Raw genomic sequence first — 57,671 nt, 5'->3', positions numbered from 1 at the left:
GTGTCGGATCCGGTGGTGCATGCCGACGGCTCCGAGACCGTCTCGGTTCATACCGGCGGACTCACCTTCAACCTCACCTTCGATGCCGCCGCTGCTGCCGCGCCTGAAAGCTTCCGCGCCGGCGTCGAGCAGGCTGCGGCGATTCTGTCCTCGGCGATCACCGATCAGGCCACCGTCAACCTCGCGATCGATTTCGCCGGCACCGGCGGCGGCGCCGGCGCCAATGTCTCCAATGGCGTCCTCGCCAACTACGCGCAGCTCCGAACCGATCTGCAGGACCACGCGGCGGCTGGCGACACGGTGTTCGACAACCTGCCGACGGGGCGGGCAGTGCAGGGCCATTCCCAGGTGTTCGTCGCCAACGCCCAGGCCAAGGTGCTCGGGCTCATCGATCCAAACAGCACGACGACGGAGGACGGCTTCGCCGTCTTCAACACCGACATCCCGACGCAGTCGCTGGTCGGCGTCGCACTGCACGAGCTGTCGCATGCGCTGGGACGCGTGCCGTCGCCGGGCAATCTCGACATCTTCGACCTGTTCGACTTCACCAAGCCGGGACAGCATCTGATCAACAACAGCATCAGCTCGGCGCCGCCGGCCTATTTCTCGCTCGACGGCGGGCTCACCAAGATCGCCGATTACGGCCAGATGTCGGACCCGGCCGACTTCCTCAACACCGGCATCCAGGGCGCCCGCGATCCCTTGAACGAGTTCTACAATCCCACCACGTCGCAGACGCTGTCGCCGATCGATCTCGTGGTGCTGGAGACGCTCGGCTACAATATCTCGACCCCAGACACGCAGGCGCTGCTCGCCCAGATCCCGCACGCCGCCGGGGTCGCCGCACCGGTGCAGACGCCGCAGCAGGCCGTCGCGATCGCCTCCGCCGTGGCCGCCGAGACGGCCGCCAGCCTCACCAAGCTGGGTGATGCCGCCGGCGCCGCGCAGGTGCTGGCGAATGCCCAGGCCGACGCTGCTGCGCTGAATGGCACCGATGCCGGCGCGAACCATGACCACGCAACGGCCTATGCGTCCTATTCAGCCGAGCCGCACCACGATCCGATGATGCTCGCGATGCATCTGCACGCGATCAGTGCGAACTGAGGCGGTCGCTACCAGCAGAGGATTGATTGGGCGCGAGACGGTCATCGCGTAGTCGATCTAAGTCATACCCGCCATTTCATCGTCGTCATGGCCGGGCTTGCCCCGGCCATCTCCGTCGCACTCGCCTGAACTGAAAGGCGTGATGTAGCCAAGCGATCGGGCGGATCGGAGGTGCGGTCCGCTCACGATCAATCGCCATGTGTCCGACGCGACAGGTCAGGATCGCTCGCGGTCGCGTTGTCGGTTGAGTTGACGCAAATAGCTCAAACCGCAGACGGTCAGCCGGCCGGGATCATGCACGCCCTGATCGGCCATCCCGCGCATGTGCCGCGCCAGCGCGCGCCGCGTCCCCTGGTCCAGATCGTGTCTGGCCACGCGACGATAGATCTGCATCGCTCGAACGAGCGGCTTTGCGAGTTCGATCTCAGGCATGCGGGCCAACGGGCGGCGACGGCGATCGTTCCGATCAGGGCGCAGACGCCGGCTTGGCCGGGCGCAGCGTGACAACGACGGGAATGGCGATCGCGTAGATGGCGACGACCGACAGCCAGATCGCCCCGGGCCATTCGTCCCTGACGGCGAAGTACAGGCTCGAGAAGCCGAGCGGCGCAACGATCGAGGCGAGGCTGACCGTGGCGGCGAGCACGCCCTGGAACTGACCCTGCAAATGTGCGTCCACCTGCCGGGTGGCGATCGACTGCAGGGCCGGCATGCCCATGCCGCCGAGCGCGAACAGCGGCATGGCGCCAAACACCATCCAGCTCTGGTTGGCGAACGCCATGGCGGTGAGGGCCATGCAGACACAGGTCACTCCGGTCAGGATGGCGCCGCGCTCGGTCAGCAATCTCACGGCCGGACCGGGAAGGAATATTTGGGCCAGCATCTGGCACACACCGAAGGTGCCGAGCGACAGGCCGATCCAAAGACCGCTCCAGTGGAAGGTGTCGCCGCCCCACAGCGCCCAGCAGACGCCATAGGCCTCGCCGGTCGCGCTGAACAGGAAGAAGAGGAGCACGACCGGCAGCAGGCTCTTGACGGCGAACACCCAGCGCAGTGGCCGCAGCGGGTTCAGAACTGCGATCTCGATCTTGCCAGGGTCCGGTGGTCGCGATTCCGGCAGCATCAGCAACGCCAGCAGGACGTTGCATCCGTTCAAGGCCGCCGCCACGACGAACGGCAGCCGCAGCCAATGGTCGCCGAGCGCGCCGCCGAGCACGGGCCCGATGATGAATCCCATGCCGAACATCGCATTGAGGAGCCCGAAGCGGCGGGCCCGCTCGTCCTCGCGCGAGATGTCGGTGATGTAGGCCGTGGCCACCGAGACGTTGGCGCTGGTGACGCCGGCGATGGCGCGGCCGAGCAGGAGCATCCAGAGATCGGGCGCAGCCGCCAGGAACAGGTAGTTGACGATGGCGCCGGCCAGCGAGACCAGCAGCAGCGGGCGCCGGCCGAGCCGATCGCTCAGCGAGCCCAGCACCGGGGCGCAGATGAACTGCATCGCGGCGTAGAGCGCCGTCATGACGCCGAGAAGGAACGCCACGTCGCCGGCGTGGGTCACGTCGTGCAGCAGCGACGGCAGGATCGGAAAGATCAGCCCGATGCCGACGGCATCGAGCACGATGGTGAGATAGATGACGGCAACAGCCCTGGTCATGGCGCGCTCCGGTCCACGCGAACCGATGGCGCAAACAAGCGCGACCGCTCGCTGGAGCCTGACGATCTGTCAGGCGATCGATGTGTGGGAGACGCTGGGCCGGTCCATGCCAAAAGGCAGATGGACGGCTTGTACTCGGCCGCAGGCAACGACCGCTTTTCGCGACAGGCGCCGTCTACACGCCGAGATCGGGCGGCGCAAGCCGCTTTTTCCGAACGACGATCGGTGCATTCAATGCATATTCATCGATACATCGCCGGAGCTCTGGCTCAATCTGCAGACCGACTACGACGCCAGATCGCGAGGCGCGATCTCGGCAAGATTCTCGATCGCATCGAGACGGTGAACAAGCCACGGGCGGTTTGAGCGGACAGGTCGGGCGATGGCAGGCGGACGTGGATGGGCTGCGCGGGACGTCTCGTGATTCGCCCAGCAATGCGCCGTATCTTCACTGCACTCCTGGCCGGTCATCGAGAGTCCCCGTCCTGCCACCATGCGGCTGCGTGTCGTCACGCGTCGTCGGCGGCTGGACGTCGCGTTGGATCAACGGGGTGAGCAGGTGCTCGGCGAGGTAGAGGGACGCAAGCGGTCGCAGGTGCGCATTATCGAAGCTCACGAGACCCTCGCGCCGGTTGCGATCGAGATAGATGAGGCAGCCTTCTCGATTGCAGAAGAAATCATAAAGGCTTTGGTACTCGAACGGTTCGTTGGCCTGGAGCTCGTTTCGAAACGCCTTGTCGATGCCAAGCGCATGCTGGTCGAGGTGCGTCGAGATTCGTGCCGGTGTGAACTGCCAATAGTGCTGCATGACCACCTTGAAGAGGAGCGGCTCCCAATGAGGCGCCAGTCCGAGCACGATCACCCGTTTCACGCCGATCCGTTTGATGTCCCGAGATACCTCGCGCAGGTACTCCGTATCGAAGGAGTTGTTGAATGAGATGACCACGACATCAGGAGCGACCTTTTTGATTGTCGACAGCGCAAAGGAGTTGGACATCTCGCAGTAGTCGGTCGTCAGTCGGGTCAGATCGATTGGGTGTGGACGGCACCCCGACGCATAAACGAGCAGCAGGGACGTATCGGACGGAAGCGTCTTCCGTAAGCCGTGGAAGAGATGCGCCGAATGAGAGTCGCCCCAGAGCAGCACCGTTCTGCGAGAGTGGCTGGTGTAGCAGTCCGGGCTGATGCTGTCCCGAGGGACGCGCGTGGGAAGCGCACTCTCGAAGTTGTAGAAGTTGCATTGGTTCTGGTTGATCTCCACCAGCTCTTCCCGAGCCGGCGACACGCCCGTGCGGAATGAGTCGAAATAGGCTGCGTAGCTGTTCAGATCGCCCGGCTTGAAGGTCCAGCCGTAGGTCATGGTCAGGGAGCCGATTCCTGCGAGCGTCGCCGAGGCACCGCAGAGCAGTGGGACCGACCGCAAGGGCGATTGCCCAAACCGGATCGGACGTTCCAGAAATCGATAGGTGACCCAGGCCAAACCGGCGCTTAGCGCGATGACGCCGGATCGAAGCGGTGCGGAGCCTGCCTCGCCCATCCAGGCGCGAGTAAGGACGAGCAGAGGCCAATGCCAGAGATAAAGCGGGTAGCTGATCAGCCCGATTCCGACCAGGAAAGGATGCGAAAGAACGTGTCGGGCGACCCAGCTATACGGTCCGGCGCCGACGAGCATGCAGGTCGCTGCGACAGGCAGCAGGGCTGCCCACCCGGGAAATGGAGTACTTCTCGAAATCAGGATCAGGCTCGCCGCCAACAGGACTATTCCCGACGCCGCGAGCCGATCGGAAATGGGTGATCGATGCCCCGTGTCAGGGACAGCGCCGAAGAGCGGCCGGGTGTATGGGGACGACGCTATCGCCAGCAGGCCGCCTGCAAACAGCTCCCATGCGCGCGTAAGCGGGGAGTAGAAGGCCTCGGTCGGGCTGGTGCTCATGGCTTTGATGTTCAGCAGAAATGACCCGATGAGCAGCAGCCCCACGAGGTACGGCAAGGTGCGCTTCCTCGTCCGCCAGCACAGCCACAGCAGCACCGGCCAGAGGATGTAATATTGCTCTTCGATGCCCAGCGACCATAGGTGAAGCAGCGGCTTCGTTTCCGCGGCCAGGTCGAAATAGTTGGCCTCCTTCCAGAACAGCAGGTTCGCGGCAAATCCGGCGCTCGCCGCAACTTGCTTGCCCAGCTCCTTGTATTCGTCGGTGTACAGAACAATGCATCCGAGCAGGAGGGCGGCGAGAAGAACCACGATGAGCGCAGGGAAGATGCGCTTGACGCGACGAGCGTAGAAGGTCCGAAGACGAAATGATCCCTTCGCCAGATCCGCAACGATGATCGTGGTGATCAAGAACCCGGATATGACGAAGAAGATGTCGACTCCGATGAATCCGCCGCGAAGCACATGCGGAAAGGCGTGGAACATGACGACAGAGATGACAGCGACAGCTCTAAGTCCGTCGATATCCGGCCTGTAGGCCGTGCCGACCACGGGAACCGGTTTCGAGCCGGCCACTGGCGCGTGCATGTGCGCTCTCTCCCCAAAAGAACGTTCGGCTTCCAATCGTCTTGGCTGCAATCAAACTCGCGAAATGTCTCTTGCACAATAATGGCGGACAGTGCGGGGCAAACGCAATCATGAATGAGCGTCGTGAGGAGGTGGTCGCCATCGGTGGCGAACGTCGGCACGTCCGTGCTCATCAGTTCTCTGTCGGCCCGACGGGCAATTCCCGCATCCCCGTCATGCGCAGATTGCCCGTCGAGCCAGTTTGTCGCACGTCGTTCGGCTTGCATCGTCGGGCAAATCGCGACGATCCTCTCGGCCATCCCGCTCGCGATGAAGAGGGGCGTTTCGGCCGATCGTCACGGAGCGTAGCAGCGGGGAGCGTTGGACGTGTCGGGTTCGGGGCTCTGCGCAAGCGGGCCGACGAATGAACCCGGTGCGTACGGTCAAGTCGCGTGGTCCTGGCCTCCCGATGCTGAGGTCAAGCCGGTTGATGATGCGGAGACGCGTCTCGCCGGTGATGGGGGCAAGACAGCCCGGTCCCCAGGGAGATCGCGAAGCAGCCGTTAAAGCCAGCGCGCGGGGAAGGCCGGGTCGTCCGGCTGAACCGTGGTACCTGCCGCCTGCATTTTTTTCCGCAGGCGGGCCACGGACCTCAGTCGAGGTCCGGTCTTCCCCGCGCCCTCTCGTTTCTCGAGGGCGATGTCGGCAGCATGACCTGGGCGCGATCTGCGCCGCGGGGCTGCGGCGTGCTGTTTGGAAAAATCGTGTAGTGGATGTGGTGCGTGGGCGTGGATACGTCGCGCTCGCGATGCTCATCACGCCTGTGAGGTGGAACGGCCATGCGACACACTCAGTGTCGTCCCGGCCTTGAGCCGGGACCCATCACCACCGGCGGATGTGTGAGGCACGCTGGCGGCTCAGGATGTGCCCAACACGTCTCCCTGTGGTTATGGATCCCGGATCTTCGCGCGCGATGCGCGCTCGTCCGGGACGACGGGGGAGTGTGGGGCGCGGGCTTGCCCTTGACGCCGAGATCGGAGGTCGTCCAGCGCGGACTACTTCCTGATCCGCACACCCTTCGTCGTGAAACGCTGCGGTCGCTGCTCCGGGCGCACCGGCCGCCGTGTCGTTGCGGCCTTGCCGGTGCCCGGCGGCTGATGCGCCGGCACCAATTGCTCGGGACGCGAGCCGATCAGATCGGCACGGCCCATCGCCCTGAGCGCATCGCGCAGCACCGGCCAATTGTCCGGATCGTGATAGCGCAGGAATGCCTTGTGCAGCCTTCGCTGCCGCAGGCCCTTGATGGCTTCGACCTTGTCGCTGCCACCATGGCGGACGCCGCGCAGCGGGTTGACGCCGGTGTGGTACATCGCCGTTGCGGTCGCCATCGGCGATGGCAGGAAGGTCTGGACCTGATCGGCGCGGTAGCGGTTGCGCTTGAGCCACAGCGCGAGGTTCATCATGTCCTCGTCGCTGGTGCCGGGATGGGCGGCGATGAAATACGGGATCAGGTAGTACTTCTTGCCGGCCTCCTTGGCGGCGGCGTCGAACATCTGCTTGAAGCGGTCATAGCTGCCGATGCCCGGCTTCATCATCTTGTCGAGCGGGCCGCGCTCGGTATGCTCCGGCGCGATCTTGAGATAGCCGCCGACGTGATGCGTGACCAGCTCCTTGATGTAGGCCGGGCTCTCGACCGCGAGGTCGTAGCGCACGCCGGAGGCGACCATCACGCGCTTCACGCCCTTGACCTCGCGCACCTTGCGATAGAGCCGGATGAGGTCGTCATGCGAGGTGTTGAGGTTCGGGCAGATCTCGGGGAACACGCAGGACGGCCGGCGGCAGGCGGCTTCGACCTTGGGGTCCTTGCAGGCCATCCGGTACATGTTGGCGGTCGGGCCGCCGATGTCGGAGATCACGCCGGTGAAGCCCGGCGTCTTGTCCCTGATGCGCTCGATTTCCTGCAGGATCGAGCCTTCCGAACGGCTCTGGATGATGCGGCCCTCATGCTCGGTGATCGAGCAGAAGGTGCAGCCGCCGAAGCAGCCGCGCATGATCGTCACCGAGAACTTGATCATGTCCCAGGCCGGGATCTTGGCGTCGCCATAGGACGGATGCGGCGCGCGGGCATAGGGCAGATCGTAGACGCTATCCATCTCCGCCATGGTCAGCGGGATCGGCGGCGGGTTGAGCCAGAGGTCGCGGTCGCCATGACGCTGCACCAGGGGACGCGCATTGCCCGGATTGCTCTCTCGGTGCAGCACGCGCGAGGCGCGGGCATAGGCTTCCTTGTCGGCCTCGACCTGCTCGCAGGACGGCAGCCGGACCACGACGTCGCCCTTCTCGCGCGCAGCGCCTTCGTCGGCGGAGTCGAGATCGTCGGCATGCAGCTCGACAAAGCCCTCGGGCACTTTCCGGAACAGCGCGGTGCCGCGCACCGACTGGATGTCCTTCGGCGCTTCGCCGCCGGCGATCCGGTGCGCGACCTCGATCACGGCGCGTTCGGCATTGCCGTAGATCAGGATGTCGGCCTTTGCGTCGGCCAGCACCGAACGGCGAACCTTGTCGGACCAGTAGTCGTAATGCGCGATGCGGCGCAGCGACGCCTCGATGCCGCCGAGCACGACCGGCACGTCCTTGAACGCCTCGCGGCAGCGTTGCGCATAGACCAGCGTGCAGCGGTCCGGCCGCCTGCCGCCTTCGCCATTGGGCGTATAGGCGTCGTCGCTGCGGATGCGGCGGTCGGCGGTGTAGCGGTTGACCATGGAGTCCATGTTGCCGCCGGTGACGCCGAAGAACACGCGCGGCCTACCGAGCGCCTTGAACGGCTCGGCGGAGTGCCAGTCGGGCTGCGAGATGATGCCGACGCGAAAGCCCTGGGCCTCGAGCAGCCGGCCGATGATCGCCATGCCGAAGGAAGGATGGTCGACATAGGCGTCGCCGGTCACCAGCACGATGTCGCAGGCATCCCAGCCGAGCGCGTCCATCTCCTTGCGGCTCATCGGCAGGAACGGCGCAGGCTTCAGGTCCGCGCGATGGCGCGGCCAGGAACTCAGCGGTGGAGCGGTGAGGGCGATGTTCATCGCCCACGCATAGAGCCGCGGCGCTGCGAGTTCAACCGAAGCCCCGGTCGCAGACGAGGGCAGGTGGTCAATTTGTCCGGAATGGTTCCCGCGGCGTTGCGCGGGCGATCTGACGTCGCAGTTCCTGCCGTCTCAGTTGAGGTGATGCGACGCGCCGTTGCGGCGCTTGAGCCAGCCGTGCCCGAAATAGGCCAGCAGCGCGGCTGCCGCGAGCATGATCCAGATCGAGGGCATCTTCGAGCGCGGGCTGCCGCCGGCCTCGCCGACCGTGACGGGCTCGGTCATCGACACCAGCCGCAGGCCGGCGGCGTCGGTCGCGCGGCGCATGTCGGCGATGGCGGAGTGGGGCAGCGGGTCGGCGGCGAACAGCCGACCTGTCGCCGGCGCGTCGGACGCGGCGGGGTCGCTCGGCGGCGGCTCCATCGAAGACTGCGCGGCCTGGCTGCCGGAGGGCAGCTGGGCGAAGGAGTTCAGGTTGGCCGGCCGATGCGGCTTCGGTCCGTGCTGCGCCATCCGGTCCGGCTTCTCGGCCTTGTCCATTTTCTTGGGCGTCATGCTCTGCGGCACCGCGACCCGCACCTGAGGCCGCGAATAGGACGCCGGCTGGGTGACGGCCAGCATGCGGTTGGACCAGGCCATATAGGCCTTGCAGAGATCGTTGCAGTACTGGCCGTTGACCATGTCGCCGTTGGCGGATCCGGCCTGCGCGGCGCCGGGCGCGGCAATGCAGATGACGGAGACCAGCGCGGCGACCGCTCCGAGCCTCGACGATGTCAAAACAGGCAATGCGCTCAACTGGCCGATCATCGCAATTTCCCCCGTCGCGGTTTCACGCCGTTTGGGGAATAACGACAGGCGGAATGGTCGAGAGTTGGATCAGATCGCGTCAACATCCGGATGAGTTGAGGTCAATTTGCTGATGCGAGGCGTTATCAATAAGGGGCGGGCTTTGCTGTTCGACATCGACGGCACGCTCGCCGACACCGATGCGCTGCATCTGCAAGCCTTCAACGCGGTGTTCGGGCCGTATGGCCACGTGTTCGACCGCGCGCGGGCGGCACGCGAACTGCTCGGCCGCTCCAATCTGTCGATCTCCGCCCAATTTCTGCCGGATGAGGCGCCCGAGCGGCGCGCGGCGGTCATGGCGCAGAAGGAGGAGGTGTTTCGCAGCCTCGCCGCCGGCGCGGTGCAGCCGCTGCCGGGCCTGACGGCGCTGCTCGATCGGGCCGCGGCGGCGGCGATTCCGGCGGTGGCCGTGACCAACGCGCCGCGGGCCAATGCCGAGCTGATCCTGCACGGGCTCGGGCTGATGGACCGGTTTCGCGCCGTGATCATCGGCGACGAGCTGCCGCACGGCAAGCCGCACCCGCTGCCCTATCTGGAAGGCCTGCGTGCGATCGATGCCGTGCCGGAAAGGTCGGTCGCCTTCGAGGATTCCCGCGCCGGCATCGCGGCGGCGACGGCGGCCGGCATCGCCACCGTCGGCATGCGCACCAACCTTGGTCACGACGAGCTGATCGCGGCGGGCGCGGCGCTCACCGCGGCGGCGTTCGACGAGGCCGACGTGCTCGATCTGGTGATGGCGCGGCTGGGAGAGAGAATGTGAGCCATGACCCGCTTCCGGCGACGATACCGCCGGCGGCGGAGCTGACATGTCGCTGACATCGGGCAACAGCTTGCGGTCACCGTCCTTGCGCGATGGTCTCGACGAACGCGGCCGTCGGGTTGGCCGTCACGAGATCAAGGTGAGACGCATGCGCAAGTTGTTGATCGCGGCTGGTCCCTCGGAACTGTCGTTCCGGCCGATGCTGCAGGTCGATGAAGAGGGATCCGCGTCCAGTCAGCGCGGCCGGCGCGGCAGCGGAGCCGGGCGAGCCAAGCGCGCCGAGGGCCGCGCCAAGCGGTCGGCCCGGCGGTTTCGCTGGGCGCGGCCGTTGCGCGCAATGGCCGCCATCCTTCGCGGCTTGCGGGCGACGCTGCTGGCTCTCTCTCCCGTGGAGATCCCGAGCGATGGGAGCGTACGGCAGGAGAGCTTGCGGGACATGTCGCCGGTTGTGCCGCGGCTTCGCGTCGTCGGCGGCTGCGGAGGAGCGCGCGAGGCCGCCGCCGTACCGGCCGCCGCGCCCAATGCGATCTTCTGCGCTGCGGCCACGCCTCGCCATCACGTCCGGTCGATGGACACGCCACGCGCCCAGCGCCGGCGGCTGCGCGCGCGCTGATCGCGTCACCGCATGCGTGCCCTGCATGCTCTGTCCGTCGCACCTTGCTTGTCCGCAGCCCGATGCCGTGATTGAAACGGACGGTGCGCGCCAGGCTCGCTGTGCTCGCCTCGCAGGAGGACGGATCGATCATGTTCGTGGCGCGTGCACTGCTGATGGCGGTCGCCTTTCTCTGCGCGACCGCCGCCCTCGCCGCCGACACGCCCGGCGAGACCAGGGGCACGGTGCTGGAGCCGTCGTCGGCGAATCTCGCGCTGACCTGGAGCCTGGCCCATGTGGTGTTGCCGGCGGCGCTCGTCGGCGGACGGCGCTGGGAGGGGCATGCGGAGGACGCGCCCGACGTGATCGGGATCGCGCCGCTCGTGATCGTGATGCACGGGTCGAGCGGCGTCGCGCCGGCGGTGAAGGAGTTCCAGGCCTGGCTCGCCGATGAGCTCGGCGTGGCGTCGGTGGCGCCCGACAGCCTCGCGATTCCCGATCGGCTGACCTACGCCTCGCCGGTCGACGTCGCGATCTATGAGCGCGTCCACGCGTTGCGGCTGGCCGAACTGGAGAACGCGCTGAAGGCGTCGCGCGATTGGAGCTGGGTGGACCGGCTGCGGATTGTGCTGGCAGGCACCAGCGAGGGCGCGGTGGCGGTCGGCCGCTACGCCGGCAAGGATGTGGCGGCGCGGCTGATCTATTCGTGGTCGTGCGAGGACAACTACTTCGTCACCGCGCCCAGGCTCGGCATCGGCCCAAAGGAGCCGGTGCTGAACGCGATTTCGGCGCGCGATCCGTATTTCTCGGCTGCCAATCCCTGGAACAAGGACCGCGCCGTCACCGGCTCCTGCGCCGCCGCGCTCAAAGACGATGCGAAGGCGGAGGTGATGGTGATCGATGCCGACGTGCACACGATCCTGAACCGGCCGGAGGTGCGCGAGCGGAGCGCTCGATTCCTGCGCGGCGTGCTGGAGCCCTGATCGGGCGGGCGGAGGATTGACGAGTGCTGAGACTGCTCGTGCTCGAAGGCAACTCGCTGGACGGCCGGCGCCGCTGGGCCGAGGTCGCCGGCGCCACGCCGTCGGAGAGCTACGCGGCCGTGCTGCGCGCGCTGGCGCCGGACGCGGCGATTGACATCGCCACGCCCGCCGATGCCGATGCGCGCCTGCCGCAGCCGATCGAGGCCTATCAGGGCATCGTCATCACGGGATCGGCGCTCAATATCTATCAGCGCGAGCCGGAAGCGCTGCGCCAGATCGAGCTGGTGCGGACGATCTTCGCGCGGGGCGTGCCGATGTTCGGCTCATGCTGGGGACTCCAGCTCGCAACCGTGGCGGCCGGCGGCGAGGTGTCGCTCAATCCGGCCGGCCGCGAGGTCGGCTTTGCGCGCAAGATCACGCTGACGGAGGCGGGCCGCGATCACCCGATGCATGCGGCGCGGGGCGCCGTGTTCGATGCACCGGCGATTCACAGCGACATCGTCACCCGGCTGCCGTCGGATGCGACGGTCACCGCGCACAATGCCATGAGCGAGGTGCAGGCCGCGGAGATCCGCAGCGGCCACGGCCGGTTCTGGGGCGTCCAATATCATCCGGAATTCAGCCTGCAGGACGTTGCCTGGGTGATTCGCCGCATCGGCCAGCCGCTGGTCGAGGAGGGCTTCTTCGTCGATCCGGCGGAGCTCGAGCGCTACGCAGCCGATCTCGCCGCCCTGCATCATGACCGCGCCCGGCGCGACATTCTGTGGCGGCTCGGGCTCGACCAGGACGTCGCGAATGACGGGGTCCGGCAGGCCGAGATCAGCAACTGGATCGCCTCGCTCGCGTGACGCTCAGAACGCTACCGCATGAACTGAATGATGAGCGGCGCCAGCGCCACGTTCATCAGCCCGACCAGCACCATCACGAGGCCGGCGATCGCGCCTTCCTCGCGCCCGATCTGGTGGGCGCGCGCGGTGCCCGCACCATGCGCGCCGACGCCGAACAGCGCGCCTCTGGCGAGCGTCGAGCGCAGTGGCAGCCGCGCCAGCACGACGTCGCCGACGGCGGCGCCGATGATGCCGGTGAGCACGACGAACACGGCCGTGAGATCGGGGATGCCGCCGATCTCGCCTGAGACTTCCATCGCGAACGGCGTGCTCATCGAGCGTGGCAACAGGCTCAGACGCAGCTCGCCATCGATGCCGAGGACATAGGCCAGTGCCCAACTGGTCGCCACCGCGGTGAGGCTGCCCGCGACCATGCCGGCCAACAGCAGCGGCCAGCGGCGGCGGATCAGCGCGCGTTGCTCATAGATCGGCACGGCGAAGGCGACGGTGGCCGGGCCGAGCAGCGCCACCAGCCAATGCGTGCCGCGGATGTAGTCGCGATAGGAGACGTTGAGCGCGAGCGCCGCGATCATCAGCAGCGCGGGCGCCACCGCCAGCGGCATCAGCCACCAGCGCGGCCAGCGCCGGTGCACGCGCTTCGCCAGCAGATAGAGCAGGATCGTCGCGAGCGACCAGACCGCCGCCTGGATCAGCGGCTCACGCCACAGCGCGGCGAGGGTCATGACGCTCGGTCCAACGGTAGCAGAGGTCGACGGTGAGCGCGGTCACGCACATCACGGCGGTGGTGCTGACGACGATCAAGGCGAAGATCTTCAGGCCGAGCAGGCCGAACAGTTCGCGATGGTCGAGCAGCGCCAGCACCGCCGGCACGAAGAACAGCAGCATCTCGGCCAGCATCCAATTTGCGCCGCGCTTGATGCTGGCGACCTTCAATCCGCCTGCCAGGACCAGAGTGAGCGCCAGCGCCATTCCGATGATGCCGCCTGGCAGCGGCAGGCCGGTCGCCCGGGCCAGCGCCTCGCCGGCAGCCCAGAACAGGCCGAGCAGACCGATCTGCACCAGCCGGTTGCGGCGGAGCAGGCGATGAACCCCAATGGAAATGCTGCGATGCATCATGTGGCGGCGTCCGAAAGTGATTGCGCGATCAAGGTATGCCGCATCGCAACATGTAGAAAGCGAATTGAATGAATGATATCAAGTCAAAAATCGAATACTGAGCCTGATTATGGAACTTCGAACCCTCAGGACCTTCGTCGAGGTCGTCCGCCAAGGCGGCTTCTCGCAGGCTGCCAAGGTGGTGTTTGCGACCCAGTCGACCGTCAGCAAGGCCGTCAAGCAGCTCGAGGACGAGCTCGGCCTACCCCTTCTGGACCGGCTCGGCCACAAGAGCCGCATGACCGCGGCCGGCGAGATCGTCTATCGCCGCGCGATCCGGCTGCTGGCGGAGCGCGACGACCTGCAGGCAGAGCTTGCCGAACTGCGCGGCCTGAAGCGCGGCGTGCTGCGCCTCGGCCTGCCGCCGATCGGGTCGAGCACGCTTTTCGCGCCGTTGTTCGCGCTCTACCGCCAGCTCTATCCCGAGATCGAGATCCGCCTGGTGGAGCACGGCAGCGACCGGCTCAGCGAATTGCTGGCTGCAGGCGACATCGATTTTGCCGGCCTGCTGCCGCCCATCGCCGATGAGTTTGCCGCGCAGATCGTGCGCCGCGAGCCGCTGATGGCGCTCGTCTCTGTCAATCATTCGCTGGCCCGCCGCAAAACGATCACGCTCGCCGAGCTCCGCGACACGCCGTTCGTGCTGTTCGAAGCCGGCTTCGCGCTCAACCGTATCCTCCGCGAGGCCTGCCGCCGCAATGGCTTCGAGCCGGTGGTTGCTGCACGCAGCACGCAGATCGATTTCATTGCCGAGCTCGCCGGTGCCGGTCTCGGGGTCGCCTTCCTGCCGCGCATGATCGCGACCCAGCGCACGCAGGTGCCGATCAGTCTCGTCCTGCTCGACGAGCCCGGCACCGAATGGACGTTGGCGATGGCCTGGCGTCGTGGCGCCTATCTGTCGCCGGCCGCGGCGGCGTGGCTCCGGTTGGTGCGCGAGCGCGGCGAGGCGTGAGCATGAGTGCGGCGATGTCGCTTCATCTGCGAGGAACGTGCGGCGAGACGGTCGGTGTCGCCATGACGGTGTCGCCATGACGATTGGCGAGGACCTGAGCTCTACGCACAACTCGCAATGATCGAGCACCTGTCGCAACGACGCGAAAGCGGAGCCCGGAGAGGCGATCTCGGACGTGCGGACGGGAACGGCAAGAGCTGACGAAGGTTGCCTTCGCGCGCTGACTCGTTGATCTGCGCGAGAGGACAATCGATGAGTGAGGAAGATCACGAGCACCCAGATCGCAAATCGCGAGATCGCAGGGAGCTGCGCGACGCGGATGCTCCGGCGGCGAAGCGGCCAGGCCCGGAAAGCATGCCTTCGGCTGGCCCACATGCGCGGCCCGACCTGACCGACAAGGACAAGACTCCCGGCACTGGCATGTTGCCGGAGCCGGGCGACGCCAATCCCAGTCCCACAGGCTGACGTCCCGTGCGTGACTGAGTGCGCGGGAACCAGGGGTGCTTTGACGCGTTTCCGCCTGCTCCGAAAGAACGTGACACGCGCAGGCGTGCCGCGCGCTCATTGATTGAACCGGAGGGCAAGGATGTGCCGCTGGATCGCGTACCGCGGTGAGACGACCGCCTTCGAGCACTATGTGACCGAGCCGGAACACTCGCTGGTGACGCAGAGCATCCGCGCGCTGGAATCCACCGCAGGCACAAATGGCGATGGTTTCGGTCTCGGTTGGTACGGCGATCATCCCGAGCCCGGCCTGTATCGCGAGACACGTCCGGCGTGGTCCGATGAGAATCTCCGCTATCTGTGCCGGCACCTGCATTCACATCTGTTCTTCGCGCATGTGCGCGCCGCGACCGGCACGGCCGTGACCCGTCAGAACTGCCATCCGTTTGCCTGCGGCCGCTGGCTGTTCATGCACAACGGCTTCGTCGGGTGCTGGAACAGGCTGCGCCGCAAGATCGAGGCTATGATTCCGGACGCGCTGTATCCTTCGCGGCTCGGCACCACCGATTCCGAAGCCGTGTTCCTCGCCATCGTCGGCGCCGGCATCGATCAGGACCCGATCGGTGCGACATCGAACGTGCTACGCGCGCTCCGCCAGCTGGTCAACGAGGACGGCCTGCGTGAGCATCTGCGCTTCACGTCCGCCCTGTCGAACGGCCACGATCTCTACGCGTTTCGCTTCGCTGAGAATGATCGCGCCAACTCGCTCTACTACCGGGAAGATGGCGATCAAGTGATCGCCGTCTCCGAGCCTTTTGACAAGGAGCCGGACTGGATCGAGGTTCCGCCCGATCACGTGCTGGTCGCGCGCGCGTCCAGACCCGCCGAAATCGTTCCGCTATTTGCCTCGGACTCTGCCGGTTTCGTCGCGGAACGCAAACGATCACAGAGGGTTGTCGGCGGCACATAACACAACAGAAACTGGATGATCCGCGATGTGCGGCATTTGTGGTGAAGTCAGGACTTCCGGACAGCCCGCGCTCGCGGCGCTCGGCCGAGTCAACGATGCGATGCAGGCGCGCGGTCCCGACGCCGCCGGCCTCTACGTGCAGGGCGGAATCGCGCTCGGCCACCGTCGTCTCAGCATTCTCGATCTATCAGCCGCCGCGCAGCAGCCGATGATCGATGCCGCGCTCGGCCTCGGCATCGTGTTCAATGGGTGCATCTATAATTTCCGCGAGCTGCGCGCCGAGCTGCAGGCGAAGGGCTATCGCTTCTTCTCCGACGGCGATACCGAGGTGATCCTCAAGGCCTATCATGCCTGGGGCAAGACCTGTGTTCAGCGCTTCAAGGGCATGTTCGCCTTCGCGCTGTGGGAGCGCGACAGCGGGCGCGTCGTGATCGCGCGCGACCGTCTCGGCATCAAGCCGCTGTACTACACCGAGGGGCCGGGCTTCCTCCGCTTTGCCTCGTCCCTGCCGGCGCTGCTCGCCGGTGGTGATGTCGACACCTCGATCGACCGAACGGCGCTGCATCATTTCTTCAGCTTTCACGCCGCCGTTCCGGCGCCGCGTACGATCCTCAATGGCGTGAAGAAGCTCGAGCCGGCGACGTTGCTGACGATCGAGCCCGATGGAGCGCAGCGCCGCGAACGCTACTGGCAGTTCAGCGTCGGCGCGCCGCGTCCATCCGATCGCGCCATGAGTCAGGAAGAATGGTCGGATGCATTGCTGGACGCGATGACATCGGCGGTGGACCGTCGCCGTGTCGCTGACGTGCCCGTCGGTGTGCTGTTGTCGGGCGGGCTGGATTCGTCGCTGCTGGTCGCGCTGCTGTCCAAGCTGGGACACGAGGACATCCGCACCTTCTCGATCGGCTTCGACGCGGTGGGCAAGCACACCGGCGATGAATTCCGCTACTCCGACATCATTGCACGGACGTTCGGCACCAACCACGAGCAGATCAGGATCGGCGGCAACCGCGCGCTCGACGCCTTGCCCCATGCCATCGCCGCCATGTCTGAGCCGATGGTCAGCCACGACGCGGTCGCGTTCCATCTCTTGTCGTCGGAGGTCGCCAAGCGCGTCAAGGTGGTGCAGAGCGGGCAGGGCGCCGACGAGGTGTTCGGTGGCTACAGCTGGTATCCAGGCTTCCTCTCGGCCAACGATCCCGTTCAGCAATATCAGAATGCCTATTTCGACTGGACGCATTCGGATCTGCAGCGGCTGCTGGCGCCGGAGTTGCTCGGCGACGACGTGAGCCTGGCATTCGTGGAGCGCTTCTTCGGAGATCATGCCGGCGCCTCGGCGGCGGACAAGGTGCTGCAGATCGACACCGAGATCATGCTGGTCGACGACCCCGTGAAGCGGGTCGACAACATGACGATGGCGTTCGGGCTGGAGGCCCGCGTGCCGTTCCTCGATCACGACGTGGTGGAGCTCGCCGCGCGCATGCCCGCCGAGCTGAAGGTGAAGAACGGCGGCAAGCACATTCTCAAGGAGGCGGCACGCCGCTGCGTGCCGGCGGAGGTGATCGACCGCCCCAAGGGATACTTTCCGGTGCCGTCGCTGCGCTATCTGCGCGGCCCGTTCCTCGACTATGTCCGCGACGTTCTCAACGACGAGAAGGCGCGCGCACGCGGCCTCTACCAGCGCGACTTTATCGACCACATGTTGCAAAACCCCGAAGCCGAGATGAGCCCCAAGGGACATTCGCGGCTGTGGCAGGCGGCCCTGCTCGAGGCATGGCTGCAGACGCACGGCATTTGACGTCTGACAGGATTGATCACATGGGATTGGATCCACGCATCTTGGAGAAGCTGCGGCTTGGCCTGAGCGATGACGAGCGTCGTCTGGTGATCCGCTCGGCCACCGGCAGCGAGGAAGTCACGGAATATTCGTTCGGCATCGAGGAGGAGTACTTTCTCGTCGATGCGCAGACGCGCGATGTCGCGATCCGCACGCCCGACGATCTGTTCGAGGCCGCCAACTGGTCGACCGGCGGGCAGGCCATGCGCGAGATGCTGCAGGCGCAGCTCGAGGTCGCCACCAACGTCCATGTCGATGTCGGCGACGCGCGCGAGGAGATGAAGTTCCTGCGGCGCGAGGTTGCCAGCGTGGCGAGTCAGTATGGCCTGACGATCCTGGCCTGCTCCACGCATCCGACCGCGAGGTGGCGCAGCTCACAGCCGAGTCCCAAGCCGCGCTACGCGGAGATGATGGAGGACCTTCGGATCGTCGGCCAGCGTAACATGCTGTGCGGCATGCACGTGCACGTCCAATTGCCGGACCCCGAGCGGCGGTTCGCGGTCATGCGGGCGATGATCCCGCATATCCCGGTGTTCGTCGCGCTATCTGCGTCCTCGCCGTTCTGGAATTCGCGCGAGACGGGCCTGAAGGGCTATCGGCTTGCCGCCTATGACGAGCTGCCGCGCAGCGGCCTGCCCGAGCTGTTCACCTCGAAGCAGCAATATGATCGCTATGTCGCGGCGCTGACGAAGTCCGGCGTGATGCCGGACGAGAGTCATGTCTGGTGGGCGATGCGGCCGTCGCTGCGGCATCCGACCTTGGAGTTGCGTGCGCCCGACGTCTGCACGTCGGTGGATGACGCCGTGGCGATTGCCTCGCTCTATCGCGCTTTGGCACGCTACCTCTATCTCAATCCCGATCTTGCGGAGACCGTCGGCAATGTCGAGCGCGCGATCGCGGTCGAGAACAAGTGGCGGGCGCAGCGCTATGGCACCGACTGTCTGTTCGTGACCGAGGACGGTCCCGTGACGGGCCAGGAGATCCTCAACCGCATGATCGCGGATGTCGCACCGCATGCGGAGGCTCTGGGATGTCTCGCCGAGGTCGAGCACTGCCGCATCATCATGCAGTTCGGCAGCTCGGCCGACTATCAGCTGCAGGCCTATCGCGAGTCCGGCGGACAGTTGTCGGCCGTGACGCGCTGGATCGAGGCGGCGACGGTGTCGCGCGCCGAGCCGCCGCGCTCACAGGCACCGGTCGAGCCGGCGCAATGACGCGGGCCTAGGTCGGCTGCCTGATCACATGGCCGTCGCGCGCGATGAGGCGGCCGTCCTTGTAGACTGAGCGGCCCTTTGGCACGGCGACGACAGCCTGCGGAACGTGCTCGGCATCGAGGGTGACAAAGTCGGCCCGCGCACCGACGCGCAGGCCGTAGTCCGCAAGCCTCAAGGCCTTGGCGCCGGCCTCGGTGACGAGGTCAAAGGCCATCCGCAGCTCGTCATCGACATAGAAGCCGGAGCGATAGCCGACCATCATGGCGCGGTTCAACAGATCGCCGTCGCCATAGGGCCACCAGGAGTCGCGGATGTTGTCGTTGCCGCTGAACACGGTGACCCCCGCCGCACGCAACAGCGCCACGGGCGGGAAGGGCCGCGCGCCCGGCGCGTTGGTCATGATGGCGACGCCAGACGCCGCCAGGACGTCGGCAATCTTCTTGAGCGGGTCAGCAGGCAGGTCGCCGAGCGCGTAGGCGTGGCTGACCGCGACGCGGCCTTGCATGCCGAGGGCGCGCGTGCGCGCGGCGATCTGCTCCAGCTCGAACAGGCCGAGCATGCCCGGATCGTGCAGATGGATATCGACGTCGACGCCGTGCTTGTGGGCTGTGCCGAACACGACGTCGAGATGCTTTTCGACGTCGCGGTCGAAGCTCGCGGGATCGAGCCCGCCGACGAGGTTGGCGCCGAGCCTGATGGCCTCGTCGAGCAGTTCGGGTGTGCCCGGGCTCTTGAGGATGCCGCTCTGGGGAAAAGCCACGAGCTGGATCTCGATCAGATCGCGATACTCGTCGCGGACGCGCAGGATCGTCTCCAGCGATTTGAGGCCGACCGAGCCGTCGACCATCACATGGCTGCGCATCCGCGTGGTGCCGTGGCCGATGCAGAGATCGAGCTGGTTGCGGGCGCGGACGTCCATCGGCGCCGCCGCCGCCATGTTCTGCGCCTGGAACGTGACGCGCTCATGCACGTCGAAGCCGTTGGTGCACGGCTTGTGCGGCTTCCAGGCATCACCATAGAAGCTGGTGTCGAGATGGATGTGGCCCTCGACGAAGCCGGGCACGACCAGCGCGCCGCCGAGATCGATCACCTCGCGCGCCTCGGGGCGCTCGGTCTCAGCGAGAAGCCCGCTGATGCGGCCGCCGTCGACCGTAATCGCATGGCGCGCGCTGCGGTCGAGCCGCGCATTGATGAACAGCTTGTCGACGGCCATGCACAATCCTTCCCATCTATCCGCCAGCATCGGAGCCGCCGGAGGGGCGGCCCGATGCTGGTGCCGATGAGACCACATTCTTGGCCAGGAGCCGCGACAGCCGCAAGCGTCTTCAGGCGGCGATCGCCTGCGGCAGTCCGGCGAGCCAGTCGCGCGCTAGCGTCACATCCGCCTGCGACAACTGGTGCCCCGCCGGAAGCGTCGTGTGGGTCACGTCGGCGCCGGCCTCGGTGAGCTGCGTGCACAGCTTCGCCGAATTGCTGGCGGGCACGATCGGATCAGCGAGCCCGGACAGCATCAGCACCGGCCGGCGCGCGAGCCTGGCGGCCGGAGGATGCGCCAGCGGCACCATGGCGCGGAACAGCACTGCACCGGTCAGCGCTTCCGGCTGCAGTAGCAGCAGCGCGGCGGCGATGTTGGCGCCGTTGGAGTAGCCGACCGCGAGCGGCGCTCCGATCCCGTAGTGCTGCCGCGCCGCGTCGATGAAGGCGCCGAGCTCCAGAGCGCGCCGGCGGACGTCGTCCTCGTCGAACACGCCCTCGGCAAGCCGGCGGAAGAAGCGCGGCATGCCATGCTCGAGCACTTGGCCGCGTGGCGACAGCAGGGCGGCGCCGGGCGACAGCGTAGCGCCGAGCGGCAGCAGATCGTTCTCGTCGCCGCCGGTGCCGTGCAGGAGCAGCAGCGGGGCTGCTCCCAGCGTGTGTCCGGGCTGGAAGCGGTGGGTGAAGGACAATGCCTCGGTCACGATGCGGCCTCCTCGAGATTGGGCAGCACGCCTTCGATCTGCTTGCGGTGCGATTCGAGGAAAGCGGGCAGCTTGAGGTTTCGTCCGAGCTCGGCGACCGGCTCGTCGACCGCGAAGCCCGGGATATCGGTTGCGATCTCGAACAGCACGCCGCCCGGCTCGCGGAAGTAGATCGAGCGGAAGTAGTTGCGGTCCTTCTGCTCGGTCGGATGCAGGCCGTGACGATCGACCAGCCGCTGTGCCATCACGCCCTGTGCGGCGTCATCGGCGGCGCGGAAGGCGATGTGATGCACCGACCCGGCGCCCTGCGCGCCACGCAGAAAGCCCCTGGCCTCGTAGATGTCGACCACGCTGCCCTCGGCGTCGCCGGGCGCCTTGAAGCGGATGACCGAGCCTTCGCGGCCCGTCTCTTCGAAGCCGAACACGTCGGTCAGCACGGCGGCAGTCCTCTCCGCGGAGTCGAGCAGCAGGGTCACGCCGTGGAAGCCGCGGATCGCGTGCTCCGCCGGGATGTCGCCGTTGCTGTAGCCGGGCTCGTTCTCCGCGCCGGGGACGCCGACCAGCGCCAGCGCCATGCCGTCCGGATCGGTGAACGGCAGCACGGATTCACCAAAGCGCTTCTCCAGCGCCTCATAGGCGATGCCCCTCTCGGTGAGGCGCTGCGTCCAGTAGCTAAGGGAGCGCTGCGGCACCCGGAACGCGGTCTGGTGGGTCTCGCCGACGCCGCGGCGGCCCGGCCGCACGCCGGCCCAGGGGAAGAAGGTCAGGATGGTGCCGGGGCGGCCGGTCTCATCGCCGTAGTAGAAATGATAGGTGCCGGGATCGTCGAAATTGACTGTCTTCTTGACGAAGCGCAGGCCGAGGTCGCGGGTGTAGAAGCCGAAATTGCGGATCGGATCGCCGGCAATCGCAGTCACGTGGTGCAGTCCGGGCATATGGGTCTCCTGTCGATGGACCCCCGAAAGGGCCGTTGAATTCCTGGGCGCAATATTGGCTCGCTTTGATTTGGAGACAATCCGTGCTCTTGTGACGTCTCTGTCTACGATTTGGCGACAATGGCGGCCCTATGGACAAGCTGAGCAGCCTGCGGGCCTTCGTGAAGGTGGTCGAGAGCGGCAGCTTCGCCGAGGCCGGCCGGCAGCTGCGGCTGTCGCGCTCGGCGATCTCGAAATATATCGGCGAGCTGGAGGCGAGCCTCGGCGTCCAGTTGATCGTCCGCACCACGCGCCATGCCAGCCCGACCGAGACCGGCCAGCTCTATTTCGAGCGCGCGGTCTCGATCCTCGCGGAGCTCGACGCCGCCGATCAGGCCGTCAGTCAGTCGCAGGCCGCGCCGCGCGGGCTCTTGCGCGTCAACGCGCCGATGTCGTTCGGCACCATGCGGCTCGGTCCCGTCGTCGCCGATTTCATGGCCCGCTATCCCGAGCTGCAGTTGCAGATCGTGCTGAGCGACGATCTGCTGGATCCCGTGCAGGACGGCTTCGACGTGACGTTGCGGATCGCCGAGCTGGAATCGTCGAGCCTGGTGGCGCGGCGGATCATGCCGGTGGAGCGCGTGATCTGCGCCGCGCCGGCCTATCTCGCGCGGCACGGCACGCCTGGCAGCCCGGAGGAGCTGCGTCGCCACACCTCTCTCACCTACGGTTTCCTGCTGACCGGCAATCAGTGGAAGCTCACCGGCCGCGACGGCGACCACTGGGTCCAGCCGGCGTGGTCGTTGTGCGTCAACAATGCCGAGGTGCTGCGCGACGTCGCCATCAAGGGACAGGGCATTGCGCTGATCCCGCGCTTCATCGCGGCGGACGCGCTCGAGAGCGGCGCGCTGACCGCGATCCTCGCCGATTACGCCGCGCCGCCGCTCGCGCTCTATGCGATCTATCCGCCGACGCGGCACCTCTCGGTGAAGGTGCGGCTGTTCATCGACTTCCTGGTCGAGCGCTTCGGCAAGGAGCGCGACGTGACCAGACCGTAGGCTGCAACTGAACCGCAAATCGCCTCGAACCTTTAACCGGGCGCTGATAGTGTTCCGAGCCGGCAGCAGAGAGGTAACGATGCATGGGGCGGCTGAGCACGCATATTCTGGATACGGTCAGGGGCAAGCCCGCGGCCGGCGTCGCGATCGATCTCGATGTCCTCGAACCGGACGGCTCTTGGCGCCGCGTCAAGCAGGTCCGGAGCAATGCCGACGGGCGCACCGACCAGCCGATGCTGGCGGACGATGACTTCGCCACCGGCACCTACATGCTGACCTTCCATATGGGCGCCTATTTCAGGACCCACGGCCTCGCCTCGGGCGATCCGCTGTTTCTCGATCTGATCCCGCTCCGCTTTTCCGTCGCCGATGCTGGCGCGCACTACCATGTGCCGCTGCTCGCGACGCCCTGGAGCTACCAGACCTATCGCGGGAGCTGAGCCGGATGAGTGCTGACGTCTATCCCCGCGATATGGTCGGCTACGGCCGCACGCCGCCGCATCCGCGCTGGCCGGGCGATGCCCGCGTCGCCGTGCAGTTCGTGATCAACTACGAGGAGGGCGGCGAGAACAACATCCTCCACGGTGACGCCGCCTCCGAAGCCTTCCTGTCCGAGATCGTCGGCGCCCAGCCCTGGCCGGGCCAGCGCCACATGAATATGGAGTCGATCTACGAGTTCGGCTCGCGCGCCGGCTTCTGGCGGCTGTGGCGGATGTTCACCGCGCGCAAGCTGCCGGTCACGGTATTTGCAATCGCCACCGCGATGGCACGCAATCCGGACGCCGTGGCTGCGATGAAGGAAGCCGGCTGGGAGATCGCCTCCCACGGCCTGAAATGGATCGACTACCGCGATGTCCCCGAGGCCGACGAGCGCGCCGATATCGGGGAAGCGATCCGGCTCCATACCGAGCTGACGGGCGAGCGGCCGCTCGGCTTCTACCAGGGCCGCACGTCGGAGCGCACGCTCGACATCGTGTTGAATGAGCAGGGCTTCGTCTACAGCGCCGATTCCTACGCCGATGAGTTGCCGTACTGGATCGCGGGGCCGCACGGCCCGCAACTGATCGTGCCCTATACGCTCGATGCCAACGACATGCGCTTCGCCACCCCGCAGGGCTTCAATTCCGGCGACCAGTTCTTCGCCTATCTGAAGGACAGTTTCGATACGCTCTACGCAGAGGGTGCGGAGAGCCCGCGCATGATGTCGGTCGGGCTGCATTGCCGCCTGGTCGGCCGTCCCGGGCGCGCGGCCGCGCTGGCGCGCTTCCTCGACTACATCACGGGTCATGACAAGGTCTGGGTCGCGACCCGGCTCGACATCGCCCGGCACTGGATCCGGACGCATCCGCCGGCCGGCGCGTGGCGGCCGTCGCAGATGTCACGCGTGCTGTTCGTCGAGCGCTATGGCGACATCTTCGAGCATTCGCCTGAAATCGCCGACCGCGCCTATCGCGCCGGCCTCACCGCCTTTGACGACGCGGCCGACGCGCTGCATACGACGCTCATGAACGTCGTCCGCACCATGAGCCGCGACGAGAAGCTGAAGCTGATCCGCGCCCATCCGGAGCTCGCCGGCCGCGAGGCGCTGGCGGGTGAGATGACGAACGACTCGATCGGCGAGCAGGGTCGGCTCGGCTTCACCTCGCTGTCGCGCTCCGAGTTCGAGCGCGTCGCCGACATCAACCGCCGCTATCGCGACAAGTTCGGCATGCCGCTGATCGTCGCTCTGGCGCTGCACGCCGACCGCCCCTCGGTCATCGCCGAGATGGAGCGTCGCATCGGCAACGACCCGGACACCGAGATCGCCAACGCCATCGACCAGATCGGTCACATCACCCGGGCCCGGCTGGCGAAGAAGTTCGATCAGGACTGAGCGAGGATCCGCTCTGCGTCGGCAGCGACATCGAGCAGCAGGCGGTCGCGGCCGCGGGCCGCGATGAGTTGCAGACCGAATGGCAGTCCGTGAACGTTGGTGCCGCAGGGGATCGAGATCGCCGGCACGCCGGCGTGATTGGCGTAAGGCGTGAACACCGCATGCGCGCGCGGGCTCACCGGCTTGCCGCCGATCTTGGATGGGCCGAGCTGCGTGAATGGCCAGGCGACGCAGGGCACGGTCGGCGCCAGCAGCACGTCGGCCTGCGTGAAGAAGCTTGCGAAGGCCCGCGCGATCTGCGCGCTTGCCTCGAGCGCACGCGCGACATCGGCGCCGCTCAGGCCGAGCCCGCGCTCGATCTGCTTGGCGATATCTGGATCGAATTGCGCCGGATCATTATGGAAGGCGTCGCCGTAGAGCGCGGCCAGCCCGGCATGCTGGAGCGGCATCACCGCGTCCTCGGCAAGGCCGGCCGGCCAGACGGGATCCTTGTCGACAATCGGCATGCCGCCGGCGCGGAGGCGGTCGACCGCCCGCTGCAGGCCAGCGCTGATGTCGCCATCGACCGCGACGTCCAGCCCGAGCCGCGGCGAGAACGCCACGCGCAGCGGCGTTGCATGATCCGCCGCGGCCACATCGAACGTATCGGGATCGCGCGGGTCGGCGCCGGCCATGATCTCGAACGCAAGCCTGGCATCGCCGACATCGGTCGCGATCGGCGCGATCACCGAAATGCGCCAGAATGGCTCGGGGAATCCCGGCCCGTAGGGAATGGCACCGAACGACGGCTTGAAGCCGACCACGCCGACATGGGCCGGCGGCCGGCGGCTCGAGCCGCCGGCATCGGTGCCGATCGCGAGCGGCACGAGCCCAGCCGCCACCCCAACGGCGGGACCGCCCGACGAGCCGCCGGGCGTGAGCTGCGGGTCCTGCGGATGAACAGTCGGTCCGAACAGCTGCGAGGTCGTCACGCCCTTGCAGGCGAACTCGGAGGTTGCGCCGATGCCAACGATCACGGCGCCAGCGCGGCGCAGCCGCGCGATCGCGATCGCATCCTCGGGCGCGATGAAATCAGCGAACAGCCGCGAGCCCTGCGTGATGCGCCAGTCCTCGACCCAGATGTTGTCCTTGACCACGATCGGCACGCCGGCGAGCGGCATTGCTTCGCCGGCGGCCACGCGCGCATCGACGGCATCGGCCTCGGCGCGCGTTCGCGCCGGATCTGTCGTGACGACGGCGTTGAGGTCACGGGCCGCGGCGATCCGCGCCAGCGCCTGCTCGGCGATCTCTCTGGCCGTGCTCCGCCGCGCCATGACGGCGCCTGCGATGTCACTCGCGCGCATGGGATCGCTCCATCAGCAGTACGGCTGTGCCTGCGGCGGCCGTCAATCCGAGTGCGACGAAGCTGCCGCCGAGGCCGACGCGGGGCGTCAGCAAGGCGACGAGCAGCGGCGCGGCGACGAGGCCGAGAAACGAGGCGGTGAGCACCGCACCTGTCGCCTCGGCGACGCGTCCGGGCTTGGCGAGATTGGCGATCTCGGCGATGAACACGCCGTTCCAGCCGCTCGCCGTCAGCCCGAACACGATCGTGAGCAGGACCAGGATCGACCGGCTCAGCAGCGGCCCCCAGAGACCGAGCAGCAGCGCGCAGACCGCCATGCCGACGCCTGCCATCACCAGCACGGCCCGCGCCGAGCGCAGGCGTGTCGCGACAACGCCCCAGCCCAGCCGTCCCATCAGGCCGGCGCCTTGCGCCGAGGCCAGCACCCAGCCGGCCTCGACATGGCTGAGCGCGAGCTCTGACGTGCCGAAGCTGACGAAGCAGGTGTTGAGGATGACCTGCATGCCACTGAACGGAATCGAGGCGACCGCGAGCGCGGCCATGCGGCGGTCGGCGCTGATCAGTCGCAGCCGATCGGACAGGCCGAGCCGCGGCATGGCCGGCGGCGTGATCGCATAGGCCGGCCGCAGACGCTCGAAGCCGGCGAAGGCGATGGCGGCGCAGACGATCACGGCGGCATAAGCGGAACTCGGTGCCAGCAGCACGGCGATCGGCGGCAGCAGCAGCGAGCCGACGACGGCGCCGATCTGGCTGCCGGTCTGCCGGATCGAAAACACCATCGCGCGCTTCTCGGCCGGCACGAGACGTCCGAGCAGCGCTGAGCTTGCCGGTGTCTCCGGTCCGACCGCGAGCCCCAGCATCAGCCCGGCGCCGAGCAGGGCCCATCCACCCTCGAACAGGGCCAGCGACATGCCGGCGCAGACGGCGACCGCGCACAGCGCTGCGACGCGCAGCGAGCCGACGCGTTGGACCAGCGTGCCGCCCCAGAACGAGGAGACGAGGCTGATGGTGAAGGCTGCGGTGGAGAACAGCGACAGCTGCTCGATGCTCAGTCCAGCGCGCGGCGCGACGACGCCCGGCGCGAATAGCGCCAGCGACACCAGGGCCTGCAGCGCGGTCATCGCAGCGACCGCAGGCCACAGCGGCGCCGCTGGTGCTGACGCTTGCTTCGCGGCTATCATGCCGCGACAACCTGATGGCGGAGCACGAAATGGCCGGTGGAATCTCGGTTCATGCGGTTGACGTGGCGAACGGGCGCCCCGCGCGTGGCCTGCGCGTCGCGATCTGGCGCGTGACGCCGGATCGCACGCTGCTCGCGGAGGGACAGCTCGGCGCCGACGGCACCTTGCAGGCGCCGGTCGTCAAGGGTGACGGCGTCATCGCCGGCGAGTATGAGGTGCTGTTTCATGTCGGCGAGTTCTTCGGGGTTGGCGCTCAGACGAAATTCCTCACCACAGTGCCGTTTCGCTTCGCGATCGACAAGGTCGAGGAGCACTTTCATCTGCCGCTGAAATTCACCCCCTGGGGCTATTCGATCTTCCGCGGCGCTTAGGGAAGCGCGTCTGACGCTATATGGTAAACTCAACGAATAAGTTGCCCCGACGGTCGAGCCCGTCAATCAGTCGCTGGTCATGCCCGGGCTTGTCCCGGCCATCCACGTCCCTCAGCGATCGCCGGCCGACGTGGATGGCCGGGACAAGCCCGGCCATGACGGCTTGGAGTTGGACGGGCACGAACTCCCAATTTCAGGAAGGGGCACTCAGCCTCAGCCCGTCAGCCGCTTCGACAGGCCGGTGGTGCGCTCCATGATCGCCATCAGCGCGATGGTGGCGATGATCAGCACGCTCGACAGTGCGGCGATGGTGACGTCGAGCTTGCCTTCGAGGTCCTGCCACATCCGGATCGGCAGCATGTCGGTGGCGGCATCGCGCAGGAACAGCGACACCGGCACGTTGTCGAACGACGACATGAAGGCGATGAACGCACCGGAGATGATGCCGGGGCGGATCAGCGGCAAGACGATGCGGCGGAACGTGTAGAGCCTGGAGGCACCGAGGATCGCCGAGCTTTCCAGCAAGGTTGGCTCGAGCTGCGCCAGCGCCGCCACGGTGTTGCGGACCACATAGGGCACGCAGACGATGGTATGGCCGATCACCAGCGTGAGCAGCGAGACCGGCAGGCCGATCAGCGAGAAGAACATCAGCGCCGCCAGCCCGAAGGCGAGTGCCGGCAGTACCAGCGGCGACATGAACAACGAGTCCAGGAGCTTCGCCGTGAGCGTCTTCGAGCGCGAGATCGCCAGTGCCGCGGCGACCCCGAGCACGACCGACAGGCCCGTCGACCACAGTGCGACGACGACGCTGTTGCGTGCTGCGAACTGCAGCTGCCAAGCGTTCCACAATTCGACATACCATCGCGTCGAATAGCCCGGTGGCGGGAATTTCAGCGAGAAGCCCGAGGTGAACGAGACGATCACCACGACCAGCGACGGCGACACGATCAGGATGAGCGCCAGCACGGCGATGACCGTCATCACGATCTGGAAGCTCAGCGCTTCCCAGTTCCGCTGCCGGCCGCTCATCTGGCGTCTCCATAGCCGCGAGCACGGCGGCCGAGTGTCGAGAACAGCGCAACGATGGCGAGCACCGCGAACAGGAAGATGATCGAGATCGCCGCCGCGAACGGCCAGTTCTGCAGGGTCGAGGCCTGCTGGTAGAGATACATCGGCATGAACAGCATCTGCCCGCCGCCGACCAGGGACTGCGTGATGAAGGCGGTGATCGCGGCGGCATAAGTCAGGGTGCAGCCGGCGATGATGCCGGGCATCGACAGCGGCAGCATCACCTTGACGAAGGTGCGCCAGCTACCGGCGCCGAGTGAGGCCGAGGCGTCGGAGAGATTGGGATCGATGCGGCCGATCGCGGTGATCAGTGGCAGCACCATCAGCGGCATCTGCACCTGCGCCAGCGCCGCGATCAGTCCGCCCTGGGTGTAGATCATGCGCAGCGGCGTGCCGATCAGGCCGAGCGATTGCAGCACGGAGTTGATGATGCCCTGCCGGCCCAGGATCACGATCCAGGCGAAGGTGCGGACGACGACGCTGGTGAGCAACGGCAGCAGGACGATCATGATGATCAGGGTCTGCACCCGGCTGCCCGAGCGCTGATACAGCCAGGCGATGGGATAGCCGAGCACGAGGCAGGCGAGCGTCACCTCGGCGCCGAGCAGCAAGGTCGAGCCGAGCACGGCGAGGCTGAAGGGGTCGGTCAGGAACTTGATGTACTGGCCGAGCCCCCACACCGTCGCCGCGGTGTCGTTGTGCAGCGAGAGATAGAGCAGTTGCGCCAGCGGCAGCACGAAGAAGATCGCGAACACCAGGCCCAGGGGCAGCGCAAGCCCCAGGCTGAAGCTGGTCACGTCTCCAGGTGCTGTCGTGGCGCTCTTCATCGCGTCAGATCTTGATGTCGCGGTTGAACTTCTCGATCCAGGACGCGCGCTGCTCGTTGATCTTCTTCCAGTCCTGGAACACGAACTTCTTCTTCAGCTCCGCGGTGTCCTTGGCCAGCACCTTGGCGATCTCGCCGGTCATGGCCACCTTGGTGTTGGTCGGCACGATCAGATAGGGCGAGTTCATCAGCGTGGTCTGCACTTCCGGCGACAGCGCCGCCTCGATCAGCTTGAAGGCGAGCTCCTTGTTCGGCGAGTTCTTGACGATGTGGATCGTGGTCTTGAAGGCGATGGCGCCTTCCTTGGGCGCCACGAACTCGACCGGCACGCCACGCGCTTTCAGGATCTGGATGGCGTTGAAATTGCCGGGCGAGATGTCGATCTGGCCTTGCTGGAACAGGGTCGCCAGGGCGCCGGGATTGGCGGCGACCGCGGCGAGGTTCGGCTTCAGCTCCTCCAGCGCCTTGAAGCCCTCGTCGACATTGGCCTCGGAGCCGCCGCGCATGCGCGCGATCTCGACCAGCCAGCCGGTGCCGAGCGTCGAGTTCAGATTGGTGATGCCGACCTTGCCCTTGAACTCGGGCTTCCACAGGTCGGCCCAGGAAGTTGGCGGCGTCTTCACCGTCTCTGGATTGTAGGTGAGGCCGACGACCTGGAAGAACGGCGCCGGGCCCATCGCGTCCTGCGCTTCCGGAATCAGGTCCTTGAAGTACGCGCTCTTGTCGGCCGGGAACGGATCGACGAGATCCTGGCCGATCGCGACCAGCGCCGGACCCGGATCGTGCAGCATGACGTCGATCGGCGGATTGGCCTTGGCCGCATTGACCTTGGCGATCTGATCGACCGACAGCATCGGGTCGAGCACGATGGCGGCATCGGCATTGGCCTTGCGGAACGCCGGCACGAGGACCGCCTTGTGCGCCTCCTCCCAACTGCCGGTGAAGGTCGCGAACACCAGCGGCCGCGCCTGCGCGAGGCTCAGGCCAGGGAAGGCGTGCATGGCTCCCAGCGTCAAGGCGCTGGTCAGGAGCCGGCGGCGATCAAGCATCATGTTTCACTCCGATGTGTCTGTTGGTCTATTGCGGGAAGACGGTGGCGAGGCCGGGTGCGATCGGTGCGACCCGCACCGGCGCGCCGGCATCGCGCAGTGGCGTGTCGCCGGTGCGGGCCTGCGAAATCTTGATGCTCGAGCCGTCGCTGGCCTTGATCTCATGGACCACGGTCGCGCCGAGCGGCAGCGCCATGCCGATCTCGCCGGCAAAGCCGGTGTCGTCGCTGACGAAGGTGAGATGCTCGGGACGCAGGCACACGGTGACCTTGTCTGAGGCACGTACCGGGGTGGGGGCGCGCGCGATGATCTCGCCGCCGGCCTCGAGGCCGACCTTGACGCTATCAGCGTCGGTCGCGATCACCGTCCCCTTCATCTTGTTCGCGGTGCCGACGAAGCTGTTCACGAACAGCGTCTGCGGCTGATCGTAGATCTCGGAGGGCGTGCCGAACTGCTCGAGATGACCATGGCTCAGAACGGCGACGCGGTCGGCCATCGACAGCGCCTCCTCCTGGTCGTGGGTCACGATCAAAGTTGTGATCCCGGCCATGCGCTGCAGCCGCTTGACCTCGATCTGCATGTCCAACCGCAAATTCTTGTCGAGCGCGGCGAACGGCTCGTCGAGCAGCAGGATCGACGGTTTGATCGCGAGCGCGCGAGCCAGGGCCACGCGCTGTTGCTGGCCGCCCGACAATTGCCGCGGCAGCCGCTCACCGAACGGGCCGAGCTGCACCATGTCGAGCAGCCGCTGCGCCTCCCTGTTGCGCGTCGCCTTGTCGACGCCGCGCGCGGCGAGGCCGTAGCCGACATTCTCGGTGATCGAGAGATGCGGAAACAGCGCGTAGTTCTGGAACACGATGCCGACGGCGCGGCGGTTGGGCGGCAGCGCGTCGACGACGTCGTTGCCGATGATGACGCGCCCCTCGCTCTGGCCGATGAAGCCGGCGATGATGCGCAAGAGCGTGGTCTTGCCGCAGCCCGAGGGCCCAAGCAGGGCGATGATCTCGCCGCCTTTCACGTCGAGATTGATATCGGATACGGCCACCGTGCCGCTGGCGAAGCGGTGGGTGATCCGATCCAGAACGAGCGACTTGGCTTCCGATACGCTGGCCATGGGCCTCCTGCTCAACTGATCTGAAAAAGCAAGAAGCGTGCCGCCTTTTCAGGCAACGAAGGCGGCTTGTGTACAGAAGAGGAAGTGGGGGTATGGGAGTATGACGGGTTTCGCCCGAGCTCGCAGCTAACAAGATCTGGCTCGCTCTCTCCCCACGTCATTCCGGGCTCGCGCCGACAGCGTCCCGGAATGACGTGGGGAGAGAGCGTTGCGACTCACACGGCCCAACTACCCGTCGCGATGCTCCAGCCGGGCGGCCAGCGCCTCGGGCAAGCCCGTCGTCGGCTTCGCGGCCGGGCGGCGGAAGGTGCCGGCGGTGGCCTTGCGCATCTTCAAGGCGAGCAGTGCTTCGGCCTGCTTCACCGCGGCGATCACCTGATCGACCACGGGGACGGGAATGCGATGCGCGACGCGGGCGGCGAGCCCCGACAGTGGCGCGCCGGCGAAGATCAGGACGTCGGCCTCGTTCTCCTCGACCGCGCGCAGCGCCAGCTCGACCAGCAGCTCCTCCTTCTCGTGCTGCACGTCGGAGATCTGCTTGAAGCTGCCGTCGAGCATGCGGATGCCGGCGCAGCGCTCCATCAGGCCGTGCATGCGCACGCACTCCTCGTACCAGGGACCCAGCGCCTGCGCGAAGGTGACGATGGCGAAGCGGCGTCCGGCCATGCAGGCGGTCAGCATCGCCGCCTCGGCAAGCCCGATGACCGGCACGTCGAACAGCTCGCGGGCCGCGAACAGGCCGGGATCGCCGAACGCGGCGATGATCGCGGCATCGAAGCTGCCGTTGCGCTCCGCCAGCATCTCCAGCGCGACGGCGCCGCCGATCTGCGCCTCCGCGCGGGTGGCGATATAGGGCACGCCGCGCGGCGCGGTGCAGGGGATCAGGGTCGTGCCGGGCGCGGCGGCGTCGCGGCCGACCTGCAGCATCAGGTCGGTGATGTCGGTGCGGATGTTGGGATTGAGCAGCAGGATGTTCATCGGGCGCGCTTGATGGTCGGAAATGCAAGATTGCCGGAAATGCGAGCGCCTTGTCCACGCCCGGCGCAGCCTATCATGTCATCAGGATCAGGCGCGTGGGTCGCTCACTTGCCGGTCACATGCACGGCCGGCGTCGCGCCGCCGTTCCATTGACCGCCGATCGCGCGCTCGATCTGGGCCGCGAGCTGCAGCAGCAGGCCGTCATCGGCCTGCTTGCCGATCGCCTGGATGCCGAGCGGCAGGCCGTGCTCATTGGTGGCGAGCGGCAGCGAGATCGCCGGGACGCCGCAGAGATTGGCGAGGGGCGTGAAGGCGAAGTTGCGCCACAGGTTCTCGAACCAGTCGAGCACGTCGGGATTGTCGCTGATGGTCAGGTATTCGGTGGTACCGATCTTCGGCGTCGGCAGTGCCGTGATCGGGGTCAGGATGATGTCCCAGTCCTCGAAGAACGCGCCGAAGGCGCGCGACGTCGTATTGAACACCGCCTGCATCGCCGCACGCTCGGCGAAGCTGGTGCCCTTGCCCGCTTCCCAGATCCGGATGTTGATCGGCTCGATCAGGTCGGCCGGCGGCCGCCCGAGCTTGCGTGATGCGAGCAGGTTGTTGATGACGATCGCGAAGTTCGAGATGTAGCAGGTGGTCTGGGCCGCGAACGCCTGGCGGTAATCGACATCGGGCAGCGCGTAGCCGATGTGGTGGCCGAGGCCCTCGAGGATTTTGCCCACACGCTCCAGCTCAGAAGCAATATGCGGCGTGGCGCGGTAGTCGCCCCATTGATGCGACAGCGCGATCCTGAGCTTGCCGGGATCGCGCTTGATCAACTCGACATAGGGCTCCGGCGTGGTCCAATACGGCATGAACTCGCCGGGCGCGCCGCCGCGGCAATGATCGACGAATGCCGCGGTGTCGCGCACGCTGCGCGACTGGCAGCCCTGGATCGAGACCAGGCCGCTTAGATCCGACAGATGCGGCGCGATCGAAAACACGCCGCGCGAGACCTTCAGCCCGATATTGCCGTTGACGCCGGCGGGAATGCGGATCGAGCCGCCGCCGTCGGTCGCATGCGCGATCGGCACCACGCCGGCGGCGACCATTGCCGCACTCCCGGCCGACGAGCCGCAGGTGGTGTAGTCGGTATTCCAGGGGTTGCGCGTGACGTAGACGGCCGGGTTCTCCGCCGAGCTGCAGACGCCGAACTCCGGCGTCGTGGTGCGGCCCATCAGATTGAGGCCGGCCTTGCGCATCTTCGCCGTCAGGTGCGTGTCGGCGGCGGGACGGTTGCCGCGCATGAACAGCGAGCCCTGCTCCTGCAGCCGTCCGGCCATGGTCGGCCCGAGATCCTTCATCAGGAACGGCAGGCCGGCAAAGGGGCCTGCGAGATTGGCGCCGGCCTTGCCCGGATCTTCCACGGCATCGGCGAAGACTTCGACCACGCCGGACAGCGCGGGATCGACTTTTGCGATTGCCTCGGCTGCCTGCCTTGCCAGCTCCGCCGCCGTCAGCTCGCCGCTGCGAACGCGCGCCGCCAGCGCCATGCCATCATGCCGGGCCCACTCGTCCCAGCTCATCGCCAACGTCATCTGTCTTCCGATCCTTGCGCGCCGACCATCGATGCTACGCGTTCGAACGGTGCGATGATCAGGCGCTGTTCCACTTCCGGCGCCGCGAACCTTAGTTTGCACGAGAGCCAAGTCAATCAGTCGCCCTGCATGCTGCCATACGATCCTATCATGCGGCGCGGCCGACGACCGTCCACAATGAAGCCGACATACGAGCCGTTCCGGAAAACGGGACCGCAGCCCGCGGCGCCGGACGTTGACGCTCGTCAAGGCCAGCGCATGGCGCGCGTGCTTGATGGGGTCATGGATATCCTGACCTTCGGTGCGGCGGGCGCAGCGCTGCTCGTTACGCCCGGCCCAACGAACACGCTGCTCGCCACTGCCGGTGCGAGTCGTGGCGTGCGCGCCTCCGTTCATCTGCTGCTCGCCGAGCTTGCCGGCTATCTGCTGGCGATCGCGACGCTGCGCATCACGCTCGGTCCGCTCGTCGCGACCGCGCCGCTGGTCGGACAGGCTCTCCGTGTCGTGGTCGTGCTCTATCTGCTGCACCTCGCTGCCGCGCTCTGGCGCCACGGCAGCAGCAGCAGCGCAAGCGATGCGGCGCCGGTCACCCTGCGCGGCGTGTTCATCACGACGCTGTTCAATCCAAAGGCCATCATCTTCGCTTTCACCTTGCTGCCGCCGGAAGGCGATGCGGCGAGCCTATGGCCGTTCTTGGTCGTGCTCGGACTCTCGACTGCGACGATCGGAGGAGCCTGGATCGTGCTCGGCGCGACGCTGCGCTGCGGCCTCGGGCATGTCGTGCCGGCGTCGCTCGGCTATCGCTGCAGCGCTGCGGCCCTGACGCTGCTGGCCTGTGTGATCCTGGCGCCCGCCCTTGGCGCGCTGTGAACGGTTCCGCTTGTTACTGGTGCTGCCAGCGGACGCGCGCGCAGGCTAGACGACGCGGCCTGCAGCATTCGATCCGGATGCCGCAGGCCGCGTCGCGAAGCTATCAAGGACCTAGTTGAAGGCCATCGGCGCCGCGCTGGCCATCCAGCCGTCCGGCCGCGTGTTGCGGGCGAGCCGCTGGTAGCTCGGCGCACGGGCCTCGCGCGTGACACGAGCCGCCGCGCCGAACATCGCGGAACCGCCATTCGGGTTCACGATCGTGTAGCCGGCGATCGAGCGGGGATGTTCGCGAGTGACGTGGCCGCCGGAATTGCCGTCATGCACATACCAGATGTTGCCGGCGACCTGCTGCTGCAGGATCATGACGTGGCCGGACCGGACGGCAGCCATTCCCGGTGCGGGAGCTGCGCGCGGAAAGCGACGCCAGTTCGACGCGAGATTCAGCTCGGGAACGACCCGGCCGAACGTGTAGAGCGACGCTTCGCAGCCGCAAAATGCATGCGGACATCCCGATGGGCGGCCGCCGACGACGCGACCTTCGCCGGGAATCGAGGCCATCGCATTCATGTAGGAGTGGTGACGGTGCGAGTAGTGATGATGATGGTGACGAGGACGCGCCTCGGCTTGAACGGAGAGAGCCAGCAATGCGGCGACGACAATAACAACGCGGTACATTCGGAGGACTCCTGTACGCTGTGAAATCCCCCTGCCGCGCGCCAATCAACGTCCAAACATGTCCTCAAGGTGACCGAATCGCCCCTCAGCCATGCAAATGCGGGACGGCGCTGCCCGCTCAGACTGGTTCCAAATCATTCGGAGTGATTGACTCTCGACGTCGAGGATGACTCACAACAAATGAATGTTCCGCTTTGGGAAGTTCAGACTACCTACTAACAGCGCGGCGACCGCGGCTGGCCTTCAGTCGTCCTGATAGCTGCAAGGATGCAATCAGGATAAGCAATCAGGACAAGTAACATCCTCCACGCGTGCGGCGCTCTTGGACATTCCGTTCCAGACCACGACAGGAGATCGTCATGATCACGTTCCGCGGCAGCTGCCTCTGCGGCCAGGTCGGCTTCGAGGTCGACGGGCCGTTCGACAAATTCCTCAATTGCCATTGCTCGCGCTGTCGCAAGGCCAGCGGCACGGCGCACTCCTGTGAGGTCATCGTCAAGGCGGCGGCGCTGCGCTGGCTGCGTGGCGAGGCGAACGTCACGCGGTTCGACTTGCCCCGGGCGCGCAGTTTCGCCACCGCCTTCTGCAGCACTTGCGGCAGCCCGATGCCACATCTGACGCGCAGCGGCCGCGAGGCGATCATTCCCGCCGGAGGCTTCGATGAGCCGCTCGGCGCCGTTCCCGATCGCCACGTGCATTGGGCGTCCCGCGCCGACTGGTACGTCGATGGTGATGGGCTGCGCGTCGAGGACTGACGCGATCAAGAATGCCGCTCGTCGGGCGACTCATGCCCCTCGTGCCGAGATCGGACAAGCCTGTCGAGGCGTCAGATACGCCCGATCGCCGCTGCGTCCGGAATCCGATTTCACGAGCAAGTTCAGGCTGATTTGGGCTGTCCAGTCCCGGCAGAAAAAATATCCCGCTTGGCAATTTCGGAAAATCATGATTGTTTGTCGCTGTCCCGCCTCATCGACGAGGGGCGCTGCGCGGTCGTCACGAAGCGTGGAGGTGGGATGTGATGGGCGGGCCGGTTTGCAGCGTGGTCATTCGCGCGGACGAACAACATCGGCTCGCACGGTCAAGTCGCGTGGTCCTGATACTCCGATGCCAGTATCAAGCCTGCGCCGGCGCCAACGGCGCCGCGTGGGTGACGGTGACCAGAAAGCCCGGCGCACCGGGGAGAATGCGAAGCAGCCGTTAAAGCCATCGCGCAGGGAGGGCCGGATCGTCCGGCTGGACCTGTGGTACCTGCCGCCTGCATTTTTTGAGCAGGCGGGCCACGGGCCTCAGTCGAGGTCCGGCCTTCCCTGCACCCTCGCTTTGGAGAGGGTGACTGCAAGAGCAATACTCGGACGCGAAAGCGGGTGCGAGGATGAGCTGCCATGCCGGCAAACTTCGTGGCCATCCCGCGCAGTGATGACGCAGTGATAAGGTGACAGGCCCACCGAATACTCCCGTGTCGTCCCCGCGAAAGCGGCGACCCATAAACACCGAAGCCTGCGCTGGACCGAGCTGGAGCCACAGCCGCGTATCATCACAGACGCCGCGGAGTATGGATCCCGGCGTTCGCCGGGATGACAGCGGAGGATACGGCGAGCGATGACAACGCGGCACGGAAGCCCCTTTCCCATTGACCCCCTTCTCGATTGGCCTATCTCTTCAACACCGCAAAGAAACGGAACTGGATACCCTGATGACCGCACATCCGCGCAACTTCGATGCCGCCATCGATCCCGTCAAGCTCGACCGCCTGGCCGAGGTGGCGGTGAAGGTTGGCCTGCAATTGCAGCCGGGTCAGGATCTGCTGCTGACCGCGCCGTCGGTGGCGCTGCCGCTGGTGCGCAAGGTCGCCGAGCACGCCTACAAGGCCGGTGCGGGAATCGTGACCTCGTTCTTCTCCGACGAGGAGCTGACCTTGGCGCGCTACCGTTTCGGTCATGACAACAGCTTCGATCGCGCCGCCGACTGGCTCTACCAGGGCATGGCCAAGGCATTCTCGGAGAACACCGCGCGGCTCGCCATCGTCGGCGACAATCCGATGCTGCTGTCGGGACAGGATCCGGCCAAGGTGGCACGTGCCAGCAAGGCGAACTCCAAGGCCTACCAGCCGGCGCTGGAGAAGATCACCAATTTCGAGACCAACTGGAACATCATCGCCTATCCGAGCCCGTCCTGGGCCAAGCTGGTTTTCCCGGACGTGCCGGAGGAGGTCGCGGTGGCGAAGCTCGCCGATGCGATCTTCGCCGCGTCGCGCGTCGACCGCGAGGATGCCGTGTCCGCCTGGGAGCGCCACAACGCGGTGCTGCGCGAGCGCACCGGGTGGCTCAACGGCCAGCGCTTCAGCGCGCTGCATTACACCGGACCCGGCATGGACCTGACGATCGGTCTCGCCGACGACCACGAATGGGAGGGCGGCGCCTCGACCGCCAAGAACGGCATCACCTGCAATGCTAACATTCCGACCGAGGAAGTGTTCACGACGCCGCATTGCCGCCGTGTGTCGGGTCACGTCGTCAGCTCCAAGCCGCTGTCCTATCAGGGCACGCTGATCGACAACATCCAGGTCAGGTTCGAGGAGGGCCGCATCGTCGAGGCCAGGGCCTCGAAGGGCGAGGAGGTCCTGAACAAGGTGCTCGACACCGACGAGGGCGCGCGCCGGCTCGGCGAGGTCGCGCTGGTGCCGCACTCCTCGCCGATCTCCAAGAGCGGCCTGTTGTTCTACAACACGCTGTTCGACGAGAACGCCGCCTCGCACATCGCGCTCGGCCAGTGCTACTCGAAATGCTTCATCAACGGCACCTCGCTGTCGCCGGAGCAGATCGCCGCCCAGGGCGGCAACCGAAGCCTGATCCACATCGACTGGATGATCGGCGCGGCCGACACCGACATCGACGGCCTCCATGAAGATGGCCGTCGCGTGCCGGTGTTCCGCAAGGGCGAGTGGGCCTGACGCATGACGGGCCGGCGTCACGCGTGCACCGGCCCGAAACGAGCCGCGAGCGATGCTCGCGGCGGTGTCGTCGTCGGCCGAACGTGCCTACTGCTTGGCGCTGCCGGTGGTGGCCTGCACGTCGATCGTGATCCGCTCCGACATGACCGGCTTGTTGTGCGGGATGTGGCTCCAGTCGCCGAGCACGAGCTGCAAGGTGTGCTTGCCCGGCGTGAGATTGACCGAGGCTTCGGTCTGGCCCTTGCCGAAATGCACGTGGCCGGCATCGACCGGGATCGCCTCGTTGAGCGAGTCGCCCTCGAGCGCGGGCGCGTCGATCAGCAGGTGGTGGTGGCCGGTGTTGGGGGCCTCGGTGCCGGACGGGGCAACGCCCATGCCGGACAGGCCGAAGCGGATCAGGACCGGCGAGGAGACGGTGTCGCCGTCCTTCAGGTTGATGAAGTAGGCCTTGGCGTTGTCGGGGGCGGGCGTTTCGCCCGCCATGACGAGGCTGGCGGTTGCAAGGGTGGCGGCGGACAGCGTGAGGGCGAGTGCGAGGCTCAGTCGGCGCATCCTGGGAAATCCTTATCTCTGCGAAGGCGGCAAATCTTTAAAGGCGACGGCACAACTCAGGATGGGCAGGGCGACCAGAGGGAAGCCTGTCCGCATCTTGCAGTGCGGTCAAAGAGTAGATCAGCAGGTTTGGCGAGGCCGCGAACAAATTGCGGCGTTCGCGTGGAGTTTATAGCGCTTGCGTGTTTGTGATGCGACGGCTGGTCGCGGCGATCGGTTCAAATCTTAACGACTTCGGAAAGCAGCCATTAGGTGCAATCGGCTACGGTCGCGGGCTCACGCCGCCGTTCAGCCGGTCATTTCAATCCGATGCATTTGAGGTCCAAGATGTCCCCGTCCTTGATCGAAACCGCCAATCTCGCCGTCGACCTGGCGCCCGCTCCGATCGAGCCGTCCTGGATCATCGAGGGCAGTCCGACCGCGACCTCCTGCACCATCGCACGCAGCAGCGACGGGCTGGGCTCGACCATCGTCTGGCATTGCACCGAGGGCAAGTTCAACTGGTACTACGATTTCGACGAGACGATCCTGATCCTCGAAGGCGCGATCGTGCTGGAGAGCGAGGGCATGCCGGCGAAGCGCTATGGGCCGGGCGACGTGATCTTCTTCCGCGACGGCGCCCATGCCAAATGGCATGTCGAGGGCCACGTCAAGAAGCTCGCCTTCTGCCTGAAGACGCAGCCCTACCTGCTCGGCCTCGCGGTGCGCGTGATCAACAAGCTCAAGCGCATGTTCCTGACGCCGGAAGGCCGCCGCGGCACCAGCCTCGCGGGCGCCTGAGCTCATATTGTCCTGAGCATGATCTTCTCGGAAAACCGGCCTCCACTTTTCCGGATCATGCTCTAGACCCCGTCGAGGATGATCACGGTCGGGACCTGTGGCAGCAGCTCGCGCGACATCTTCAAGCTGCGCTCGGCGCGGCGGTCGATCTCGAACTGCTGGCCGATCTTGCGCATGAACTCGTCGAGCGGCGTCGCGAAGCGGTGCATCGGCAGCACCACGGAGGCGCGCAGCCGCTTGGTGATCTCCGAGATGCCGTCGAGCGACATCGTGTAGGTGCCGTCGATCGGCACCATCACCACGTCGAGCCGGCCGATCGCGGCGAAATGCGTCTCGTCCAGCTTGACGTGCAAATGGCCGAGATGGCCGATGCACAGGCCGGCAACCTCGAAGATGAAGATCGAGTTGCCGTCCTTGATCATGTCGGCGCCGATGGAATCGCTGAAGTAGCGGCGGATGTCGGTGGTGATGTTGCGAATCAGCACGTCGCCGATCCGCTCGAAGATCTGGGCCGGCTTGCCGTCGTCGCCCCAGCCGCGCAGCACGTGCGGGATGCGCGGATCTGGCGCCAGCGTGTAATGCGTCGAGTGCGCCCGGTTCATGGTGATCACGTCGGGCAGACGTCCGACTTGATAAGCGCCGCTGTAGTCGGTGGCGATGCGGATGCCCATCGGCGTGTCGATGAAGTAGGTCGAGTGGCCGGCATAGGTGATCGTCACCTCGTTGCCGGCCGCCGCCGTCCGGCGCAAGCTGACGGGCGTGGCGCGCGGCGGGGCGCTGGCCATCGCCAGGCACTCGCTGGTGCGCGGCCCCGATTGCGCCACAGCGGGCGATGCGAACGCGACCAGGACGGCAAGCAGCGAGACCAGCGGGCGCAGCATGGCGGTTCCTCTTCAACAGCGCGTGTGAGTGTAGCGAGGAATCCGGATCAGAACTATCCTCGGCGCGACGTCCGGCTGGACAGGGCGGCGCAACGATGCGGGAGGATGGCATGACGGATCGGGTGTTGCAGCCGCTGCGGGAGATCGATGCAGGCGTGCTCCGCATCGCCTATGTCGAGAGCGGGCCGGCCGACGGCCCCGTCGTCATCCTGCTGCACGGCTATCCCTACGACATCCACTCCTACGTCGAGGTCGCGCCGCGCCTTGCAGCTCATGGCTGCCGCGTCATCGTCCCCTATGTGCGCGGCTATGGCCCGACGCGGTTCCGCGACGCATCGACGCCGCGCTCGGGGCAGCAGGCTGCGATTGGCGCCGACCTGATCGCGCTGATGGATGCGCTGGTGATACAGCGCGCGGTGTTCGCCGGCTATGATTGGGGGGGCCGCGCGGCTTGCGTCGGTGCGGCGCTGTGGCCCGAGCGCTGCGCGGGCCTGGTCTCCGTGAACGGCTATCTGATCCAGGACATTGCGCGGGCATTGGAGCCGGCGCCGGTGCCGCGCGAGTTCGCGTTCTGGTATCAATGGTACTTCCAGACCGAGCGCGGCCGCGCCGGGCTTGCCGCCAACCGCGCCGAGATCGCCCGGCTGCTGTGGCAGCAATGGTCGCCGCACTGGCGCTTCGACGACGCGACCTTCGCGCGCGCAGCGGAGGCGTTCGACAATCCCGATCACGTCGACGTCGTGATCCACAGCTATCGCCATCGCTACGGGCTGGCCGATGGGGATCCGCGCTATCAGGAGCTGGAGCGGCGATTGGCGAGCCAGCCCGTCATCACCGTGCCCACGATCACGCTCGATGGCGACGCCGACGGCGTGATCCCGGCAACGGACGGTCAGGCGCATGCTGCGAAGTTCAGCAACCGGATCGGCCATCGCGTGATCGCGCGGGCCGGCCACAATTTGCCGCAGGAAGAGCCGGCGGCGTTCGCCGCCGCCGTGATGGAGGTGCTGCGCTGAACGCTTCAGGTTCGTGCCGGCCTCAGCTTCCAGGCTGCGAGCAAGAGGCCCGCGGTCATCAGGCCGCAGACGATGGCTGCCTCGGGCAGCGCGAGCGCCAGTGCCGCGGTCGCCGCCCAGCCGATCGAGGAGAACGCCTCGGCAAAGGTCGCCAGCCGCGACGAGGTCTGGCGGCAGCGGAACTGGCTGCGCCGCGCCTGGATCCGGAACCAGAGCTGGATGGCCGTGGAGGAGACGGTCGCGACCAGAACGGCAACGGCCGTGATCACCGCCTGCGCCGGCGCGACCCAGCCGAGCGCGAGCACGAGAGGCGCGAAGATCACCGCGATCGTGATCAGCACGACCTCGACCTTGGCGCGCACGATGCGCGTCGCCGGCAGCGGCGCCGTCGCCACCAGTTCGGGCGCGTCCTCGCCGGAGATGGTGAGCCAGGCGAGGCCGCCTGCGAGCTGGCCAGCCGCCATCACGACGACCGGCGTGATCAGGAACACCGCCTGCGAGCTGTCGGAGTAGCTGCGCCACAGCAGCAGCGCCGGAGGCAGCAGATAGAGCAGTTGCATCAGCGTCTGCGAGATCAGCCAGGGATCGCGCCGCAGGAGCATGAACTCCTTGCGCCGCAGCGCCTGCTGCTGCGAGCCGCCCCGAAACGACCTGACGCGTGCGCCGGCGCGGCTGGAGATGCCCTGGGCCGCGGCGCTGATCGCGGTGTCGGCGAAGCGCGGCGAGAACACCATCATGACGACGCCGAGCAACAGCAGGCCCGCGGCCAGCAGGATCAGCAGCGCCTGGCCGTCGCCGAGCGCCGCGCGGGCCGGCAGCCAAAGGATGCTGTCGGGATCGGGCGCGATGGCGGCCGCCGCATCCGAGGTGAGCACGGCGAAGCGCGACAGCGTGCCGTAGGACACGATCGCGGCGATCTGCAGCACGATGACGAAGCCGGCGCCGATCACGGCGGCCAGGATCTGGGCGACCAGCCGCGTTCGCGCCGGGCCGATCAGGCGGAACAGGACGATCGTGATGGCAATGGCGATCGCCGCCGCCGACAGGCCGACGGCCGCGACCACGACGAACGCCGCGAGCCAGCGTGCGCCGCCCTCGATCAGCAGCACGTTGACGAAGGGCGTCGCGAGCAGCAGCGCCATGCTGGTCACGGAGAGCGCGATCGCCGCGATCCGGACCGAAAAGATCTCGGCCAGCCGCACCGGCGACGACATGATGAGATCGAGGTCGGCGCGCGCGTAGAACACGCGGGTGACGGATTCGATCGCCTGCGACAGCATCAGCGCCCAGGACAGCATGATGGTCGCGGTGATGACGATCAGCGCGGTCTTGTCGAGCGGCAGCTCGAGATCGGCGTAGCGACCGACCACGACCCAGGCCGGCAGATGCATCAGGGCGCCGAACAGCACGAGACCGATGACGGCGGCCCGCGTGCGGCGGCGCCTGCCGGCCGTGATCATGCCGAGCCATTCCCGCCAGGCGAGCCTGAGCTCGTGACGGGCGAACCAGGCGAGCGTCGCCGCCCGCGTCATGCCGCGGACTCGACGTCGACCAGCGCGATGAACAGCTCCTCCAGGCTGGTGTCGGTGCGACCGTTCTGCTGGCGCAGCTCGGCCAGAGTGCCTTCGGCGACGACGCGTCCGGCGGCAATGACGCCGATCCGGTCGGCCATGCGCTCGGCGACCTCGAGGATGTGCGTGGTCATGATCACCGTGCCGCCGCGGCGGACGCGCTCGGCCAGCAGGCCCTTGACGTGCCGCGCCGACACCGCGTCCAGGCCCGTCAGCGGCTCGTCCAGGATGATCAGCCGCGGGTCGTGGATCAGCGCGCCGGCGAGCGCCACCTTCTGGCGCATGCCCTTGGAAAAGCCTTCGCAGCGCTCGTGCAGATGCGGCTCCAGCCCGAGCGAGGCCAGAAGTTCGGTTGCCGCGTTACTCGAGGTCGCGGGATCGATGCCCCACAGTCCGGCGACGAACTCGAGATATTCGAGCGGCGTGAGCTTGTCGTAGATCATGGGCTCGTCGGAGACCCAGGCCATCACCTGCTTGGCCGCGATCGGGTCGCGCAGCGCATCGATGCCGAAGATCTCGATCCGCCCGGCATCCGGGCGCAGCAGGCCCGCGACCATGCGCAGCGTCGTCGTCTTGCCGGCGCCGTTCGGGCCGACCAGTGCATAGAATTCGCCCGAGCGCACCACGAGGTCGAGTGCATCGACCGCCGGCCGCTCGAAACACTTCGTCAATCCTCGCACGGCGAGGGCGGGGCTGCCTGGGGTCATGACGGCACTATCGCCTCGATCGGTTCGCGTCTGCAATGTGGATGCAACTCGTTGCGGCGCGGTGAACGAGCCGCCGCATCGTGTCCTTCGGTGCCGGCCGGTTCCGTCGGCGCACTGTCCGCATTCCTGCCGTGCTCGTCCCGCGAACTCCCGGCCACGTCTCAAGTTGTGGGCGCGCGGCAACGATGCGGCGATCGTCAATGGTTCACGGAAGCCGTCCCCTCAGGCGACAGCGCTCGGACCTCCGCCATCAGGGGCAAGGCCTGATACCGGGAGATGCCGGTCTCGTCGATCACGAACAACGGCCGCACCTGCCGCGCATCGCTGTCCTGGATCATCGCCATGCGCTGATTGTCGAGCATGAGCCAATGCCCGTCGAGGCGCGCCGCCGCGACGGCATGATCCTCGCCCCGGACGACATCGTGCAGGATCACGATCCGCAGATCGTCGGAGGCAATGCCAGCCATCCGAAGTGCGACGAACTTGGCGATCGCGTAGTCCTCGCAGTCGCCGGCACGGCGTTCGAACGTAGTGAGAGGGGAGGCCCACACGTCCATCTGGCCATATTGAGCGAGATCACTGGCCGGCCGGATGGCCAGATTGACCGCGCGATTGATCTCGCCGAGCCTGGCCCGTCCCGCGCGGAGACGGCCCTGATCGATGATCGCCAGCAGGCTGAGGGCGGCGGGGGAGACGCAGCGCTCGCGGTCGCCGTCGCACAGCGCAAGCTGCACGCGCTCGTCTTCGAGCTTGCGCGCGAGCGCCAACCACTTGTCGCGCAACGCGCCGGCCTCCAGGCCGACCCGCGGCAGGCCGAATGGCTCCGCCGTATCCTCGATGGCGGCTGCAAGCCCCAATGGCTGCGCGACAGGACCGGCGCTCGCTGGGCTGCCGATCCACATGGCGGCGCTGGCGGCCGCGGCCGCCAGCGATGCGCGCATCAGCGCGAGAAAATTCATGTGACGCCCCGTGCCCGGATCTCGGCCGGCGCGACGCAGCGCCTGACGGAACCGGATGCTTGTTGGGGGTCAGCATGGGTGCGGAGGCTTGGCCTCTGCTTAAAACCGGCAATCCGGCGACCAAATCGCAGGATTTACGCTGAACGTTGTGTTGCTCCGATGCGACAAATCCTAGCGAAAGCTGAGCGAGGGTCGCGAAGGTCAGGAGGGCTCGCGGTGAAGTTGTGCTTCGAACTCAGCCGCAGCTCCTGCCAAATTGATGCAATTCGTCGATTCTTGTTCTCCCACCCGCAGTCCTCCACTTGAAATCCGTTGTCAGGGGTAAGCCGGTGCGGATGTTGATGTCGGCAAAGGTATTTGATGGTCTATGAATACTTACAATTACTTTGGCTTTCTGAAGCGAGGTGAATTTTGACTTGGCATGTCTCGGCCGGGGCCAGCTTTAAAGAGGGCAGAAACTCGACAACATCGTAGCGATCCCGCGGAAGCCGCCGTTTTTGGCCACCTGAAGCACAAGCTGAAGGTGGTTCCGCCAGACACTTGCCAGTGATATGCACGCCTTGAACACTCATTCTTATGTATTCATTAACCATAGTCGGTAGCCCCGTGAATTACGCTGGCAATTCTGACGCCGCGCTTTTCTCCGAAGGCCGCGCCGCCTCCTCGCATGGCCACGTGCGGCTGGAGGCACCGCATGCCCATGCGCCGACGGACGCCATCGTCGTTCCGGACGCGCATTTTCTGTTCAATGCCGATTTCAAGCGGTCTGGCCTCGACCTGATCCTGTCGTCCGATGGGCGCGAGATGGTGCTGCCGGACTATTTTAAGGGCGAGAAACGGGCGCCGCTGGCCTCGCCGGATGGCGCGCATCTGACCGGCGACCTCGTCAATGCGCTCTCCGGCGCGGTGCAGGTCAGCCAGGCCGGGGCGGCTGCGAGCGTGAGCAAGGTCATCGGCCATGTGACCAAGCTGCAGGGCACCGCGACCGTCATCCGCAACGGCGTTTCGATCCTCCTTCACAACGGCGACAACGTCGAGAAGGGCGACGTGGTCCAGTCCGGCTCGGATTCGACGCTCGGCATCACCTTCATCGACGGCACCGTGTTCGGCCTGTCGTCCAATGCGCGGATGGTGCTGAATGAAATGGTGTACGACCCCAACGGGTCGAACAATTCCTCGCTGATCAGCCTCGTTGCCGGCACGATCTCGTTCGTGGCCGGCGAGACCGCCAAGCACGGCGACATGAAGGTCGACACGCCCGTGGCGACCATGGGCATTCGCGGCACCGCCGTGCTGGTCGAGATCGACTTCACGGTGCCGGGGCAGGGCGGTCTGCCCGATGCCAAGTTCCAGGTGCTGGTCGAGCCCGATGGCCGCACCGGCTCCTACGTGCTGTTCGACAAGACGACGCTGCAGCCGATCGCTGTGGTGAATCAGGCCGGACAGCAGATCCAGATCAGCAACGGAATCGTGAATCAGAGCGCTGTCCCGCTCACGCCGGACATCCAGAAGCTCATCAACGACGTCTTCACGCTGAAGTTCACCGACAACACCAATCCGAAGTCGACAACCCATTTCACCGACATCGGGGTGCCGCAGACGCTGACGCCGCTGACCCTGCCCAATGGCACCAGCGCGACGCCGACCTATCAGGTGACCGACAATACGGGCTCGACACCCACGACGAGCTCGACGTCCGAGCAGCTGTCGCACATTCCGGGTGCGCCGGAGGTCAGGATTCTCGACGCCGGCGGCCGGCTGATCACGACCTTCGGTCTGGCCGAGCGGGCCGGTCAGACGGGCAACGGTGCCGACCTCGACACCGTCCTCACCCGCGTCAATTTCCTCGACGTCAATAACATCGACCGGCCGACGGTCTCGGTGAGCTTCAAGTCCTATGCGTTCAAGAGCGCGCAGCAGGCCGACGTCACGGCATCGCTGAACGCCCTGCAGTTGCAGGATGTCATGGCGACGGCCGTGAAGATCACGGTGGTGCCGGATCCGACCAACAAGAATTTCGGCTCGGCAATGCTGAGCTACAGTGTTCCCGACAACTACTTCGACTTTCTGGCCGCGGGCGAGATGCTGACGTTGACCTACGTCGTGCGCGTCGACAACAATTTCGCGCCGTCGAACGAGTTTACCGAGGTGCCGATCACGATCACGGTGACCGGCACCAACGACAAGCCCGAGATCACGGCGAACGTCCCGACCATCGCGTTCGAGGGCGGCACCAGCGTGCCCGGCGGGCCGCTCACCTCCGAGGACCCGACCTCCGGCACGCTGACGTTCAAGGATGTCGACCTCACCGACACCCATAGCGTGTCGGCCAAGCTGACCGGCGCGGTTCTTGAAGGCGGCGGCAGCATTCCGCCGGCGCCACTGGCGCTGTTCGAGCAGGCGCTGACGGCATCCCTGGCCTCCGACAGCACCGGCAGCGGCACCGGCAAGATCAACTGGAGCTTCGCCAACCTACCGGTCTATGTCGCCGATTTCATTCCCGCGGGTCAGAAGGTGACGCTCACCTACACGGTGACCGTGACGGACTCGCATGGCGCGACGTCGACCCAGACGATCACGGTGACGATCACCGGCACCGACGATCCGGCCGTGGTCTGGATCGCCACGACCCAGCCCGGCGAAAGCAGCGGCGGCCAGGTTCATTTGTGGAGCGACGGCGCGAACTGGGCAACCGGCCTGGCTCCGACCACCGATGATGACGTCATCATCATCACCGATCAGCTGCACGGCCTGACGCCGGCCTTTCCGGTGACGATCGATGACGACGCCTACGCCTACGCCAAATCGGTCACGCTGAATGATTTCGGCGGCGGCGCCGTTCCGGAGCTCGACAATAACGGCACGCTGACGATCAGCGGCGCACTGACGGCCAAGGCCGACTCGCGCATCTACAACTTCTCGGGTGCGACGATCACCGTCGGCGGCTCGGCGCAGATTCTCGAGCAAAGCGAGCTGCACAATGCCGGCACCGTGCTGCTGGCTGGCGGCGGCGTCTTCGGGGCGAACGCCGGCATCGTCAACACCGGAATGATCGAGCTGTCCGGCGGCACGCTGACCGTGCATGGTGACGTTGCGAACGCCGATGAGGACAGCTCCGGTCTCATCGAGGTCGACCTCGGCGCGACGCTGACTCTGGATGGCGGCAGCATCGATGGCGGCGCCATCGTCATCCAGGGCGCGCCGATCGTTCAGAACTTCGGAACGTTGGAGAGCGGCGGGGAGACACCACAACCTGCCAACGGCCTGCTCGTTCTGAAGGGCGGAGCCGCGATCAGTGATGGCGAGCTGAAAAATTTTGGCTCGATCGAGGTCTCCGGCAGCGGCAACACCCTCTCGGACGAAGCCGTCACGAATGCCGGCCTGATCGATGTCGCGGCCGATGGTGAGCTTACGCTAAACGGCGGCACCAGCATTGATAATGCGGGTGGCAATATCACGGTCGAGGGCTCCGCGACCCTGACGCTATCGCATGCGGATATTACTGGCGGCACGCTGACCAACGAGTCCGGCGGAACGATAGCCCTGACCGGCCACGCCACGCTGAGCGGCGGCACGCTCGACAATTTCGAGACGATCGCCGTGTCCGGCATCGGCAACGCGTTCGAAGACGAGACGATCACGAATGCGAACGCCGCCGCGATCACCATTGCGCTGAGCGGTGCACTCTCGCTGAGCGGCACGAGTATCGCAGGCGGCGCTATCAGCAACGAAGGGACGATCTCCGTCGACGGCGACAGCGCGATCGAGGGCAGCGCCGTCGCCGGCGGTACGCTGCTGATCGGCGAGACCGGCGCGTTCGCGGAGATCACGGCCATCCTGACGGTCAAGGGCAGCGCGTCATTGACCGACGTCGATATCGCCATCGGCGACGGCTCGATGCTTCAGGTCGCTGCAGAGGAGAGCGCAACACTGATCGGCGTCAGCGTCGACAACGGCGGCACTGTCCAGGTGGACGACGGCGCGCTGCTGCTGATCGAGGACAGCACGATCACCGGCGGCGATCTCGTCAACCACGGCATCGTGCATGTCGAGACCGCGGCTGCGACCACCTTCGACAACGTTACTATCGATAACACGGACGGTCAGATCATCATCGATGAGGATGGTGAGATTCCGGTGGAATCGACCCTGGTGCTCGACGGGAGCACGACGCTCACCGGCGGCACGTTGGAAATTCGGAGCGTCGGCACGCTGGAGATCGCCGGCAACGATGTGACCCTGTCCGGAATGGACGTCTGGAATTTCGGCGTCTGCACCGTCGACCTCGGTGCGATCCTCGACCTTGCCGATACCAAGGTGAGTCATGACGGCACGCTCTACATCTACGGCACGATCTCCGCGAGCGGGCTGAGCGGCATCGGCGGAACGATCTTCAACTATGGCACGATCGAGATCACGGCGGGCAAGTTCGAGATCGCCGGCGACGTCGAAGGCTCCGGGATCATCAAGGTCGATGCCGGCGCAACGCTGACGGTCGATGGTCACGTGGACCAGACGATCGACTTCGGCAGCGAGGGGAGCAGCGAACTCGTCATCGATGATGCCGGCTTCTCCGCCAAGATCGCCGGCCTCGGCGTCGACGACAGGATCGATCTGCGGACGATCAAGTGGAGCGAGGCGACAACGGCGTCTTACGATGCCGAGACGGGCGTGCTCACCGTCATCGACGGCGAAGGGCACAGCATTGCCCTGACGCTCGAAGGCGACTTCAGTGACTTGCATTTCGCGGGCAGCAATGACAGGCATGACGGAACGCTGATCACACTGACGGCCGAAGACACGGCGCCTGTGATCGCGGATTCCGGCCGGCCCGGCACAATCACTGAAGCGGCCGCGCAAACAGGGGCGTCCGATCAGCACAGCGTCGCCGGCAGCGTCAAGTTCACCGATGTCGACCTGACCGATCGGCCAACCGCATCGATCGGGGCGCAGAGCGTGACTTGGACTGCGGCCGATCAGCAGAAAGATTTGTCGAGTCAGCTGACGCCGGACCAGATCGCAGCGCTGGAACAGGCGCTGCACTTGAGCCAGGGCGGCAACGCCAACAATGGCAAGGTCGACTGGACTTATGCCATCACCGACGGCTCGCTCGATTTCCTCGGCGCCGGCCAGACCGTCACGGTCACCACCACGGTGACGCTCGACGACCATCAGGGCAAGAGCGCGACCTCGACGATCGTCGTCAACATCACCGGGACCAACGACCTGCCGGTCGTGACGAGCGAGGTGCAGTCGGCCGAAATCGCCGAGCGCGCGGCGATGTCCGGCTCGGATCTGCTCGACACTGTAAGCGGCACGATCGCTTTCGAGGATGCGGACATCACCGATGCGCATGTCTTGAAGGTGACCGGCGTCGCGACCTCCGGCAACGACCACGGGCTGCCGTCGGATCTGTCCGTGCTCAAGAGCTGGCTGTCGCTCGGCTCGCTCACAGAATCCGGCAGTGGTGCGGGATCGCAGGCCTGGACCTTCGCTGCCAATGACAAGGTGTTCGACTATCTCGGTGTCGGCGAGCATGTCACGCTGACCTACACGGTCGCGATCGACGACGGTCACGGCGTCGTGGTCGATGTGCCCGTCACCATCACGGTCAACGGCGCAGAGGATGCGCCCGTCATCACAGGTGAAACGAACCCGACGGTCCAGACCGTCATCCTGGCCGAGCAGGCGAGGGTGCTCGCGAGCACCGCCAGCACCAATGCCGAGGGCCTGCCGACCGAAACGTTCGATCGCGTGTCGGCCGGCAACATCTCCGATAACGGGCGCGGCCACGGCAGCTTCTACAGCGAGGCGCTGCACGCGAGGTTCACGGCCAGCGGCAATGCGGGGATCGTGCACGGCTCCTCGCCGGTGTCGGCGGCGCCCTACATGGTCGACGGTGTGGACAAGACCAACTATCTCAGCATCGGCAGCCACGCCCAGGAGACCATCACCTTCGACAGCGTCAAGAACAGCTTCGGGCTGTATTGGGGCTCGGTCGACAGCTACAACAGCATCTCCTTCTACAACGGCAACAAGCTGGTCGCCTCCTACTCGGGCAGCGAGGTCGCGCCGCTGCTCGCCAATGGCGGGCAGACGTCGCTGGCCTCGAACGGCTATGTCGAGTTCCTCGGCCTGTCGCCGTTCAACAAGGTGGTGCTTGCCAGCAGCCAGAATGCGTTCGAGCTCGACAACGTCTCGGCGGGCTACATCCCGGATCAGCCGGTGAAATTGGCGAGCGGCATGTCCGGCACCTTGACGGTGCTCGACGGGGATGTCGGCGACACGCTGACCGCTTCGGTGGTCGAAAATGGCGTGATCAAATACAATGGCTCTCTGAGCCTGCCTTCGAATGCCCACGTCCAGGCGCTGGCCGATGCCCACGCGATCACCTTCGACAGCACGAGCTCCGGTGGCGGCTCCGATGTCCTGCACTGGACATATCATCCGGCCGACGTGAACCTGGATTTCCTCAATTCCGGCGACACGCTGACCATCACCTATCAGGCGAAGGTCAGCGACGGCCACGGCGGCACGGCGACCAAGGCACTGACCGTCACCTTGGCGGGTAATGGTGCATCGACGGTCAACGGCACGGACCAGAGCGACAATTTCGTCAATGTTGGCGGTGGCGTGACGATCTTCGGCAAGGACGGCAACGACACCTTCGTCTTCAACCCGCATTTCGGCAGCGCCACGATCGGCGATTTCGACGTCAACAAGGACATCGTCGAGATCGATCACTCGCTGTTCGCCAGCGTCGCTGCGCTCGTGGCGTCGGCGCAGTCCGCCAATGGCGGCCACGATACGATCATCACCGATGCGGCGCATGATACGCTCACCCTCAAGGGGGTGACGCTTGAGCAGTTCAAGGCGCATCACGACGGTTTTCACCTCGTCTGAGCCCGCGCGCCCGCCGCGCGATGCGGACGGCGGCGTCGCCGAGCGGAACGCGGTCGGGATAACCGGACGACTCGGATCGCCGGCTTCGGCGTGATATCGGATGCTGCATGAAACGATTGAGAGCAGTTCCTCGGTGGTTTGCGCGCAAGTTCGGTTATGCGCGCATGATCTGCCTGCTGCTGCTGATCGGCTTCGCGGCGTTGCGTGTGGCAGACCCTGCCCTGGTGCAGGAGCTGCGCGTCCGGACCTTCGATACTTTCCAGGTGCTGAGTCCGCGGATCAAGACGCTGCGGCCGGTGACCATCGTCGATATCGACGAGAAGAGTCTCGCGAATCCCAAGCTCGGTCAGTGGCCCTGGCCGCGCACGCGGATCGCCGAGATCATCGACACTCTGACCCGACTCGGCGCCGTGGTAATTGCCTTCGACGTCGTGTTTGCCGAGCCGGACCGGCTCAATCCCGGGCTCGCGGCCGAGACTTTTTCAAATCTCGACGAGCCGACGCGCGAGAAGCTGAGGATATTGCCATCCAATGATCAGGTGCTCGCCGACGCGCTGAAGCGGTCGCGCGTAGTGCTCGGCGAATCCGGTGGTCCTGAGCCTCGTGCAGGCCTCGACAAGACTTTGCCTGTGACAGGCATCGCGACGCTGGGCCACAGCCAGGATGCAACGCCATTCATGTGGAATTTTCCCGGGCTGCTGCGCAACGTCCCCGTGATCGAGCATGCGGCCGCTGGTCGCGGCCTGTTCACCATCAAACCGGAGCGCGATGGCATCATTCGCCGGGTGCCGATGATCATGCTGGCTCAGGGGGATATCATGCCTTCCCTGAGCTTCGAGATGCTGCGGGTCGCGACCCGCACGGATACGATTCGGATCAGGACTGACAAGAGTGGCATCATCGGTCTTGATCTGGGTGCTGTACAGATTCCGACCGACGCGAATGGGCAGCTCTGGCTGCATTATGCCGAGAGTGACCCATCGATCTACGTGTCGGCCATTGACGTTCTGGAGGGTCGGGTGCCGCCGGAGAAGATCGCCGGCAAACTGGTGCTGATCGGGCCATCGGCCACCGGCCTGAACGACATCAAGACCACGCCGATTTCTCCGGCCATGCCGGGCGTCGAGGTGCATGCTCAGGTGCTCGAGAGTGCTCTGACCGGTGCGATTCTGACGCCGCCCTATTGGGGACTCCCGGCCGAGTTCTTCGGTGCGCTCCTTCTCGGCCTGCTCGTGATCGTCTTCGCGCCGCAACTCGGCGCCGTCACACTCGTGGTGGTCGGGGCGCTGTTCGCGGCCGCTCTGCTCGGGATCTCCTGGTACTTCTACACCCAGCATCGGCTGCTGATCGACTTCACCTATCCGATGCTGTCGACGACGGCGATCTATCTGACGCTGATCTTCGCGAACTTCGTCCGCGAGCAGAACCAGCGTCGGCAGATGCGCTCGGTGTTCGGACAATATCTGTCGCCGGTGCTGGTCGAGCAGCTTGCCCAATCACCGCCGACGCTGGGCGGCGAGGAGCGCGAGATCACGGTGATGTTCTCGGACGTGCGCGGCTTCACCACGATCTCGGAGAGCTACAAGCACGATCCGCAGGGCCTGACACAACTGATGAACCGCTTCCTCACGCCGCTGACCAACGCGATCATCGCTCGCAAGGGCTATGTCGACAAATACATGGGCGACGCCATCATGGCGTTCTGGAACGCGCCGCTCGCCGACAAGGATCATCAGATCAATGCCTGCGAGGCGGCGCTCGACATGCTCGAGCGGATCGATCAGGTGAACGGCGAACGCGAGCAGGAGGCCGAGCATGGCGGCCACGTCTACATTCCGCTCAAGGTCGGAATCGGCCTCAACACCGGCATCGGCGTGGTCGGCAACATGGGCTCTGACCTGAAGTTCAACTATTCGGCGCTTGGCGACAGCGTAAACCTCGCCTCGCGCCTGGAGGGCCAGACCAAGGAGTACGGCTTTCCGATCATCGTCGGCTCGGCGACTGCGATGGCCGTGAAGGACCGGCTCGCGATTCTCGAGCTCGACTTCATCATGGTCAAGGGTAAGACCGAGCCGGAGGTGATCTACGCCATCGCCGGCCGCGAGGACGTGATGTATTCCGAGCGCTTCCAGTTGCTCCGCAACCTCACCATCGAGATGCTGGCGAGCTATCGCAGCCGCGATTGGGAAGGGGCGCTGGCCGCGATCGAGCGCGGCCGCAAGAGCGACCAGGGACAAGACTTGGCCAAGCTCTATGATCTCTATGACGCACGCATCCGCAACTACCAGGTCAATCCGCCGCCCGAGGATTGGAACGGGGCGTACGCACTGCTGACGAAGTAGCCGGTGCCCCGTTCCCGAGTTCGCATCAGATCGCGGCGGCCTCGTTTGCCAGGTTCGGTGCCCGCGCGATGAGTATGCTCATCACTTGCAGACCACATAAGCCGAATAGGGCGGGCAACGCTTGCTGCGTTCTTCCGTGCCGGGGACGGGGCGGGTGGAATGCCGTGGCGGGAGGCTTCGCTTGGCACGCGGCAGCTTGCCCGCATCGTGCTTCGATGACGATGGGACGAAGGGGTTTCCAGGCCCATTGGATGATGCCTGGGCGTCCACCGCGGCGAGCTTGCCGATGAATGCGAGCGACAGGATGACGAGCTTGACCGAACGATAGCGCGCTCCAGTCTGCGGGACGGGTACAAGGATAGCGCAACCGAGCAGGCGGCGAGCGCATCGCGTTTGTTGCGAGGTTGCAACAGCGGGATAAGAAGCAATTTGTGTCATGTGACGTCGATTGCATGAATCTGGGCGAACTTGTAGCATGCCTCTACTCAAGATAGAAAGAGCTGCAGAGGGGGGCATCGATGCAGTCTTCTGAGGACAGGAGTGCGGCTGGTTTGACGCAGGCCAGGCCGGCACGGGGTGCGATCAAGCGTTTCACTCTACCAGTTGCGGGCAGCCTCATCGCTGCTGTGGCTTGTGTGCTCGGGGCCGGCGCGGTGTCGGCCGCGGATCTCCCGGTCAAGGCGCCGCCTCCGCCGGTGTCGCTGTGGGAGTTCGAGGTCGGCGCCCGCTATTTCTACAGTTCGGGCCGCACCCGCTACACGTTGGGCGATCCTTTTGTCGCTGGCCAAACCAATTCTCTGCTGACCTACAAGAATCTCAACAGCCATGCCGGCGAGGGGTTCGCCAGGGCCGATCACAGTCTGGGTTTCTTCGCCAAGGGCTTTGCGGGCGGTGGCAACATCTTCAGCGGCAGGCTCAACGACGAAGACTTCCCGCCAGCCGTCATTCCGTACTCGAATACGGACAGCAGCGTGAACAGCGGCAGGCTTTGGTACGGCACGATCGACGCCGGCTACAATTTCTGGAGGGGGCCGGCGTTCAAGGTCGGCGGCTTCATCGGCTACAACCATTTCTACGAAACCGTCAACGCATACGGATGTATCCAGGTCGCGACCAATCCGTTTATCTGTGGTCTCGATCCTGTTGCGGGGGGCGTGCTGGTGCTCAGCAAGACCGAGAACTGGGATTCGCTCCGTGTCGGTTTGAACGGCGTCTTCAAGCTCGGCCAGAACTGGAACGTCACCCTCGATGGCGCCGTTCTGCCCTATGTCCGGCTGAGCGGATTCGACAATCACTGGCTGCGGCCCGACATCAATCCGCTTCCGCAATCTGGAAATGGCTGGGGCTACCAGCTCGAGGGCATTGTGTCATACGACGTGACGAGAAATTTCAGCGTCGGCGTCGGTGGCCGCTATTGGTACGCCCGGACGACCAGTGGGACCACCCAATTTCCTGGAGTCCCGGGGTCGCCCACGACCTTCAGCTACGAGCGGTACGGCGGCTTTCTCCAGGCCTCCTACAAATTTGACTCGGGCGCCTTCGGGAAATGAAATATTGGCTATCGTGCTGAAGAGGAAGCCCGGCAAAACGCCGGGCTTCTTTCTTTGCGAGCGCGACAGCAGCCGGCCCGGTCAGTTATTCCGCCCCGATCGTCGTCAGGTCCTGGAACCAGTGTTGCGCCTGCACGAACTTCTTGACCTTCGGCGATAGCGCGTGCGGGTTGGTGTCGTGCACGACCCAGACCAGCACCGCATCGTCGACCACAGCCGCATGCGCCTGCGCGATCAACTCGTCCTGCTTGGCCGGATCGAACGTCTGCTTGGCTTCAGCAATCAGCGCATCGACCTTGGGGTTCTTGTAGCCGCCCCAGTTGACGCCAACGGGCGCGATCTGGTCGGAGGCGAAGAAGCGGACGATCGCGTAGAGCGGGTCCGATGTGACATAGGCGATGTTGTTGGCGGTGATGCCGGCGTTCATCTCGTCCGCCGCGCCCTTGCGCCAATGCGTGTACAGCGTCTCCAACTCGACGACCTTGAAGTCGACGTCGATGCCGATTTCCTTGAAGCTCTGCTGCAGATATTCGTTCATCGGCAGCGACAGCATCTGGCCGGTGCCACCCTGCGCGATGATGAAGGTCGTCTTCAGCGGCTTGGCTGGCGAATAGCCGGCCTCCTCGACCAGCTTCTTGGCGGCGGCGACATCATATTTCAGCTCGAAGCTCGGCTTGCCGAACCACGGGCTCGACGGGTCGACCTGGCCCTTGGCCGGCTTGGCCAGGCCGTTCATCAGCCCGACGACCTCGTCGCGGTTGATGGCGAGGTTGAGCGCCCTGCGCAGCCGGATGTCGGTCCAGGGCGATCCCGGCAGCACGCTGAGATGATAGTTCCAGACATGCGGCGTGACATTGTCGACCAGCTTCATGCCGGCCGCCTTGAGCTGCGGCACGGCGTCCGGCGCCGGCGTCTCGATCAGATCGACCTGGCCGGCGAGCAGCGCATTGGTGCGGGTCAGCGCTTCCGGCATCGGCACCAGCACCAGCTTGTCCGTCTTCGGCAGCCGGTCCTTGTTCCAATATTCGGAATTCTTCGTCAGCTCGGCGAGCTCGCGCGGCACGAGCTTGGTCAGCTTGAACGGCCCGGTGCCGGAGGGCTGGCTGGCGAACTTGTCCCAGTCCTTGCCGAGCTTCTCATACTGCGCCGGGCTCGAAATCAGGAACCACAGCATCTGATAGGGGAAGAAGGAGTCGACCGTCTTGGTGGTGATCTCGACCGTGGAGTCGTCGATCTTGGCGTAGCTTGCCACCGACGGAAGGCGCGTCTTGACCTGCGCGCTCTGCCGCTTGTCGAACTGCGGTGCCTTATCGTTGAGCACCTTGTCCAGATTCCAGATCACCGCGTCGGCATTGAAGTCGCTGCCGTCGTGGAACTTGACGCCCTTGCGCAGGGTGAAGCGCCACTTGGTCTTGTCGGCCTCGTCGACCTTCCACTCGCTGGCGAGACCCGGAATCAGCTTGCCCGGTCTGTCGGCTGTGCTCATGTCCCACGCGACCAGCGGATCATAGATCGTATAGCCGGTAAACTGATAGGCGCCGGCGCCGCGATCGGGCTGGCCGGTCGTCAGCGGGATGTCGGCCATCGAGATGCCGTAGCGCAGAACGGTTTCGGCCCGCGCCGCGCCGGCAGAGAGGCCGAGCGCAAGCGCGGTGGCAAGCAGTGAG

General features: G+C 65.9%; 47 protein-coding genes (2 of these 47 only partly in view). 21 read left to right on the top strand and 26 right to left on the bottom strand.

Features of this window, described 5'->3' with window-relative positions:
- Window positions 1–1,104, top strand: partial view of an NF038122 family metalloprotease gene (locus QX126_RS23130; RefSeq protein ID WP_315783883.1) — the 3' portion only. Its footprint begins 135 nt before the window's first position; the window shows 1,104 of its 1,239 coding nt (coding positions 136–1,239); its start codon lies beyond the left edge, outside the window; its stop codon occupies window positions 1,102–1,104.
- 216 nt (window positions 1,105–1,320) lie between these two features.
- Here QX126_RS23130 and QX126_RS23125 read toward each other — a convergent pair whose 3' ends face one another.
- From QX126_RS23125 to QX126_RS23105, 5 genes are all read right to left on the bottom strand, one after another.
- On the bottom strand, window positions 1,321–1,536 hold the full coding sequence (locus QX126_RS23125; protein ID WP_315783881.1) for a hypothetical protein: 216 nt from the start codon (window positions 1,534–1,536) through the stop codon (window positions 1,321–1,323).
- A 34-nt stretch (window positions 1,537–1,570) separates the two neighbouring features.
- Window positions 1,571–2,758, bottom strand: coding sequence for a TCR/Tet family MFS transporter (locus tag QX126_RS23120; protein ID WP_315783879.1), 1,188 nt, complete (start codon window positions 2,756–2,758; stop codon window positions 1,571–1,573).
- Window positions 2,759–3,206: 448 nt separating this feature from the next.
- Entirely contained in the window at window positions 3,207–5,276 is a 2,070-nt protein-coding gene (locus QX126_RS23115) for an acyltransferase family protein (protein ID WP_315783877.1), read from the bottom strand.
- Window positions 5,277–6,310: 1,034 nt separating this feature from the next.
- On the bottom strand, window positions 6,311–8,335 hold the full coding sequence (locus QX126_RS23110) for a YgiQ family radical SAM protein (protein WP_315783875.1): 2,025 nt from the start codon (window positions 8,333–8,335) through the stop codon (window positions 6,311–6,313).
- 132 nt (window positions 8,336–8,467) lie between these two features.
- The gene (locus tag QX126_RS23105) at window positions 8,468–9,142 is read right to left on the bottom strand and encodes a hypothetical protein (protein WP_315783873.1); all 675 of its coding nucleotides are present in this window, start codon (window positions 9,140–9,142) and stop codon (window positions 8,468–8,470) included.
- Between the two features lie 106 nt (window positions 9,143–9,248).
- Here QX126_RS23105 and QX126_RS23100 point away from each other — a divergent pair, with 106 nt between their 5' ends.
- The 4 genes from QX126_RS23100 to QX126_RS23085 all read left to right on the top strand — a co-directional run bounded on the left by QX126_RS23100 (window position 9,249) and on the right by QX126_RS23085 (window position 12,364).
- On the top strand, window positions 9,249–9,941 hold the full coding sequence (locus QX126_RS23100) for an HAD-IA family hydrolase (protein WP_315783871.1): 693 nt from the start codon (window positions 9,249–9,251) through the stop codon (window positions 9,939–9,941).
- Window positions 9,942–10,089: 148 nt separating this feature from the next.
- Window positions 10,090–10,554, top strand: coding sequence for a hypothetical protein (locus QX126_RS23095; protein WP_315783868.1), 465 nt, complete (start codon window positions 10,090–10,092; stop codon window positions 10,552–10,554).
- Between the two features lie 131 nt (window positions 10,555–10,685).
- Window positions 10,686–11,516, top strand: a complete 831-nt coding sequence (locus QX126_RS23090) for a hypothetical protein (RefSeq protein ID WP_315783991.1) — start codon at window positions 10,686–10,688, stop codon at window positions 11,514–11,516.
- 23 nt (window positions 11,517–11,539) lie between these two features.
- On the top strand, window positions 11,540–12,364 hold the full coding sequence (locus tag QX126_RS23085; protein ID WP_315783866.1) for a type 1 glutamine amidotransferase: 825 nt from the start codon (window positions 11,540–11,542) through the stop codon (window positions 12,362–12,364).
- An 11-nt stretch (window positions 12,365–12,375) separates the two neighbouring features.
- On the opposite strand, the gene QX126_RS23080 is transcribed toward QX126_RS23085, so the two are convergent.
- A complete protein-coding gene (locus QX126_RS23080) occupies window positions 12,376–13,086 on the bottom strand; it encodes an LrgB family protein (RefSeq protein WP_315775576.1) in 711 nt (236 codons plus the stop codon).
- Window positions 13,061–13,480 (bottom strand): CidA/LrgA family protein, encoded by a 420-nt coding sequence (locus tag QX126_RS23075; RefSeq protein ID WP_315753691.1) that lies wholly within the window; start codon window positions 13,478–13,480, stop codon window positions 13,061–13,063. The genes QX126_RS23080 and QX126_RS23075 overlap by 26 nt, the downstream gene beginning before the upstream one ends.
- Window positions 13,481–13,589: 109 nt before the next feature.
- On the opposite strand from QX126_RS23075, the gene QX126_RS23070 reads away from it, so the two are divergent.
- The 4 genes from QX126_RS23070 (at window position 13,590) to QX126_RS23055 (ending at window position 18,936) form a co-directional block, all read left to right on the top strand.
- Entirely contained in the window at window positions 13,590–14,471 is an 882-nt protein-coding gene (locus QX126_RS23070) for a LysR family transcriptional regulator (RefSeq protein ID WP_315734888.1), read from the top strand.
- A gap of 586 nt (window positions 14,472–15,057) precedes the next feature.
- The gene (locus QX126_RS23065; protein WP_315783864.1) at window positions 15,058–15,885 is read left to right on the top strand and encodes a class II glutamine amidotransferase; all 828 of its coding nucleotides are present in this window, start codon (window positions 15,058–15,060) and stop codon (window positions 15,883–15,885) included.
- A gap of 25 nt (window positions 15,886–15,910) precedes the next feature.
- Complete coding sequence (locus QX126_RS23060; protein WP_315783862.1) at window positions 15,911–17,683, top strand: N-acetylglutaminylglutamine amidotransferase; 1,773 nt, start codon at window positions 15,911–15,913, stop codon at window positions 17,681–17,683.
- Between the two features lie 20 nt (window positions 17,684–17,703).
- Complete coding sequence (locus QX126_RS23055; protein WP_315783860.1) at window positions 17,704–18,936, top strand: carboxylate-amine ligase; 1,233 nt, start codon at window positions 17,704–17,706, stop codon at window positions 18,934–18,936.
- A 7-nt stretch (window positions 18,937–18,943) separates the two neighbouring features.
- Here the strand turns inward: QX126_RS23055 and QX126_RS23050 are convergent, their stop codons facing one another.
- From QX126_RS23050 to QX126_RS23040, 3 genes are all read right to left on the bottom strand, one after another.
- Complete coding sequence (locus tag QX126_RS23050; protein ID WP_315783858.1) at window positions 18,944–20,149, bottom strand: amidohydrolase family protein; 1,206 nt, start codon at window positions 20,147–20,149, stop codon at window positions 18,944–18,946.
- A 112-nt stretch (window positions 20,150–20,261) separates the two neighbouring features.
- Window positions 20,262–20,894 carry an alpha/beta hydrolase gene (locus tag QX126_RS23045; protein WP_315783856.1) on the bottom strand — a complete coding sequence of 211 codons (633 nt, stop codon included), beginning with the start codon at window positions 20,892–20,894 and terminating at the stop codon, window positions 20,262–20,264.
- Window positions 20,891–21,829 (bottom strand): ring-cleaving dioxygenase, encoded by a 939-nt coding sequence (locus QX126_RS23040; RefSeq protein WP_315783854.1) that lies wholly within the window; start codon window positions 21,827–21,829, stop codon window positions 20,891–20,893. The genes QX126_RS23045 and QX126_RS23040 overlap by 4 nt, the downstream gene beginning before the upstream one ends.
- Before the next feature lie 131 nt (window positions 21,830–21,960).
- Between QX126_RS23040 and QX126_RS23035 the strand changes: the two genes are divergently transcribed.
- The 3 genes from QX126_RS23035 to puuE all read left to right on the top strand — a co-directional run bounded on the left by QX126_RS23035 (window position 21,961) and on the right by puuE (window position 24,739).
- Window positions 21,961–22,866: a LysR family transcriptional regulator gene (locus QX126_RS23035; RefSeq protein WP_315783852.1), complete on the top strand. Its 906-nt coding sequence runs from the start codon at window positions 21,961–21,963 to the stop codon at window positions 22,864–22,866.
- Between the two features lie 83 nt (window positions 22,867–22,949).
- Window positions 22,950–23,306, top strand: a complete 357-nt coding sequence (gene uraH, locus QX126_RS23030) for a hydroxyisourate hydrolase (protein ID WP_315783850.1) — start codon at window positions 22,950–22,952, stop codon at window positions 23,304–23,306.
- A 5-nt stretch (window positions 23,307–23,311) separates the two neighbouring features.
- Window positions 23,312–24,739: an allantoinase PuuE gene (puuE, locus tag QX126_RS23025; RefSeq protein WP_315783848.1), complete on the top strand. Its 1,428-nt coding sequence runs from the start codon at window positions 23,312–23,314 to the stop codon at window positions 24,737–24,739.
- Here the strand turns inward: puuE and QX126_RS23020 are convergent.
- Both QX126_RS23020 and QX126_RS23015 read right to left on the bottom strand, forming a co-directional pair.
- The gene (locus QX126_RS23020; RefSeq protein WP_315783846.1) at window positions 24,730–26,082 is read right to left on the bottom strand and encodes an amidase; all 1,353 of its coding nucleotides are present in this window, start codon (window positions 26,080–26,082) and stop codon (window positions 24,730–24,732) included. The genes puuE and QX126_RS23020 overlap by 10 nt on opposite strands.
- A complete protein-coding gene (locus tag QX126_RS23015; protein WP_315734876.1) occupies window positions 26,069–27,262 on the bottom strand; it encodes an MFS transporter in 1,194 nt (397 codons plus the stop codon). Before QX126_RS23015 ends, QX126_RS23020 begins: the two co-directional genes overlap by 14 nt.
- Before the next feature lie 29 nt (window positions 27,263–27,291).
- Between QX126_RS23015 and QX126_RS23010 the strand changes: the two genes are divergently transcribed.
- The gene (locus QX126_RS23010) at window positions 27,292–27,633 is read left to right on the top strand and encodes a hydroxyisourate hydrolase (protein WP_315772685.1); all 342 of its coding nucleotides are present in this window, start codon (window positions 27,292–27,294) and stop codon (window positions 27,631–27,633) included.
- 213 nt (window positions 27,634–27,846) lie between these two features.
- Here QX126_RS23010 and QX126_RS23005 read toward each other — a convergent pair whose 3' ends face one another.
- The 6 genes from QX126_RS23005 to QX126_RS22980 form a co-directional block, all read right to left on the bottom strand.
- Entirely contained in the window at window positions 27,847–28,662 is an 816-nt protein-coding gene (locus tag QX126_RS23005; RefSeq protein ID WP_315783844.1) for an ABC transporter permease, read from the bottom strand.
- On the bottom strand, window positions 28,659–29,528 hold the full coding sequence (locus QX126_RS23000) for an ABC transporter permease (RefSeq protein ID WP_172131291.1): 870 nt from the start codon (window positions 29,526–29,528) through the stop codon (window positions 28,659–28,661). The genes QX126_RS23005 and QX126_RS23000 overlap by 4 nt, the downstream gene beginning before the upstream one ends.
- Window positions 29,529–29,532: 4 nt before the next feature.
- Complete coding sequence (locus QX126_RS22995) at window positions 29,533–30,579, bottom strand: ABC transporter substrate-binding protein (RefSeq protein WP_315772671.1); 1,047 nt, start codon at window positions 30,577–30,579, stop codon at window positions 29,533–29,535.
- A 25-nt stretch (window positions 30,580–30,604) separates the two neighbouring features.
- Window positions 30,605–31,690: an ABC transporter ATP-binding protein gene (locus tag QX126_RS22990; RefSeq protein ID WP_315783842.1), complete on the bottom strand. Its 1,086-nt coding sequence runs from the start codon at window positions 31,688–31,690 to the stop codon at window positions 30,605–30,607.
- Window positions 31,691–31,918: 228 nt separating this feature from the next.
- The gene (locus QX126_RS22985; protein ID WP_315783840.1) at window positions 31,919–32,668 is read right to left on the bottom strand and encodes an aspartate/glutamate racemase family protein; all 750 of its coding nucleotides are present in this window, start codon (window positions 32,666–32,668) and stop codon (window positions 31,919–31,921) included.
- A 104-nt stretch (window positions 32,669–32,772) separates the two neighbouring features.
- Complete coding sequence (locus QX126_RS22980; protein ID WP_315783839.1) at window positions 32,773–34,248, bottom strand: amidase; 1,476 nt, start codon at window positions 34,246–34,248, stop codon at window positions 32,773–32,775.
- Window positions 34,249–34,530: 282 nt separating this feature from the next.
- Between QX126_RS22980 and QX126_RS22975 the strand changes: the two genes are divergently transcribed.
- Complete coding sequence (locus QX126_RS22975; RefSeq protein WP_315783837.1) at window positions 34,531–35,118, top strand: LysE family transporter; 588 nt, start codon at window positions 34,531–34,533, stop codon at window positions 35,116–35,118.
- A 111-nt stretch (window positions 35,119–35,229) separates the two neighbouring features.
- Here the strand turns inward: QX126_RS22975 and QX126_RS22970 are convergent, their stop codons facing one another.
- Window positions 35,230–35,793, bottom strand: a complete 564-nt coding sequence (locus tag QX126_RS22970) for a hypothetical protein (protein ID WP_315734861.1) — start codon at window positions 35,791–35,793, stop codon at window positions 35,230–35,232.
- 359 nt (window positions 35,794–36,152) lie between these two features.
- Here QX126_RS22970 and QX126_RS22965 point away from each other — a divergent pair, with 359 nt between their 5' ends.
- Window positions 36,153–36,548, top strand: coding sequence for a GFA family protein (locus QX126_RS22965; protein ID WP_315783836.1), 396 nt, complete (start codon window positions 36,153–36,155; stop codon window positions 36,546–36,548).
- Window positions 36,549–37,486: 938 nt separating this feature from the next.
- Entirely contained in the window at window positions 37,487–38,743 is a 1,257-nt protein-coding gene (locus tag QX126_RS22960; protein WP_315734857.1) for an aminopeptidase, read from the top strand.
- A gap of 87 nt (window positions 38,744–38,830) precedes the next feature.
- Here QX126_RS22960 and QX126_RS22955 read toward each other — a convergent pair whose 3' ends face one another.
- Window positions 38,831–39,295, bottom strand: a complete 465-nt coding sequence (locus QX126_RS22955; RefSeq protein WP_315734855.1) for a DUF4399 domain-containing protein — start codon at window positions 39,293–39,295, stop codon at window positions 38,831–38,833.
- A gap of 327 nt (window positions 39,296–39,622) precedes the next feature.
- On the opposite strand from QX126_RS22955, the gene QX126_RS22950 reads away from it, so the two are divergent.
- On the top strand, window positions 39,623–40,075 hold the full coding sequence (locus QX126_RS22950; protein WP_315734852.1) for a cupin domain-containing protein: 453 nt from the start codon (window positions 39,623–39,625) through the stop codon (window positions 40,073–40,075).
- A gap of 62 nt (window positions 40,076–40,137) precedes the next feature.
- Here QX126_RS22950 and QX126_RS22945 read toward each other — a convergent pair whose 3' ends face one another.
- Window positions 40,138–40,956: an MBL fold metallo-hydrolase gene (locus QX126_RS22945; protein WP_315775559.1), complete on the bottom strand. Its 819-nt coding sequence runs from the start codon at window positions 40,954–40,956 to the stop codon at window positions 40,138–40,140.
- A gap of 110 nt (window positions 40,957–41,066) precedes the next feature.
- On the opposite strand from QX126_RS22945, the gene QX126_RS22940 reads away from it, so the two are divergent.
- Window positions 41,067–41,972, top strand: a complete 906-nt coding sequence (locus QX126_RS22940; protein WP_315783834.1) for an alpha/beta hydrolase — start codon at window positions 41,067–41,069, stop codon at window positions 41,970–41,972.
- A 5-nt stretch (window positions 41,973–41,977) separates the two neighbouring features.
- On the opposite strand, the gene QX126_RS22935 is transcribed toward QX126_RS22940, so the two are convergent.
- The 3 genes from QX126_RS22935 to QX126_RS22925 all read right to left on the bottom strand — a co-directional run bounded on the left by QX126_RS22935 (window position 41,978) and on the right by QX126_RS22925 (window position 45,209).
- Window positions 41,978–43,504 (bottom strand): permease, encoded by a 1,527-nt coding sequence (locus QX126_RS22935; RefSeq protein ID WP_315783833.1) that lies wholly within the window; start codon window positions 43,502–43,504, stop codon window positions 41,978–41,980.
- The gene (locus QX126_RS22930; protein ID WP_315783831.1) at window positions 43,501–44,250 is read right to left on the bottom strand and encodes an ABC transporter ATP-binding protein; all 750 of its coding nucleotides are present in this window, start codon (window positions 44,248–44,250) and stop codon (window positions 43,501–43,503) included. The genes QX126_RS22935 and QX126_RS22930 overlap by 4 nt, the downstream gene beginning before the upstream one ends.
- 197 nt (window positions 44,251–44,447) lie before the next feature.
- Window positions 44,448–45,209, bottom strand: a complete 762-nt coding sequence (locus QX126_RS22925; protein ID WP_315783829.1) for a transglutaminase-like cysteine peptidase — start codon at window positions 45,207–45,209, stop codon at window positions 44,448–44,450.
- 606 nt (window positions 45,210–45,815) lie between these two features.
- Here QX126_RS22925 and QX126_RS22920 point away from each other — a divergent pair.
- Window positions 45,816–52,112, top strand: a complete 6,297-nt coding sequence (locus QX126_RS22920) for a VCBS domain-containing protein (RefSeq protein WP_315783827.1) — start codon at window positions 45,816–45,818, stop codon at window positions 52,110–52,112.
- Between the two features lie 107 nt (window positions 52,113–52,219).
- Window positions 52,220–54,454, top strand: coding sequence for an adenylate/guanylate cyclase domain-containing protein (locus QX126_RS22915; protein ID WP_315783825.1), 2,235 nt, complete (start codon window positions 52,220–52,222; stop codon window positions 54,452–54,454).
- Between the two features lie 81 nt (window positions 54,455–54,535).
- Here the strand turns inward: QX126_RS22915 and QX126_RS22910 are convergent, their stop codons facing one another.
- Window positions 54,536–54,892 (bottom strand): hypothetical protein, encoded by a 357-nt coding sequence (locus QX126_RS22910; protein WP_315783823.1) that lies wholly within the window; start codon window positions 54,890–54,892, stop codon window positions 54,536–54,538.
- A gap of 80 nt (window positions 54,893–54,972) precedes the next feature.
- Here QX126_RS22910 and QX126_RS22905 point away from each other — a divergent pair, with 80 nt between their 5' ends.
- A complete protein-coding gene (locus QX126_RS22905; protein ID WP_315783821.1) occupies window positions 54,973–56,004 on the top strand; it encodes a hypothetical protein in 1,032 nt (343 codons plus the stop codon).
- An 85-nt stretch (window positions 56,005–56,089) separates the two neighbouring features.
- On the opposite strand, the gene QX126_RS22900 is transcribed toward QX126_RS22905, so the two are convergent.
- A protein-coding gene (locus tag QX126_RS22900; protein WP_315783819.1) for an ABC transporter substrate-binding protein crosses the window boundary here: on the bottom strand, window positions 56,090–57,671 show its 3' portion. 14 nt of this gene lie beyond the right edge of the window; the window shows 1,582 of its 1,596 coding nt (coding positions 15–1,596); its start codon lies off the right edge, out of view; the stop codon is at window positions 56,090–56,092.

Origin of the sequence: Bradyrhizobium sp. SZCCHNPS1003 (assembly GCF_032381555.1) — a bacterium.
Lineage (GTDB): Bacteria > Pseudomonadota > Alphaproteobacteria > Rhizobiales > Xanthobacteraceae > Bradyrhizobium.
Note: the sequence above shows the minus strand (reverse complement) of the source record. Positions and strands in the feature narration are given on the sequence as shown.

Bases quoted from the DNA above. Each gene is read 5' to 3' on its own strand.
- QX126_RS23125 (WP_315783881.1), bottom strand. From the start codon at position 1,536: ATGCCTGAGATCGAACTCGCAAAGCCGCTCGTTCGAGCGATGCAGATC.
- QX126_RS23120 (WP_315783879.1), bottom strand. From the start codon at position 2,758: ATGACCAGGGCTGTTGCCGTCATCTATCTCACCATCGTGCTCGATGCC.
- QX126_RS23115 (WP_315783877.1), bottom strand. From the start codon at position 5,276: ATGCACGCGCCAGTGGCCGGCTCGAAACCGGTTCCCGTGGTCGGCACG.
- QX126_RS23110 (WP_315783875.1), bottom strand. From the start codon at position 8,335: ATGAACATCGCCCTCACCGCTCCACCGCTGAGTTCCTGGCCGCGCCAT.
- QX126_RS23105 (WP_315783873.1), bottom strand. From the start codon at position 9,142: ATGATCGGCCAGTTGAGCGCATTGCCTGTTTTGACATCGTCGAGGCTC.
- QX126_RS23095 (WP_315783868.1), top strand. From the start codon at position 10,090: ATGCGCAAGTTGTTGATCGCGGCTGGTCCCTCGGAACTGTCGTTCCGG.
- QX126_RS23090 (WP_315783991.1), top strand. From the start codon at position 10,686: ATGTTCGTGGCGCGTGCACTGCTGATGGCGGTCGCCTTTCTCTGCGCG.
- QX126_RS23080 (WP_315775576.1), bottom strand. From the start codon at position 13,086: ATGACCCTCGCCGCGCTGTGGCGTGAGCCGCTGATCCAGGCGGCGGTC.
- QX126_RS23075 (WP_315753691.1), bottom strand. From the start codon at position 13,480: ATGATGCATCGCAGCATTTCCATTGGGGTTCATCGCCTGCTCCGCCGC.
- QX126_RS23070 (WP_315734888.1), top strand. From the start codon at position 13,590: ATGGAACTTCGAACCCTCAGGACCTTCGTCGAGGTCGTCCGCCAAGGC.
- QX126_RS23065 (WP_315783864.1), top strand. From the start codon at position 15,058: ATGTGCCGCTGGATCGCGTACCGCGGTGAGACGACCGCCTTCGAGCAC.
- QX126_RS23060 (WP_315783862.1), top strand. From the start codon at position 15,911: ATGTGCGGCATTTGTGGTGAAGTCAGGACTTCCGGACAGCCCGCGCTC.
- QX126_RS23055 (WP_315783860.1), top strand. From the start codon at position 17,704: ATGGGATTGGATCCACGCATCTTGGAGAAGCTGCGGCTTGGCCTGAGC.
- QX126_RS23050 (WP_315783858.1), bottom strand. From the start codon at position 20,149: ATGGCCGTCGACAAGCTGTTCATCAATGCGCGGCTCGACCGCAGCGCG.
- QX126_RS23040 (WP_315783854.1), bottom strand. From the start codon at position 21,829: ATGCCCGGACTGCACCACGTGACTGCGATTGCCGGCGATCCGATCCGC.
- QX126_RS23035 (WP_315783852.1), top strand. From the start codon at position 21,961: ATGGACAAGCTGAGCAGCCTGCGGGCCTTCGTGAAGGTGGTCGAGAGC.
- uraH (WP_315783850.1), top strand. From the start codon at position 22,950: ATGGGGCGGCTGAGCACGCATATTCTGGATACGGTCAGGGGCAAGCCC.
- puuE (WP_315783848.1), top strand. From the start codon at position 23,312: ATGAGTGCTGACGTCTATCCCCGCGATATGGTCGGCTACGGCCGCACG.
- QX126_RS23020 (WP_315783846.1), bottom strand. From the start codon at position 26,082: ATGCGCGCGAGTGACATCGCAGGCGCCGTCATGGCGCGGCGGAGCACG.
- QX126_RS23015 (WP_315734876.1), bottom strand. From the start codon at position 27,262: ATGATAGCCGCGAAGCAAGCGTCAGCACCAGCGGCGCCGCTGTGGCCT.
- QX126_RS23010 (WP_315772685.1), top strand. From the start codon at position 27,292: ATGGCCGGTGGAATCTCGGTTCATGCGGTTGACGTGGCGAACGGGCGC.
- QX126_RS23005 (WP_315783844.1), bottom strand. From the start codon at position 28,662: ATGAGCGGCCGGCAGCGGAACTGGGAAGCGCTGAGCTTCCAGATCGTG.
- QX126_RS23000 (WP_172131291.1), bottom strand. From the start codon at position 29,528: ATGAAGAGCGCCACGACAGCACCTGGAGACGTGACCAGCTTCAGCCTG.
- QX126_RS22995 (WP_315772671.1), bottom strand. From the start codon at position 30,579: ATGATGCTTGATCGCCGCCGGCTCCTGACCAGCGCCTTGACGCTGGGA.
- QX126_RS22990 (WP_315783842.1), bottom strand. From the start codon at position 31,690: ATGGCCAGCGTATCGGAAGCCAAGTCGCTCGTTCTGGATCGGATCACC.
- QX126_RS22985 (WP_315783840.1), bottom strand. From the start codon at position 32,668: ATGAACATCCTGCTGCTCAATCCCAACATCCGCACCGACATCACCGAC.
- QX126_RS22980 (WP_315783839.1), bottom strand. From the start codon at position 34,248: ATGACGTTGGCGATGAGCTGGGACGAGTGGGCCCGGCATGATGGCATG.
- QX126_RS22975 (WP_315783837.1), top strand. From the start codon at position 34,531: ATGGATATCCTGACCTTCGGTGCGGCGGGCGCAGCGCTGCTCGTTACG.
- QX126_RS22970 (WP_315734861.1), bottom strand. From the start codon at position 35,793: ATGTACCGCGTTGTTATTGTCGTCGCCGCATTGCTGGCTCTCTCCGTT.
- QX126_RS22965 (WP_315783836.1), top strand. From the start codon at position 36,153: ATGATCACGTTCCGCGGCAGCTGCCTCTGCGGCCAGGTCGGCTTCGAG.
- QX126_RS22960 (WP_315734857.1), top strand. From the start codon at position 37,487: ATGACCGCACATCCGCGCAACTTCGATGCCGCCATCGATCCCGTCAAG.
- QX126_RS22955 (WP_315734855.1), bottom strand. From the start codon at position 39,295: ATGCGCCGACTGAGCCTCGCACTCGCCCTCACGCTGTCCGCCGCCACC.
- QX126_RS22950 (WP_315734852.1), top strand. From the start codon at position 39,623: ATGTCCCCGTCCTTGATCGAAACCGCCAATCTCGCCGTCGACCTGGCG.
- QX126_RS22945 (WP_315775559.1), bottom strand. From the start codon at position 40,956: ATGCTGCGCCCGCTGGTCTCGCTGCTTGCCGTCCTGGTCGCGTTCGCA.
- QX126_RS22940 (WP_315783834.1), top strand. From the start codon at position 41,067: ATGACGGATCGGGTGTTGCAGCCGCTGCGGGAGATCGATGCAGGCGTG.
- QX126_RS22935 (WP_315783833.1), bottom strand. From the start codon at position 43,504: ATGACGCGGGCGGCGACGCTCGCCTGGTTCGCCCGTCACGAGCTCAGG.
- QX126_RS22930 (WP_315783831.1), bottom strand. From the start codon at position 44,250: ATGACCCCAGGCAGCCCCGCCCTCGCCGTGCGAGGATTGACGAAGTGT.
- QX126_RS22925 (WP_315783829.1), bottom strand. From the start codon at position 45,209: ATGAATTTTCTCGCGCTGATGCGCGCATCGCTGGCGGCCGCGGCCGCC.
- QX126_RS22915 (WP_315783825.1), top strand. From the start codon at position 52,220: ATGAAACGATTGAGAGCAGTTCCTCGGTGGTTTGCGCGCAAGTTCGGT.
- QX126_RS22910 (WP_315783823.1), bottom strand. From the start codon at position 54,892: ATGACACAAATTGCTTCTTATCCCGCTGTTGCAACCTCGCAACAAACG.
- QX126_RS22905 (WP_315783821.1), top strand. From the start codon at position 54,973: ATGCAGTCTTCTGAGGACAGGAGTGCGGCTGGTTTGACGCAGGCCAGG.